General features: G+C 60.5%; 44 protein-coding genes (2 of these 44 only partly in view). 19 read left to right on the top strand and 25 right to left on the bottom strand.

What is annotated here, in order from left to right:
* From ACZ9HU_RS02385 to ACZ9HU_RS02410, 6 genes are all read right to left on the bottom strand, one after another.
* Window positions 1-1,242, bottom strand: partial view of a tetratricopeptide repeat-containing sulfotransferase family protein gene (locus ACZ9HU_RS02385; RefSeq protein ID WP_476101913.1) — the 5' portion only. Its footprint begins 891 nt before the window's first position; 1,242 of the gene's 2,133 nt are visible here — the first part of the coding sequence; it begins with the start codon at window positions 1,240-1,242; its stop codon lies off the left edge, out of view.
* Between the two features lie 170 nt (window positions 1,243-1,412).
* A complete protein-coding gene (locus ACZ9HU_RS02390; RefSeq protein WP_476101915.1) occupies window positions 1,413-11,567 on the bottom strand; it encodes a hypothetical protein in 10,155 nt (3,384 codons plus the stop codon).
* Window positions 11,568-11,762: 195 nt separating this feature from the next.
* The gene (locus tag ACZ9HU_RS02395) at window positions 11,763-12,962 is read right to left on the bottom strand and encodes an AGE family epimerase/isomerase (RefSeq protein WP_476101917.1); all 1,200 of its coding nucleotides are present in this window, start codon (window positions 12,960-12,962) and stop codon (window positions 11,763-11,765) included.
* Complete coding sequence (rfaE1, locus tag ACZ9HU_RS02400) at window positions 12,959-14,428, bottom strand: D-glycero-beta-D-manno-heptose-7-phosphate kinase (RefSeq protein ID WP_476101919.1); 1,470 nt, start codon at window positions 14,426-14,428, stop codon at window positions 12,959-12,961. The genes ACZ9HU_RS02395 and rfaE1 overlap by 4 nt, the downstream gene beginning before the upstream one ends.
* Window positions 14,429-14,440: 12 nt before the next feature.
* Window positions 14,441-14,962: a D-glycero-alpha-D-manno-heptose-1,7-bisphosphate 7-phosphatase gene (locus tag ACZ9HU_RS02405; protein ID WP_476101921.1), complete on the bottom strand. Its 522-nt coding sequence runs from the start codon at window positions 14,960-14,962 to the stop codon at window positions 14,441-14,443.
* Window positions 14,963-15,190: 228 nt separating this feature from the next.
* On the bottom strand, window positions 15,191-16,291 hold the full coding sequence (locus ACZ9HU_RS02410; protein ID WP_476101923.1) for a lactonase family protein: 1,101 nt from the start codon (window positions 16,289-16,291) through the stop codon (window positions 15,191-15,193).
* 197 nt (window positions 16,292-16,488) lie between these two features.
* Between ACZ9HU_RS02410 and ACZ9HU_RS02415 the strand changes: the two genes are divergently transcribed.
* Window positions 16,489-17,616, top strand: a complete 1,128-nt coding sequence (locus tag ACZ9HU_RS02415; protein WP_476101925.1) for a ThuA domain-containing protein — start codon at window positions 16,489-16,491, stop codon at window positions 17,614-17,616.
* Between the two features lie 68 nt (window positions 17,617-17,684).
* On the opposite strand, the gene ACZ9HU_RS02420 is transcribed toward ACZ9HU_RS02415, so the two are convergent.
* The 6 genes from ACZ9HU_RS02420 to ACZ9HU_RS02445 all read right to left on the bottom strand — a co-directional run bounded on the left by ACZ9HU_RS02420 (window position 17,685) and on the right by ACZ9HU_RS02445 (window position 23,643).
* The gene (locus tag ACZ9HU_RS02420) at window positions 17,685-20,228 is read right to left on the bottom strand and encodes a beta-glucosidase (protein ID WP_476101926.1); all 2,544 of its coding nucleotides are present in this window, start codon (window positions 20,226-20,228) and stop codon (window positions 17,685-17,687) included.
* A gap of 102 nt (window positions 20,229-20,330) precedes the next feature.
* Window positions 20,331-20,582 carry a hypothetical protein gene (locus tag ACZ9HU_RS02425; protein ID WP_476101929.1) on the bottom strand — a complete coding sequence of 84 codons (252 nt, stop codon included), beginning with the start codon at window positions 20,580-20,582 and terminating at the stop codon, window positions 20,331-20,333.
* An 81-nt stretch (window positions 20,583-20,663) separates the two neighbouring features.
* On the bottom strand, window positions 20,664-21,215 hold the full coding sequence (locus ACZ9HU_RS02430; RefSeq protein WP_476101931.1) for a YceI family protein: 552 nt from the start codon (window positions 21,213-21,215) through the stop codon (window positions 20,664-20,666).
* Between the two features lie 25 nt (window positions 21,216-21,240).
* Entirely contained in the window at window positions 21,241-21,828 is a 588-nt protein-coding gene (locus tag ACZ9HU_RS02435) for a cytochrome b (RefSeq protein ID WP_476101933.1), read from the bottom strand.
* A gap of 1 nt (window position 21,829) precedes the next feature.
* Window positions 21,830-22,441: a YceI family protein gene (locus ACZ9HU_RS02440; protein ID WP_476101935.1), complete on the bottom strand. Its 612-nt coding sequence runs from the start codon at window positions 22,439-22,441 to the stop codon at window positions 21,830-21,832.
* 125 nt (window positions 22,442-22,566) lie between these two features.
* Window positions 22,567-23,643, bottom strand: a complete 1,077-nt coding sequence (locus ACZ9HU_RS02445; protein ID WP_476101937.1) for an FUSC family protein — start codon at window positions 23,641-23,643, stop codon at window positions 22,567-22,569.
* 189 nt (window positions 23,644-23,832) lie between these two features.
* On the opposite strand from ACZ9HU_RS02445, the gene ACZ9HU_RS02450 reads away from it, so the two are divergent.
* A complete protein-coding gene (locus ACZ9HU_RS02450) occupies window positions 23,833-24,963 on the top strand; it encodes a hypothetical protein (protein WP_476101939.1) in 1,131 nt (376 codons plus the stop codon).
* A 3-nt stretch (window positions 24,964-24,966) separates the two neighbouring features.
* Window positions 24,967-25,224 carry a MoaD/ThiS family protein gene (locus tag ACZ9HU_RS02455; RefSeq protein ID WP_476101941.1) on the top strand — a complete coding sequence of 86 codons (258 nt, stop codon included), beginning with the start codon at window positions 24,967-24,969 and terminating at the stop codon, window positions 25,222-25,224.
* 17 nt (window positions 25,225-25,241) lie between these two features.
* On the opposite strand, the gene ACZ9HU_RS02460 is transcribed toward ACZ9HU_RS02455, so the two are convergent.
* From ACZ9HU_RS02460 to ACZ9HU_RS02485, 6 genes are all read right to left on the bottom strand, one after another.
* Window positions 25,242-26,150 (bottom strand): LysR family transcriptional regulator, encoded by a 909-nt coding sequence (locus ACZ9HU_RS02460; RefSeq protein WP_476101943.1) that lies wholly within the window; start codon window positions 26,148-26,150, stop codon window positions 25,242-25,244.
* Complete coding sequence (locus ACZ9HU_RS02465; protein WP_476101945.1) at window positions 26,143-27,225, bottom strand: FUSC family protein; 1,083 nt, start codon at window positions 27,223-27,225, stop codon at window positions 26,143-26,145. The genes ACZ9HU_RS02460 and ACZ9HU_RS02465 overlap by 8 nt, the downstream gene beginning before the upstream one ends.
* 57 nt (window positions 27,226-27,282) lie before the next feature.
* A complete protein-coding gene (locus ACZ9HU_RS02470) occupies window positions 27,283-27,747 on the bottom strand; it encodes a (2Fe-2S)-binding protein (RefSeq protein ID WP_476101947.1) in 465 nt (154 codons plus the stop codon).
* A complete protein-coding gene (locus ACZ9HU_RS02475) occupies window positions 27,744-29,921 on the bottom strand; it encodes a xanthine dehydrogenase family protein molybdopterin-binding subunit (RefSeq protein ID WP_476101949.1) in 2,178 nt (725 codons plus the stop codon). Before ACZ9HU_RS02475 ends, ACZ9HU_RS02470 begins: the two co-directional genes overlap by 4 nt.
* Window positions 29,918-30,865 (bottom strand): formylglycine-generating enzyme family protein, encoded by a 948-nt coding sequence (locus tag ACZ9HU_RS02480; protein WP_476101951.1) that lies wholly within the window; start codon window positions 30,863-30,865, stop codon window positions 29,918-29,920. The genes ACZ9HU_RS02475 and ACZ9HU_RS02480 overlap by 4 nt, the downstream gene beginning before the upstream one ends.
* A gap of 116 nt (window positions 30,866-30,981) precedes the next feature.
* Window positions 30,982-32,457: a flavin monoamine oxidase family protein gene (locus ACZ9HU_RS02485; protein ID WP_476101953.1), complete on the bottom strand. Its 1,476-nt coding sequence runs from the start codon at window positions 32,455-32,457 to the stop codon at window positions 30,982-30,984.
* 258 nt (window positions 32,458-32,715) lie between these two features.
* On the opposite strand from ACZ9HU_RS02485, the gene ACZ9HU_RS02490 reads away from it, so the two are divergent.
* The 6 genes from ACZ9HU_RS02490 to ACZ9HU_RS02515 all read left to right on the top strand — a co-directional run bounded on the left by ACZ9HU_RS02490 (window position 32,716) and on the right by ACZ9HU_RS02515 (window position 39,735).
* Window positions 32,716-33,378: a hypothetical protein gene (locus ACZ9HU_RS02490; protein ID WP_476101955.1), complete on the top strand. Its 663-nt coding sequence runs from the start codon at window positions 32,716-32,718 to the stop codon at window positions 33,376-33,378.
* Between the two features lie 117 nt (window positions 33,379-33,495).
* Window positions 33,496-35,376 (top strand): MFS transporter, encoded by a 1,881-nt coding sequence (locus ACZ9HU_RS02495; protein ID WP_476101958.1) that lies wholly within the window; start codon window positions 33,496-33,498, stop codon window positions 35,374-35,376.
* Window positions 35,377-35,402: 26 nt separating this feature from the next.
* The gene (locus ACZ9HU_RS02500) at window positions 35,403-36,494 is read left to right on the top strand and encodes an LLM class flavin-dependent oxidoreductase (protein WP_476101960.1); all 1,092 of its coding nucleotides are present in this window, start codon (window positions 35,403-35,405) and stop codon (window positions 36,492-36,494) included.
* The gene (locus ACZ9HU_RS02505) at window positions 36,491-37,324 is read left to right on the top strand and encodes a phytanoyl-CoA dioxygenase family protein (RefSeq protein WP_476101962.1); all 834 of its coding nucleotides are present in this window, start codon (window positions 36,491-36,493) and stop codon (window positions 37,322-37,324) included. Before ACZ9HU_RS02500 ends, ACZ9HU_RS02505 begins: the two co-directional genes overlap by 4 nt.
* 11 nt (window positions 37,325-37,335) lie before the next feature.
* Window positions 37,336-38,271, top strand: a complete 936-nt coding sequence (locus ACZ9HU_RS02510; RefSeq protein ID WP_476101964.1) for an alpha/beta fold hydrolase — start codon at window positions 37,336-37,338, stop codon at window positions 38,269-38,271.
* 372 nt (window positions 38,272-38,643) lie between these two features.
* Entirely contained in the window at window positions 38,644-39,735 is a 1,092-nt protein-coding gene (locus ACZ9HU_RS02515) for a LacI family DNA-binding transcriptional regulator (RefSeq protein ID WP_476101966.1), read from the top strand.
* Here the strand turns inward: ACZ9HU_RS02515 and ACZ9HU_RS02520 are convergent.
* Window positions 39,732-40,019 (bottom strand): DUF1330 domain-containing protein, encoded by a 288-nt coding sequence (locus tag ACZ9HU_RS02520; RefSeq protein WP_476101968.1) that lies wholly within the window; start codon window positions 40,017-40,019, stop codon window positions 39,732-39,734. The two genes, ACZ9HU_RS02515 and ACZ9HU_RS02520, sit on opposite strands and share 4 nt — an antisense overlap.
* A 53-nt stretch (window positions 40,020-40,072) precedes the next feature.
* On the bottom strand, window positions 40,073-42,556 hold the full coding sequence (locus ACZ9HU_RS02525) for a TonB-dependent receptor (protein ID WP_476101970.1): 2,484 nt from the start codon (window positions 42,554-42,556) through the stop codon (window positions 40,073-40,075).
* Here ACZ9HU_RS02525 and ACZ9HU_RS02530 point away from each other — a divergent pair.
* From ACZ9HU_RS02530 to ACZ9HU_RS02540, 3 genes are all read left to right on the top strand, one after another.
* Window positions 42,555-42,785, top strand: coding sequence for a hypothetical protein (locus ACZ9HU_RS02530; protein WP_476101972.1), 231 nt, complete (start codon window positions 42,555-42,557; stop codon window positions 42,783-42,785). The genes ACZ9HU_RS02525 and ACZ9HU_RS02530 overlap by 2 nt on opposite strands.
* Window positions 42,786-43,023: 238 nt before the next feature.
* On the top strand, window positions 43,024-43,593 hold the full coding sequence (locus ACZ9HU_RS02535; protein WP_476101974.1) for a cupin domain-containing protein: 570 nt from the start codon (window positions 43,024-43,026) through the stop codon (window positions 43,591-43,593).
* The gene (locus tag ACZ9HU_RS02540) at window positions 43,590-44,009 is read left to right on the top strand and encodes a cupin domain-containing protein (protein WP_476101976.1); all 420 of its coding nucleotides are present in this window, start codon (window positions 43,590-43,592) and stop codon (window positions 44,007-44,009) included. Before ACZ9HU_RS02535 ends, ACZ9HU_RS02540 begins: the two co-directional genes overlap by 4 nt.
* Here ACZ9HU_RS02540 and ACZ9HU_RS02545 read toward each other — a convergent pair.
* The 3 genes from ACZ9HU_RS02545 to ACZ9HU_RS02555 are packed head-to-tail and all read right to left on the bottom strand — an operon-like array spanning window position 44,002 to window position 46,758.
* A complete protein-coding gene (locus ACZ9HU_RS02545; RefSeq protein WP_476101978.1) occupies window positions 44,002-44,820 on the bottom strand; it encodes an alpha/beta fold hydrolase in 819 nt (272 codons plus the stop codon). The two genes, ACZ9HU_RS02540 and ACZ9HU_RS02545, sit on opposite strands and share 8 nt — an antisense overlap.
* Window positions 44,807-46,084 carry an MFS transporter gene (locus ACZ9HU_RS02550; protein WP_476101980.1) on the bottom strand — a complete coding sequence of 426 codons (1,278 nt, stop codon included), beginning with the start codon at window positions 46,082-46,084 and terminating at the stop codon, window positions 44,807-44,809. Before ACZ9HU_RS02550 ends, ACZ9HU_RS02545 begins: the two co-directional genes overlap by 14 nt.
* Window positions 46,081-46,758, bottom strand: a complete 678-nt coding sequence (locus tag ACZ9HU_RS02555; RefSeq protein ID WP_476101982.1) for an SDR family NAD(P)-dependent oxidoreductase — start codon at window positions 46,756-46,758, stop codon at window positions 46,081-46,083. Before ACZ9HU_RS02555 ends, ACZ9HU_RS02550 begins: the two co-directional genes overlap by 4 nt.
* Before the next feature lie 236 nt (window positions 46,759-46,994).
* Here ACZ9HU_RS02555 and ACZ9HU_RS02560 point away from each other — a divergent pair, with 236 nt between their 5' ends.
* Genes ACZ9HU_RS02560 through ACZ9HU_RS02580 form a run of 5 tightly spaced genes read left to right on the top strand, consistent with a single transcriptional unit; the run spans window position 46,995 to window position 53,913 of the window.
* Complete coding sequence (locus ACZ9HU_RS02560; RefSeq protein WP_476101984.1) at window positions 46,995-48,368, top strand: LLM class flavin-dependent oxidoreductase; 1,374 nt, start codon at window positions 46,995-46,997, stop codon at window positions 48,366-48,368.
* Window positions 48,361-50,079, top strand: a complete 1,719-nt coding sequence (locus ACZ9HU_RS02565) for an N-acyl-D-amino-acid deacylase family protein (RefSeq protein ID WP_476101986.1) — start codon at window positions 48,361-48,363, stop codon at window positions 50,077-50,079. Before ACZ9HU_RS02560 ends, ACZ9HU_RS02565 begins: the two co-directional genes overlap by 8 nt.
* 9 nt (window positions 50,080-50,088) lie before the next feature.
* The gene (locus ACZ9HU_RS02570; protein WP_476101988.1) at window positions 50,089-51,279 is read left to right on the top strand and encodes a M24 family metallopeptidase; all 1,191 of its coding nucleotides are present in this window, start codon (window positions 50,089-50,091) and stop codon (window positions 51,277-51,279) included.
* Between the two features lie 7 nt (window positions 51,280-51,286).
* Window positions 51,287-52,558, top strand: a complete 1,272-nt coding sequence (locus ACZ9HU_RS02575; protein ID WP_476101990.1) for an MFS transporter — start codon at window positions 51,287-51,289, stop codon at window positions 52,556-52,558.
* 5 nt (window positions 52,559-52,563) lie between these two features.
* Window positions 52,564-53,913 (top strand): LLM class flavin-dependent oxidoreductase, encoded by a 1,350-nt coding sequence (locus ACZ9HU_RS02580; protein ID WP_476101994.1) that lies wholly within the window; start codon window positions 52,564-52,566, stop codon window positions 53,911-53,913.
* 40 nt (window positions 53,914-53,953) lie between these two features.
* Here the strand turns inward: ACZ9HU_RS02580 and ACZ9HU_RS02585 are convergent, their stop codons facing one another.
* Together ACZ9HU_RS02585 and ACZ9HU_RS02590 are read right to left on the bottom strand one after the other, a co-directional pair.
* Complete coding sequence (locus tag ACZ9HU_RS02585) at window positions 53,954-55,429, bottom strand: NAD-dependent succinate-semialdehyde dehydrogenase (protein WP_476101996.1); 1,476 nt, start codon at window positions 55,427-55,429, stop codon at window positions 53,954-53,956.
* Window positions 55,429-56,412, bottom strand: coding sequence for an alpha/beta hydrolase (locus ACZ9HU_RS02590; protein ID WP_476101998.1), 984 nt, complete (start codon window positions 56,410-56,412; stop codon window positions 55,429-55,431). The genes ACZ9HU_RS02585 and ACZ9HU_RS02590 overlap by 1 nt, the downstream gene beginning before the upstream one ends.
* Window positions 56,413-56,589: 177 nt before the next feature.
* Between ACZ9HU_RS02590 and ACZ9HU_RS02595 the strand changes: the two genes are divergently transcribed.
* Window positions 56,590-57,279 carry an isochorismatase family protein gene (locus tag ACZ9HU_RS02595; RefSeq protein ID WP_476102000.1) on the top strand — a complete coding sequence of 230 codons (690 nt, stop codon included), beginning with the start codon at window positions 56,590-56,592 and terminating at the stop codon, window positions 57,277-57,279.
* Window positions 57,272-57,671 carry the 5' portion of a polysaccharide deacetylase family protein gene (locus ACZ9HU_RS02600; protein ID WP_476102002.1) on the top strand. It continues 485 nt past the right edge of the window, so only the first 400 of its 885 coding nucleotides appear in the window; the start codon lies at window positions 57,272-57,274; the stop codon falls past the right edge of the window. The genes ACZ9HU_RS02595 and ACZ9HU_RS02600 overlap by 8 nt, the downstream gene beginning before the upstream one ends.

Below are 57,671 nucleotides of genomic sequence, written 5' to 3' on the forward strand. Positions count from 1 at the left end.
GTTGCCTTCGTCCAGACACGCAAAGGCGCGTTCCGGATTGCCGGCATCCAGCCACGCTTTGCCCAAGGCGAAATTCAAAGCGGTGCGGTCACCCAAAGCCTGAACCTTGCCGGAAGCCATCAGGGATTCCATGGCCCCGATAGCGGGATCTTCGGGCGAAAAATGGTGCATGTCGGCATAGTTGAACCATGCCGGCACCGACCTTGGGAATTGCCCGATCAATTGTTCAAACGCCTGTTGGGCGCCGACCTTATCGCCCCGTTCCATCATCAAAACGCCGCGGTTGAGCATCGCTTTTTCCGTCGCGAAACCGACCAGCGAACCGGCCCGCTCAAACGCCGCCAAGGCTTCCTCGCCATGGTCCAACGCCTGCAGCACTTCACCAAGGATATTATGCGCCTCGCCATTTTCGGGCGCGATGGCCACCGCCCGCCGCGCCTCGGCCAATGCCTCGTCCAACCGGTCGAGATGGCGCAGAACCGTCGCGCGAACACCCAATGCGCCAACATTGAGCGGCGCAAAGGCCAGCATGGCGTCGATCCAGCGCAGAGCGTCAAAATAGCGATGGCGCGCCACCTCGGCCGCCGCCGCATTGATGTAGGCGTCGGCCATGGTCGGATTGGTTTCGATGGCCCGCCGCGCCATGGCAATCGCGTCATCAAAATCGCCAAGATCGGTCAGCAGATTGGCCAGATTGCTCATCGCTTCAACATAGGCCGGCGCCAGACGGAGCGCTTCTTCATATTGCGCCTTGGCCTCGTTCAAACGGCCCAGACGCTTCAACGTATTGCCCAGATTGTTGCGCGCTTCGGCATAGTCGGGTTGCAGAGCGACAACCCGCTCAAGGCTGACCAGACTTTCCTCCAGCTTGCCCGCTTCCTGTTGAATAATGCCCAGATTGTTCCATCCGGCGATCAAGGCATTGTCGGCCCCGACGGCGCGCCTTGCAGCCTCCTCACCCTCGACCAGCAAGCCACGCTGACGGCACATTTCGGCCAGATTGCTCAAATAGATCGGCGCCACGCGGGGCACCTGACAGGCGCGGCGCAAATGATCGATGGCAATATCCAGATTGCCATAGGCATGGGCCATCAACCCCATCAAATGCATCGCATCCGATTGCCCCGGCCAAACCGCCAGAACATGTTGGCAAAGCCGTTCGGCCTCGCTGACCTGACCGGCATTCCAATGCGCTTGCGCCTGGGCAAGAGCCTGTTCGATGGAGATGGTATTCTGGTTCATAGGCCCCGGATCTTTTGAGTCAAAGCGTTAATCTCTGTCCCAAATCGTGACACCATTGAGCAAATCATTACTTTAGACGGCGTTACGGGATTTCACCGAAACACGGGAATTACAGGGTGATAATGGAGGTGATGAAACGCTGTGCATCATCACCTCCCCAATCCCTTCGCCTAGAAATTCCACGACAGGTTCAGCGATCCGGTATGGCGCTGATAATTTCCGCGCAATTCACCGCTATACCCCGCGCGGATCCTGAAGCCTTGCGACGGCTGCAATGTCAGACCGGCATTGACCGCCACCCCGTCCTGACCCAATCGCTCGGTCGAGCTGGTATAGGCAACCCCACCCAGATTGGCCAAAGTCGCCATTCCGGCTTCTTTATATTCATGCACCCATGCCACCCGGACATCGGGCGTAACAAAACCGGCCTTTCCGGCCAATTTGACGCCGATTTCCTGTGTCACCGTATCCACCCGCATCCGCGCGATTTTCATGCCGGCCGCACCAGCGCCCGTTTCGCGATAGGCCGCCCCGATGACCCTTGCCCCGCGGATGGCATATTGCGGCGTAATCACAAGGTTCGAGGACACAGGCACATCATAGCCGAGGCTGAAGCGGGCCATATAATGCTCGCCTTCGTAATCGGCGAAAGCGGTCTTTGACAGGTAATCGATCCGACGTTGTTGATGGGTTATGTTATACGCCCCGCCAAATTGGGTGTCGAAAGACAGCCTGCTTTTCGCCCATGCCGGACGCCACGAACCGTAAGCGGTGAATTGATGGCTGTCGATCTTGCTCCTGCTGCCGGCAAAGATGTCGGTGCCATTGGCGGTGTTGCTGGTCCAGCTGACCGCCATGCCGATCGCCGCCTGTGTCCCGATGGCAATATCGCCGCCAGCCACAACACCGCTTGTAAACCAATTGAAACCTGCCGCCTTTCGGGTCGCATCGCGCTGTCCTGCGCCGCCGATAAATTCACCCCACAGCATAACCGGACGCTTGGTTGTCTTTTGCGACACCAGCGCCGACGACACCACCTGTTGATGCCGGGCGATGGCGTCGCTGACCGGCACTGCAACCATGGCCATCATTTGCGGCGTCAACTGGTTGGGCGACAATTGCGAGAGAGCCACACGCTGAAGATCGACGGAGAGTTCGGCCAGAGGCGCCATGACCTCGACATTGACCGCCGCGGCCTCTGGCGTCGTGGTCGACTTTTCCGAAGTGATCGTCGAAATCCGATCGATAAGTTTCGCCGTTGCAAAGGCCGGGCCACCCTGAATAAAGCCAATCGGGGCATAATTCGTGGTCAGGCCCGCCACGGAAAGCACCAGATCGGTTTCACCACCCGACGCCACGGTCTGGCCCGTCACCTTATAGCCGGTCGCAACAAAGCTGATATTGCCCAGCGACATGGCCCCGCCCGACGAAACAATCGTGTAATTGCCCGCCTGCAGCACGCCATCGGTGCTCTTGAGCCCTACAACACCTCCTGCCAGGTTGGTGGTTCCCGAAACGCTCAAACTGCCATGGCTGTTAAGCGAGGATACGCCAAAGACGAGTTGGCCCGATGACTGGCTGAAATTGCCGGTGATGTTGATATTGTCGTTGATGTACAGCGTCGCACCATTGTTCACGACCGCATGGCTGCCGACATTGATGTTGCTGTTCAACACCTGCGCCCCGCCCGAGAACAATACATCCGAGGACAGATTGGTGATCAACCCGACAGATCCGCTGCTGTTGCTGCTGACCGCCATCGCGCGCAGAAGACCGTAGGCGCTCTCGCTCGATGTGCTGTTGAACATCTGTGCAGATTGCGATCCATTGCCCGTAATCGTGCCCGGCGCATCTTGTGTGCCGCCGCTGATGACAAGATCGCGCGTGGACTGGTTGACGATATTGCCGCTGATCGTGCCGCTGTTCGCTATCGCGCCCAGCGTACCCGTATTGGCAATGTGCAATGCCGTCGGCCCGCCCAGACCATTGGAGAGCGAGCCGCCAATCGTCAGCGTGGCGAGCGAGCCGCCAATGTAGGCATTGCCCGCCGTTGCGACCAGATTGTTGCCATTGGTCGAACCGCCAAGGCCCAATCCCGAAACGCCGCTCGAAATATTGGACAGGTTAAAGCTTGATCCGGTGCCGCCCGTAATCAGGGTCACTTGGTCGCCGGCCATATAATTGCCGGTCGAGGCCATATTGGCGTTAATCGACCCGCCGGAAATCGACGCCGCGCCGCTGACCGAAAGGACATGGCCGCCCAGATCAAGCGTGCCGCTGCTCTGCGCGAAATTGCCCGTCACTGTGACATTGTTCGCCAATCCAATGATGGCGCCGGAATTGACCGCGGTATGCGATCCGACCTGAACCGCATCGCCAAGGTGGATCGAACCCGAAGCGAAGACGACATTGGCCCCCGAACTGGCGATTGTGCCGCCGGTAAAGGAACCAACCGCCCCCCCGGTGCCCCCGGCAATGGTCAGGACATTGGCCGACATGTTGACGACATTGCCGCTGATCGTGCCGCTGTTGCGCAATTGGCCCAATGTGCCGGTCGAACCGACATAGAGCGCCGTTGCGCCGCCCGCCGTGTTGCCCATCGCACCATTGACCGCCAACGTGCCATAGCTGCCGCCGATATAGGCGTTTGCGGCCTGCGCGATCAAATTGTTGCCGTTGACCGATCCGGTGGCGCTCAACCCGGCAATCCCGCTAGTGACACTGGCCCCGGTATAGCTGGAGCCTGCGCCGCCCGAGATCAGCGTGACCCCGTCGCCCACGAAATAGTTTTCCGTGCGCGCCAATCCCGCCGATATGGTCCCGCCATTGACCGTGGCCGCCCCCGTCAGCGTCAGAACATGGCCGTTGGCGTTGAGAGTTCCGCTGTTCTGAGCAAAATTGCCCGTCACGGACACATTATCACTCAATTGCAAAGCCGCGCCCGTGTTCACGACCGAATGGCCCGTGACATCAATCACATTACCAAGGCTGATCGATCCCGAATTGAAAACAAGGTTTGAATTGGAGTTCGTAATCGTGCCGCCGGTAAATGTTCCGACGGTGCCGCCTGCCCCGCCCGCAATCGTCAGATCGTTGCTGGAAAGGTTGATGACATTGCCGGAAATCAGGCCGCTGTTGGTCAAGGTGCCCAACGTGCCATTGGCGGCAACATAGACCGCCGTTGGCGCCGAAATGGTCCCGCTGTTGCTGACCGTATCGGTGGAGCCGCCAATATAGGTGCTGTTCAAATGCAGCAGCAGATCGGCATAGGAGCCGGCCTGGGCGATGGAGAGCGAGGCCGAAAAGCCCTCGCTGATGGCCGCAAGGCTGCTGGTCGTCAGACTGCCCCCGGCACGGGCAATCGTGTAATCCTGACCCGCGATCAGATTGGCGCCCGAAAGCGCCGATACCGCAACGGCCCCGCCCGTGAACTGCGCATTGCCGCTGACCAGCAGCAGACCCGCAACGCTGTTCGCGCCCACGCCAATGCCCAAAGTCCCGGCATTCTGGGCATAATTGCCCGACAGCGTGACCGTATCGGTCAACAGCACCGAGGCCCCATTATTGATGACCGTATGACCGCCAACGCCAATCTGATCCGTCAGGGCGATATTGCCCGATGCCAAAACGACATCCGCGCCGGTGCTGAGGATAGAGCCATTGGCAAAAGTGCCGGTCGCCCCATTCATCCCGCCCGCAATGGTCAGCGCGTTGGAGGACAGATTGACGATATTGCCGCTGATCGTCCCGCTGTTGCTCAATTGGCCCAGCGACCCGGTCGAGGCGATATAGAGCGCGGTTGCGCCGCCGCCCGTATTGGCCATAGCCCCTGTGACCGAGAGCGTGCCATAGCTGCCCCCGATATAGGCGTTGGCGGCCTGCGCCATCAAGCTGTTGCCGCTGACCGAGGCCGCGGCGTTCAATCCGGCCAGATTGCTGACAACCTGCGCATTAGCAAAATTGGACCCGACGCCGCCTGCGATCAAGCCTACCGTATCACCGGCGAAATAGTTGGATGCCGAGGCAAAGGATGCCTTGACCTGACCGCCCGATACGGTGACCGAACCGCCAACCGTCAGGATATGGCCATTGGTATCCAAAAGTCCGCCTGTCTGGCTGAAATTGCCGGTGACCGAAACGCCGCTGCCCAGCGTGACCGAAGCGCCGCTGTTGACCAGCGTTTGCGCGCCCATATTCACCTGATCCGACAGGGACATATTGCCCGACGCCAAAACGACATTCGCGCCGGTGCTGGTGATCGTCCCGCCGGTGAAGGTGCCGATGGCGCCGCCGGCGCCCCCGGCGATGGTCAGGGCGTTGGCGGACATATTGACGATATTGCCGGTGATCGTCCCGCTGTTGACCAATTGGCCCAACGAGCCCGTCGAGGCGATGTAGACCGCCGTCGCCCCGCCCGCCGTATTGGCCAGCGCCCCGGTGACCGAGAGCGAGGCCAGGCTGCCGCCGATATAGTCATTGCCCACGGCAAACAGCAGATTGCCGCCGCTGTTCAATGCCGATCCCGACAAGCCGCCCACCGCATTGGCCACCGATACGCCAACATAGCTGGACCCGACCCCGGCCGAAATCAGCGTGGATGTGTCGCCCACCATGTAATTGGCGGTCGAGGACAGCGCCCCCGACACCGTCCCGCCCGAAACACTGGCCGTGCCGCTGACATCCAGGGTCGAGGAGCCAAGGGCGAGCAGCCCCGCGCTCTGGCTGTAATTGCCGGTGACCGAAACGCTGCTGCCCAACGTGACCGAAGCGCCGCTGTTGACCAGCGTCTGCGTCCCCACATTCACCTGATCCGACAGCGCGATATTGCCCGATGCCAGAACGACGTTGGCGCCGGTGCTGGTGATGGTGCCGCCGGTCAACGTGCCCGTGACGCCGCCGGTCCCGCCCGCAATCGTCAGGATGTTTGATGACAGGTTCGCGATATTGCCGTTGATCGTGCCGCTGTTCGCCAAAAGCCCCAAAGACCCGGTCGAAGCAATGTAGAGGGCCGTGGCCCCGCCCGTCGAATTGGTCAAAGCCCCGGTGACGGAAAGTGTGCCATAGCTGCCGCCGATATAATCATTGCCGACGGTAAACAGCAGGTCATTGGCGCTGCTGGTCGCAGATCCGTTCAGGCCCGTGACGGTATTGGACAGGACCATTCCGGCAAAGCCGGAACCGACGCCCCCGGAAATCAGGGTTGTGGTTTGACCCGACAAATAGTTCGATGTCGAGGAAAGCGCCGCCGCCACAACGCCGCCCGAAACATCGGCCGCGCCGTTCACCGTCAGCACATAGCCCTTCAAATCCAGCGTGCCGCTGCTCTGGCGGAAATTGCCGTTCACGACGACATTATTCGCCAGGCTGATGGTCGCGCCGGAATTGGTCGCCGTATGCGAGCCGACCTGAATATTGTCGCCCAGATGGATCGCGCCCGAAACAAAGGCAACGTCCGCGCCGGTGCTGGTGATGGTCCCGCCGGTGAAGGTGCCGATGGCGCCGCCGGTGCCCCCGGCGATGGTCAGGGCGTTGGCGGACATATTGACGATATTGCCGGTGATCGTCCCGCTGTTGACCAATTGGCCCAACGAGCCCGTCGAGGCGACGTAGACCGCCGTCGCCCCACCCGCCGTATTGGCCAGCGCCCCGGTGACCGAGAGCGAGGCCAGGCTGCCGCCGATATAGTCATTGCCCACGGCAAACAGCAGATTGCCGCCGCTGTTCAATGCCGATCCCGACAAGCCGCCCACTGCATTGGCCACCGATACGCCAACATAGCTGGACCCGACCCCGGCCGAAATCAGCGTGGATGTGTCGCCCACCATGTAATTGGCGGTCGAGGACAGCGCCCCCGACACCGTCCCGCCCGAAACATTGGCCGTGCCGCTGACATGCAGGGTCGAGGAGCCAACAGCGAGCAGCCCCGCGCTCTGGCTGTAATTGCCGGTGACCGAAACGCTGCTGCCCAGCGTGACCGAAGCGCCGCTGTTGACCAGCGTCTGCGTCCCCACATTCACCTGATCCGACAGCGCGATATTGCCCGATGCCAGAACGACATTGGCGCCGGTGCTGGTGATGGTGCCGCCGGTCAACGTGCCCGTGACGCCGCCGGTCCCGCCCGCAATCGTCAGGATGTTTGATGACAGGTTCGCGATATTGCCATTGATCGTGCCGCTGTTCGCCAAAAGGCCCAAAGACCCGGTCGAGGCAATGTAAAGCCCGGTCGCGCCCGTGATCAGGCCGCTGTTGCGAAGCGTGCCGATGCTGCCGCTGTTATACACGCCATAGGACAGGCCGCTAATCGTGCCGCTGCTGTCGACCAACGTGATGGACCCGTCATTGTTCAGCCCCGCCGCCGTCACAGCCGGGGAATCCTCCAGCGTCCCGGTGTTGAGCAAAGTCCCGATCGAACCCTGATTCCAGATGCCGACCAGCCCCGACGCCAGACCGCTATTTTCAATCTGGTCGATGGTGCCCCGGTTGCGCAGACCATAGTCCGACCCCGCCAAGGTACCGCTGTTGGTCAGCGAACCCAGCATGCCCGTCGTGGCAATATAGGCCGCCGTCGCCACGTTGCCCACGGTTCCGCTATTGGCAAGGCTGGCCAACGATCCGCCGACATAGTGGTTAATGACCGAGAGCGACAGATTCACATTGCTGCCCACTGTGGCCGTGCTGGATGTGATCGACAGGCCGGTCACGCCCGAAGACACGTTCACGCCGGAGTAGCTGGACCCCAGCCCGCCCTGCACCAGCGCAATGCTGCTGCCCCCGGCGCTGTAATTGCCGGTCGAGGTCAATTGGCCGGTCGTTATGACCCCGCCCGACAGGTTGGCAACCCCCGTAACCGTCAAAACATTTTGGCCCAGCGCCAAAGAGCCCGCATTCTGGCTGTAATTGCCGGTTATCGTGACTGGATTGGCCAAAGCAAGGCTGGCGCCGCTGTTGGTCACGGTGCTGCTTGACACATCAATATGGTCGTTGAGCAACAAATTGCCCGCGGTAAATGCAATGCCGCTCGCGCTTTGGATGGTGCCGATGCTGTTGTTATAACCGGTCAGCAGGCCCTGCGCCGAATTGTCGCCCACAATGGTCAGCGCCGCGCCGCCGGAATTGAGAATATTGCCCGCAATTGTCCCGCTGTTGAAGATCGAGCCGAGGGTGCCGCTGTTGTTGATGGCATAAAGTTGCCCGGTCAAAAGACCTGAATTCTGGACAAGACCAACGTAGCCCAGATTTTGCAGCCCGGCCCCGGTTGCCGACAAAGTACCGCTGTTGTTCAGCGTGCCCAAAGAGCCTGCGGCCGCGACATAGACCGGATTGATGGCCCCGCCCAGCGTTCCCGTATTGGTCAAAGACGCCAGAGAAGCGCCGACATAATTATTGGCGCCCTGCACCGACAAGGTGTTGCCAGAAACAAGGCCGCTCAATTCCAATCCGGTGACATCAGAGGTGATGCTGACGCCCGAATAATTGGAACCCGTCCCCCCCGCCACCAGAGGCGTATTCAAATCCTGACCATAAAGCGCATTGGCCGTGCCGGAAAATCCGTTGACCACAATGGCCCCGCCGGTCAGCGCCGCCGTCCCGCTGACGCTCAGCTTTCCGCCGCCGATGGAGGTGAGCAGCGTGCCGCTCGACTGGCTGAAATTGCCCGTAATGCTCAGGTCTGTGGCCAGTTGCAGCGTGGCGCTGTTATTGACCGTTCGCGTGCCGACATTGATCACGTCCTGAAGGCGCAGATTGCCCGACAGATTGATATTCGAGGCCGTATTGGTGATCGTGCCATTGGACGTGCCATCGGCCCCGACGAAGGTGCCAACCGCCGTCCCGCTGCCGCCCACAAGGTTGAGATCATTCGCGCTCAGATTGGCGATATTGCCCTGGATGATGCCGCTGTTCGACACAGCGCCCAATGATCCGCCCGATGCGACATAGATCGCGGTCGGCGCCGATATTGTCCCGCTGTTGGTGATCGTGCCGTAAGTCCCGGCGATATAATAGTTCTGGATCATCGCCAGCAGGCTGTTGCCGCTGACCGTGCCCAGAACGCTGATGCCGGTGGCCCCGGTGACCGTCCCGGCCAAGGTGCCATAGCTTAGCGCCACGCCGCCATCGGCGGTGACCAATGTGGCCAATTCGCCGATTGTGTGATTGGTGGTCGTGGAAAAATTGCTGACCACGGTCCCGGCGATATTGGCCGCCCCAGTGATGGAAAGCAGGCTGGAGCCAAGGGACAAGGTCGCGGTGGACGAGGTTTGCGCAAAATCGCCCGTCACGCTGACGGTGCCCAGCGTGCCAAAGCTGAGATTCGCGCCGGCATTGACGACGGTATGGGTGCCCGCGTTAAACACGTCATTGACGCGGATATTACCGCTGGCAAAAACAATGTTGCTCAACGTATTGGTGATGGTGCCGATCGAATTGGAATAGCCGGTCAGAGAGCCGACCGTGGTGAGCGTGCCGCCCTTGATGTAAAGATCGTTCGCGCTCAGATTGACGATGTTGCCGCGGATCGTGCCGGTGTTGGTCAGAGTGCCCAAGGTACCGGTGCTGGCAATATACAAGGCCGTTGGCGCAACCGTGGACACGCCGTTGAGTGTGGTTGAAACCGTCAACTGCGCCATCGCGCCGCCGATATAATCGATCAACGGGTTGAAATAGACCAGCGTGGTGCCGGACGCACCAATATTGGAAAAACGCGCCCCCGTAGGCGCCTGCGCGGACAGGAAAGATGCGCCAAGATTAACAATTCGGGGCGCATAGATAACAGGCGCGGCGGTTCCGACGATGTAATTTCCGGTGCTGGCAAAGGATGGCGCAACGGTGCCCCCGGCAAGGGTGATGTTATTTGTTACCGTCAGATAGCTGGCCGTCAGCGTCGAGGCGGCCAGCGTTTGTCGATAAGCCCCGGTAATGGTCTGATTGGTGATGGTCAGGCTGCTGCCCACATTCATCAGGGTGCCTGTGCCAACGTTGATGTCATCTCGGATCCGCAGCGCACCGCCTGAGATCTGAAGCCCCACCGCCGCAGAAATGCTGCCCGATGCGGTGCCGGCGCCTGTGAATGTGCCAACAGTCCCCGCCGTGCCGCCAACCAGCGTCACCGCGCCCGCAAACGAGAGATCGCCGGATATGACGCCAGAGTTGATGATCGTCCCCAGCGCGCCGGAGCTTGTGATCCCGCCCGAAAGCGAGCCGCTGTTGTTGAGCGTCAGGATCGTGCCCGCGTTGACGATGCCGTCCAGAATCAGGCCGGAGTTGGCAATCGTGCCCAGATATCCGGCCCGCGTCACCGACGCATTCCCCGTCGTGGCCGAGATATTGATGCCGCCAACCGTGGCCGATCCGCCCTGGATCAACCCCGTCGATGCGTTCACCAGATTGAGGATGGATCCGCCCGGCCCGATGGAGACGCCCGCCCCCGTGCCCAATCCCGTGATCGTCCCGCTGTTGGTCAAAGCGCCGATCGTGCCGTCCACCCCGACATGGCTGTGGTTGGTCGATGTCGGGCCATAGCTGCCGTAATTGCGGACCTTGATGGCCGATCCGCTTTGGTTGACGATGATGCCGCTGTTGGTGGCGGATGTGACCACGCCATAGACGTTCAAGGCGCCGATGCTGGCGCTGTTGCCGTCCAATGTGCCGGAATTGTCGATAGAACCGATTGTGCTGATGACATTGACGACATCGACGTTGATCGCGCCGCCCGATGTACTCTGGATCAATCCGCTGTTGGTCAGCGTGCCGATATTGCCGCCGACCAGATTGACGCCGTGAAGGCCGTTGGAAAGAATCGTCCCGCTGTTGCCCAGTGTTCCGACCAGCACGCCATTGGCCATGCGGATCGCGCCGCCCGCGCCGTCCGAAAGGATCGAACCGGTGCCGCTGTTCAAAATGGATGTGACCGAAGTATAGGCCCCAACGCCATAGGTGATCGTGCCCGATGTCGTCGTCGTCGTGGGCGTGCCCGTAATCAACAGGCCCGAATAACCACCGGCCGTCCCCGTCCCGCCAATCAGATTGTTGTTGGTCAATTGGGTGAGCGTCTTGCCGCCCTGAATGCTGAAACCGGCGTTATTGGAAACGGTTCCCGTCGATGATGCCACCAAGGTGCCATTGTTGATGACCGTGCCAAGCGTGCCGGTCCAGACAAAGGTTGTGCAATTCGCCGCAGACCCAACCGTGGAATTGGTCGAAAAACTGCCGCAATTTGCCGCCAGAACCTGACTGGGCAGGAATAGGCCCAGAGCGAGCGCTGCCGCCGAAATTTCGTTGAACTGCTTTTGATTGCGGCCAAAACGCCCAACGCCCGACGTAGTCATCCATTCCCCCCGATGCAAAGCCGGGACCGCAAAGCGATCTGAGCCTTTTCAAATGCAACGGCACTTCATTGGGGGATGGGCATTAATATTCACGATTAAGGATTTCTATGTTTTATTACCTATCCATTTCAAAATCTATTAACACTATTTCCGCTCACTCCATTCATTTACACACGATTTAAATCCATAAATTCTCTACCCAATAGCATAGCCAGTGAATTTTGTCGCTGCGCCGCCCCCGCCGCCACAACGCGCCGCGCCATAGATGTGGTACAATGAGCTTGCCGGCATATAATCAACCAATGGCATTCCCGCACAGTCAAGATGGTCAAACCATCCACCATTCAGCCGCGCAGGTAAGAATTGTGTTATAAGGGATGCGGTCAAAAATGGTAAATATTGCCTCGCCTGTTCGGGCCACAGGTGACCGTAATCCTTCAAAAGCCGAATAGCCTCGGTTTGCGGCCATATCCGAACCGAGCGTTCCATCATTTCACCCTTGGTCGATACAGCGTCACAAATGGCGCCCCCGCCATGCATCAGAGGCTTTAACCCCTGTTCGCCAAGGCGGATGGCGGCGTCCAAAACAGCAGGCCGCGAATTCGAATCCGGCGATAACCGCATGAATTCCAGCAATAGCCAGGCCCATTCCAGTTGATGCCCCGGTTCCACCCGGATTTTGCCATGATGGGCCACAGGTGACCAACGCGTCGTAAACACTTCCGCAATCGTGCCGGTCGCGTGGTCAATCATCCTTGCCATGGCAAGGTCCACAATGGCGTGGGCAAAATTCCAAAAGACCGTCTCGCCCGACACTTCGAACAGGGCCAAACAGGCCTCTAACATGTGCATGCGCGGGTTTTGCTCTTTCCCGCCCAGAGCGTTTCGGGATTGCCCCAATATTTCGCCGGACCTGTCCGAAAACAAGAATTCGACATCGGACAAAGTCTGATGAGCGGAGCGGATATAATGCGGATCGCCCGTCGCAGAAAAGACCCCGGCATACGCGAAAAGTACGAAAGCATGAGCATAGAGATCGCGCGCAGAATTGGCAGGCTTTTCGTCGGGGCCAATCGAAAAGACCCATCCCGCCTGTCCATCCTGACGATAATAAAGCCAGCGGAGCCGATCCAAACATTCGATGGCCTGCGACGCATCGAGATTGATGCCGTCCGCCGCTGCGCGGCAAAAGGTTGCCACCTGCCGCATTTGCACCATTAACCGTCGCTGGGTTACGGTGGCGGGCGTCCCATCGAAATTAAGTCGTTCAAAATAGAGGCCGGATTTCCGATCAAACCCCTCTTGCGACCACAGCGGCAAAGCCATGGCAGACAACCACTGCGCCAATTGCGCCTGCCCTCCGACATCGTCGGACAGGATGACGTCATGGATCAAGAAAACACTCTTTCCGCGCCAGAGGAAGGCGCCGCATCGACCCGCATCTTTTCGCAAATCCGGCTGGTGGAATAGCCTTGGTTAAGGTCGGCCAGAACGACTTTCCCACCATTGTCACGGACAAATGCCCCGCCGACAACCTGATCCAGCCGATAGTCGGCCCCTTTGACCAGAACATCGGGGCGCAATGTCATGATGGTTTCCAGCGGCGTATCTTCGTCAAACAACAGCACGATATCGACCATGCGCAAGGCAGCGATAATCGAGGCACGATCCTGCTCTGACTGGATGGGACGCATCGGGCCTTTCAGGCGCCGGACCGAAGCATCGGAATTCAGGGCGACAACCAACCGATCCCCCTGCGCCGCCGCCGCTTTCAGCAAGGCCAGGTGGCCGGGGTGCAGCAGATCAAAGCAGCCATTGGTAAAGACGATGCTCTCACCCCGATTGCGCCAGACATCGCAGGTGCGCCTTGCCTCATCCAGCGTCATGGCATCGCCCTGATGCAGGGTGCTGTCCAGACAAGCGCGGTTTAACTCATGCGCGGAAACAAAGGCCGTGCCCAACTTGCTGACCACGATGGCCGCCGCGTGACCGGCCAGGGCCATGGCCGTTTCCATGTCGCAACCCGCCGACAAGGCGCCCGCGACCGCGGCCACAACGGTATCGCCCGCGCCCGACACGTCAAACACTTCTACGGCGCGCCCGCGGGCATGGACCACCCCCCCCTCTTTGCGCCAAAGGGACATGCCCTGTTCCGACCGGGTCACCAGAACATCTCCGCCAAATCGGCCGGACGCCATGGCGGCGGCGATTTCGATCTGTTCGTCGCTGCGTGCGGGAAGTCCTGTCGCGATTTCCAGTTCGGATCGGTTGGGCGTCACCAAACTGGCCCCGCGATAGGCGGAAAAATCGGCCCGTTTGGGATCAACAATGACAGGTAAACCGTGGGAACGCGCCATATCGATGACCGCGCCGACAACCCGGTCGCTCAAAACCCCCTTTGCGTAATCGGAACAAACGACAACATCGGCTTGGGCGATTGCCCGGCGTGCTGCTTGGATCAGTTGATCTTCAATTTGCGGGTCAATCGGATGACACAGTTCATCATCGATGCGCACGATCTGCTGCTGCCCGCTCATCACGCGGGTTTTTGTGGTCGTGGGTCGATCCCCTGTGGCCATCAAGCCATCCAGGCCTATCCGGCGCCACCCTCGCAATTGTTCGGTCAAATCCGCTGCCGCCTGATCAACGCCGACCAGACCCACCAGTTCAACCCTGCACCCCAAAGCCGCCGCGTTGACGGCCACATTCGCCGCGCCTCCGGGCACCTTTTGCTCTCCTGAACGACGCAACACAGGTACGGGCGCTTCGGGCGAAATCCGTTCGACATGGCCAAAAAGATGGCGGTCCAGCATCACATCACCGATAATGGCGACACAACCCCAAGAGAGATTTTCGATCACGCTCTGCCCGCCTTATACCTTGGCCGCCAGCGGCAGGGTTTGGACAAAATCCAGCAAATTTCCGCCTTTGAACATGAAACCGGGAACACCGGCGGCCCGTGCCGCGCCCAGATCGCTTGGCTTGTCGCCGATCAGAAACGACCCTTCTGCGCGCAATCCCAATTCCTTGATGGCACGTTCAATCATCCCCGCCCCCGGCTTTCGGTCACGGTGATCGGCGCGATAGGTTTCAACGTTTGCGTCGGGGTGAAAGGGGCAATAGTAGAAAGCCGACAAGCTAGCGCCCTGCGCGGCAAAGGCTTTCTGCATGTCCAAATGGAATTGATGGACGTCGGCTTCTGAAAAATAGCCGCGGCCGACGCCCGATTGGTTGGTCACAACAACGCAGGTAAATCCTTGGCGGTTCAACCATGACACCGCCTCTATGGCGCCGTCGATCAGCCGCGTATCGGACAGGCGGCGAGGATAGCCGGTATCCTCATTAAGCACACCATCCCGATCAAGAAAGGCGGCCGCACAATATCTGTCGCTCAAGCCCAAGAGGGCCTCCATGCCTGCTTTGCGTCCTTTGCGCAGGCACAATCTTAACCGGAATGAAACCAAACTATTCTTACTGCTGGACCAGGTACTATGCCTTATTGCCGAACTTAACTTCGGATCAGGCCCAATTTCATATCCGCCGTGAACACATCTGACGGGCCTTGACCGCGATTTACCCTATCGAGTTATAAATGGCGGGGGCACCCTCCGCCCATTTACGCCTTACTTCACAAATTTGATGTCTGAGGCCTGATCAATCGAGAGCGTCTGCACCTCCTCCCGGACCATGCCGCTGGGCACGTCGCGACGGAACACTTTGACCCCGTGGCTGCGTTGATTGGCAATCAGGACAAACCGCCCATCGGGGGAGAAAGCAAATTCACGCGGTTCCTGCCCTTCGACCGAACGCCGGTCGACAAGGCGCAATGTGCCATCCGCCGCCGAAATGGCATAGCTGAGCAAATGGTTGTCGGTGCCTCGGTTGGTAACCGACAGGAAACGGCCATCGGGGGAAATATGCAACGCCGCCGCGCTCACCTTGCCCGCGAACCCTGCCGGGGCCAGCGTCACCGTCTGGCGCAGCGTCAGATGCCCTTCGGCATGATCGAACACCGCAACCTGTCCGGTCATTTCCAGCGTCAGATAAGCATGGCGACCATCCGCCGAAAAGAGCAGATGGCGCGGCCCCGATCCGGCGGGCAATGCCGTGAACGGCTGATCCTTGATCGCGGAGAGCGGCAATTCTGGGCGCGCGGGATCATAGCGATAGGCATAGACCCGATCCCCGCCCAGATCCTGCACAAAGACAAAGCGGCCATCGGGCGATGAGATAACCGAATGGACATGCGGCGACAATTGCCGGTCGGTATTGGCCAGACTGGCGCGATAGGTCTTGATCTGGGTCGCGGGCGCCAAGGCCCCATCCTTACCCACAGGCAGCACAGCCAGAGTACCGCCCGGATCGACCGACACCCCATAATTGGCCACAAAAAGATAGCGCCCATCTTTGCTCAAACTGGCATGGGTGGGTTCGGCGCCCAGCGAGCTGACGCTGTTGATAAAGGTCATCCGACCGCTGGCCGGATCAAGGCGATAGGCCGAAGCGCGCCCGACCGGGTCGCGCTGCCCCTCGCCATTTTCATTGGGCGCGTAAAGCCAGTGGCGGTCGGGCGAGAGCGCCAGCCAAGAAGGGTTTTCCGCCGCCATCACCTGCACCGGTTGCGGATCGATATGCCCGGTCTGATCGTCGAAGTGATAGAGATAGATCCCCTTGCTATTCCCGCCGGTATAGGTGCCGACGAGCAAGGGAACAGTTGAGGCCATGGCCGAAGTCGCCCCAAACCCAAGGGCAAGAGAACCAAGCAAAATTTTGAAATCCACCACACAGGCCTCATTCAGCAGTTATGCGACAAGTGACCGCTGCTATCCAACGCGTCAAGGGGCGATGGCGGTGAAAACTCCTATGGCAATGTTAGCGCAATCAACGCATGATGCACCCAACACATAAAGGAGGAGCCAGAATGCGCGTAAAGACAATGGCCAAGCTGATGATTGCAACGCTTGCCGCCGGGCTGGCCATGCCCGCCATGGCCGCCGATGTGGCGGGCAAAGTGGTGGATTGCCCGCTGGCCAAGGCGCCCTTTTCCATCGACAGCCCGCTGATCGACATTCTCAACAGTCCGTCCGCCAAAGCCGCGGCGAGCGAGGAATTGGGTGACGCCTTTACCAAACTCAACCCCTTTCTGACCGGAACGCAGGCGCCGACATTCAGCGTGATCGTGACGTTGCGCAGCGTCTATGCCATGAACAAGGCCGATCCGGCGGCGCTGGCCAAACTGGACGCAAGGCTTCGCCAATTGGCCGTGACGCCCGCCGATGAAATCGCCCGATGCGCCCGTTATGACAATGATCCCGCCGACCCACGCCCCATGGGCAAGGGTCTGCATGTGCTGATCTTTGAAAAGATCAACGGCTTCCTTGATAAGGAATCGGTGGCAACCGCGCGTAACGCCCTGCAAAGTCTGGCAAAGGATAATGGCTGGTCGATGCAGGTCACCGACAGGGGCGGCGCGATCCGCCCGGATGTGCTGCGCCGCTATGACCTGGTCATCTGGAACAATATCAGCGGCGACGCCCTGACCCTGACCCAGCGCAAGGCGTTGAAGGATTGGATCGAACAGGGCGGCGGCTTTGTCGGCATCCATGGCGCGGCGGGCGACCCTGCGACGTTCTGGGACTGGTACACCGACACGCTGGTGGGCGCACGCTTTCTGGGCCACCCATCAAGCCCGCAGTTCCAATCGGCCAAATTGCGCGTCGAACCCGGCAAGGATCCTGTGACCAAAGGCATACCGACAGAATTCGGCATGACCGACGAATGGTATTCTTTCCGCGCCAACCCGCGCAGGGACGGTGTACGCGTCCTGCTGACCCTGGATGAAAACACCTATAGCCCGCCCAAAAACCTGATGATGGGGGCGGATCATCCCATTGCGTGGAAACAATGCATCGGGCGCGGGCGGTCGTTTTATTCCGCCATCGGCCATGTCCCCGCCACGTTCACCGATCCAAATTACCGCCGCTTCCTGACACAGGCCATTCAATGGGCAGGCAGGCCCGATCCCGCCTGCGCAAAACCCGGCAAATAAGAAGCGGATTTTAGAAATTGCCCCGCGCCGCAAGTGCGAAAACCCATGGCGCGGGGCATATTCCCAAATTACCGCTGTATAGTCCCGGCGATTTTCAAATCACGCAGCGAAGAGGATGAACCAACCCAAACGGTATATTGCCCCTTGGGCATGATCCACGCATGGGCCTTTTCATTCCACACGCTCATGGGATGGTGGTTCGCCTTGGGATCAATCGCGACGGAAACCTTGCGCGTTTCGCCCGGCGCCAGTTCCACGCGCGCAAAGCCCACCAATCGCCGCGGCGGCTGTTTTGCGCCGACCTGATTGGCCGAAGCGGGCAACGTCAGATAGGTTTGCACCACCTGTGCGCCCTGACGCTTGCCGGTATTGGTGACGCTAATGGTGGCGCGCCATTGACCCGATGCGGCATCCTTGCTCAAAACCGGCTTGCCCATGGCAAAACTGGTATAGGACAGCCCATGTCCGAACGGGAATGCGACGCAGCCATTTGCCCCCTTCACCACAGGACAACGACCGCCCGCATTCGCATCATACCAACGATAGCCGATGGCCAGTTGCTCGCTATAAGTCACGGTCTGCAATTTGCCATCGGGGGACACTGTGCCGGGGAACTGGCTGGCGGTCACGGAATCGAGGAAGCCTTTGCCTTCAAACGGCACCGTCACCGGCAATTTGCCCGAAGGGTTGATCCGGCCAAACAAGGCGTCGGCAACGATATTGCCGTCTTCCTGCCCTGGGAACCACGCCTCAAGGATAGCCGGCCCCTTTGCCCCGACGAGCGAAGCGGGCAAGGCAACGCCCGCATTGTCTTTGAGCACCAACACCGATTTGGCCGCCATTGTCCGCCCGCTGCTCGATGGCGCGGACATCAGCTTTTCGATCATCGCGACCGTGCCGCTGTTGCGCGCCTGATTGTCGCCCGATGCAGTCGTGATCGTGTTCGAACGGCCCGTGTACCAATCAAGCCCGCTGCCCAAGGATGCCGGGGCGGCCAGTTGCTTGCCGGTTTTATCCGTGAACGTGGCGCGGTCGGCGCCCTCCTCGGAAATGGTGCCGGCCATCATGACCACTGCATCGACTCTTCCCGCCTCGGCCAGTGCCTCGGCAAAATCGACGGGCTTGCCATCGATCGTGGCATGGGCATTGGCGTCATCGATCAGGATCAGTTTCACCACCGCCTGACCATTGCCCAAATCACGAAGCGCGCTGCGCAGCCCTTCAATGGGCGAAACCGTGTAATTGGGCACGACGTCGGAACTGCCGCCGCCTGCCCCCATCGGCTCGCCCACCACCGCGCCGCCCGCCACTGCTTGCTGAGCATAGACCTGACTGGCCTTACCAATAAGGGCGATGCTGCGTAGATCATGACGCAGTGGAAGCGCGCCATTGTTCTGAAGCAGTACCGTTGCGCGCCCGCCGATCTCGCGCGCCTTGCGTCCACCGACGGCAAAGTCGATCGGCTGGCGCGCCAGTTTGCGGTCAAAAATGCCCAGCTTGAAGGCCTGCGTATAACGTCGCTCCAACGCTTCATCGATCCGGGCCAGCGTCAGATCGCCACGATCCAGCCCGGCCTTGATCTTGGCGGGCGCCCAATGCAGCGGCAAAGGCATTTCATGATCGGTGCCATTGTTGAGCGTGGCCGCCGTCGTTTTCATTGCGAAAAAATCAGATTGAACATAGCCGGTAAAGCCCCAGTCACGGCGCAAAACGTCATTCAGCATTTCCTTGTTTTCACAGGATGATTGGCCATTGACGTAATTATAGGCGCACATGACCGCGGCAACTTTGCCATCCTTGACCGCCATTTCGAATGGCAGGAGATAGAGTTCGCGCAAGGTTTGGCGGTCGACATTTTCCTGAATCGTTTGCCGATTGGTTTCCTGTTCATTGGCCGCAAAATGTTTGACCATGGCAATCAGGCCCCGCGACTGAATCGACCTGGTTTCGGCCACCGCCATCGCGCCGCTCAAATAGGGGTCTTCGCCGAAATATTCCATGTTGCGGCCAAGGATCGGCAAACGCGCCAGATTGACCCCCGGCGCTTCGAATACATGCAATCCCAGATCGCGCATTTCCGTGGCGATCACTTCGCCATACATGCCCGCGACCGCCGGATCGAACGAAGCCGCCGCGCCAACTGCCGATGGCAAAGCCGTGGCTTTGGCCGAACTGGGATGTGAATAGGCGGCGGAAATGTCGCCAAAACCGGGCAGCTTCAACAAGGTCTTGGCGGCCTCATGCGACACGCAATCATTCTGTCCCAAGCCCACCGGGCCGTTTGTCACCCGAAAGGTCGGGATATTCAATTCCGCAATCCCGCTGACATGGCGCCCACCGAAACACTCCGGCAAATCTGGCAAAGTCTCTGGCTTTGCACCCGTCAATTGCTGCAATTTCTGTTCCAGCGTCATGGCCGAAATCAGCAATTTGGCGCGTCGATTGGCAATCGCTTCACGCGCGGCGTCATTGGATGCCGTTTGCTGCTGCGCCACGATGGGCGCGGCCATCCATGGATTGGCCGCCACTTCACCAGCCAATGCCAAAGAAGATGATGTCAATGCGGCCATGCCCACGCCGCAAGCGGCCACGCGCTTCCAATTCCTTGCCATGCCTGTCCACTCCCAATGATTGTTATGTTGAGATGGGCAATATTGGTAGGGCCAATAATTCTAAAAAGCCAGATCAATTTTTATAAAAGGTCAGCGCCAACGTTACAGCCCCCATGCGCCCAGATCCGGGCCGACCGGCACGATGCCATTGGGGTTGAACGAGCGGATCGAACGATAGCCTTGCTTGATATGATCGATATTGACCGTGCCGCGCACGCCGGGAATGTCCAGAAGCCGCCCGACATAGGCATTCAATTCGCGATATTCGGCCAAACGCTGGCGATTACACTTGAACAATCCGTGATAGTCCGCATCAAACCGGACCAGCGTGACAAACAAGCGAGTGTCGGACAATGCCACCCTTTTCATCGGTGGCCTGCACCGGCTGCCAATTGGCGCTCCAATTGCCTTCGACCAGCATCGGTTCAACCCGTCTCAGCGCGTCGCTTCGATGGTGACATCGACCCGGACATGGGCGGCAACCGCTTCGGTTCCCGCGAACTGCCCCTGCCCCACGCCAAAGGCGCGGCGGTCGATGGTCAGGCTGCCGCGCATCACGGCCAGCTTATCCTTGATCGCCAGTTGAAAGGGCAGCGCGACCGGGCGGCTGATGCCGCGAATGGTCAGATTGCCCTGCGCGATATAGCGATCCGGGCCGACCTTCTTGAACTGGCTGGATTTGAACTCTGCCTGCGGGAAGGCCTTGATGTTGAACCAGTCTGATGTGGGCAGCGACTGATCGCGCGAGGCCTCGCCGGTGAAAGCCGACCCGGTGTCGATCGTGGCCGCCACGGACGAACCGGGCAGATTGGCCGGATCGAACTGAATACGGGCGTCAAAGCGGCGGAAGGCGCCATTGATCGCCTGACCATTCATCGAGGCCACGAAACCGAGGCGCGACTTGGCCTTGTTGAGCGCCCAGGACGGCGCAGGCGCCGCCAAGGCAGGGGTTGCGACCAGTGCCGCGAGAAGAAGGGCATAACGCATCGGGGGAAACTCCATAGATATTGGGTCAACGCGGCGTGGCCGACAGGAACGGCACCATCCGCCCCAAAACACCATCGCGATTGATAAATTGATGCTTGAGCGCGGCGGCCACATGCAGGCCGATCAAAGCCGCGCCGCCAAAGGCCAGCGCCACATGCGCGCCGGTCGACAGGCTACCTGCGACCTCCTTGGCCGGTCCGGCCAGATCATGCAGCGCGGCGATATGAGGCAAGGGGATCGTACGCCAGAGCAAGGTCGGAATGTTGAACGGGCTGACCGAAACCAGCGCCCAACCGGTCAAAGGCATGCCGATCATCATCGCATAGAAAAATGCATGGGTGGCATGGGCCGCGAAACGTTCAAACCCGCTCATCGTATCGGGCAAAGCCGGCGCGCGATGGGTCACGCGCCAACCCAGACGGGCAAGGCTCAAAGCCAGAACCGTCATGCCGATCGACTTGTGCAATTGAAACGCCTCAAACTGGTCCAGTCCGATGAGGCGCTTCATCCACCAGCCCAATGCAAGATTGGCCAGCAGGAACCCCGCCACCAACCAATGCAGAACCATGGCAACCGCCGAATAGCGCGGACTGGATTGGGTGGCGGCGCGCATATCAATTGGCCTTTTCAAAGGCGGCGGTGATCGAGATGGCCAATTCGTCGCCCACATAGGGGACATATTTGGTCACGGCGAATTCCGACCGCTTGATCGTACCCTTGGCGCTGAAGCCCACGGTATAGGCCTTGGTCATCGGGTTGACGCCCGATCCGCCCAGCGTCGCGTTCAATACCATCGGCTTGGTCACGCCATGCATCGTGATCGAACCGGTGATGCGGGCCGTGCGGGGGCCGGTCTGCTCCACCTTCTCCGACACAAAGCGGATCGTGGGATAGCGTGCGGCATCCAGCCAGTCGGCGCTTTTCAGCTCGCCGTCCAGCACTTCATTCGTGGTCGAAATGCGGTTCACCGGCAGCGATACGTCCAGCTTCGTCCCGGCCAGACCCTGCGCCGGATTGAGCACCAGCGTGCCGGTGGCATCGGGGATCACGCCAAAGAAATCGTTGAAGCCAAAGTGGTTGACCGAAAACTGGGCCAGCGTGTGATGTGATTCCACCTTATAGGTGCCCGCCTGTACCTGCGGCGCGGCCGGGGCCTGCGCATAGGCGGCATGGGGAACGACGGTGACGGCGGCGGCCAGAACGGCAACAAGAGAGATCAGTTTCATGGGGGAAGGCTCCGAGAAGAAGGAAACCGGCTGATGAGCCAGCCTGTTGCCCGCCTTTTACGCCCCTTACCCCAAGGTGATAATCTGCTATTTCCTTGAATGATCTTCAACCAACGGTTTCTAATCTATCGACTTTCCGCAATGCGTTCGGCCAAATCGAGCAAGTCCTGCTGCATCCGGCGCAAGGTAAAGGCCATGCCATAGACCCGGCCCATCGCATCAAAGGGGATTGAGCGCGCCTCATCCGATTGCTGCAACGAAACAAATGCCTGCTCAAACGCCTGCGCCGCATCGGGTTGCGAGGGATCGACAGGAACTTCGTTCAGCGCTTCGGCTGCATCCAGGGCCGATTGCGCATGGGCGCGCAGCATTGCCGCCACCGCCGGCCCCACAATGTGTTGCGCAGCAGCCGGAAAGGGCGTGGACAGGATCTGGCTGATCTGGGCAATCCCGTTGCGGATGCGCCATAATGTCCGGGGTATGCCATCGGACACGTCCTCCCGCACCAGTCCCATCGCCCTTTCACGCCGGGCATCGGTCAACATGCTATCGGTCGCGACCAGTGATTTGCGCAGCGCGATATTGCTCTCGGTCGTGGACAAGGCTTCGCCTTTTTCCAGCGCTTCGGCCTGCGCGACCAACAATTGGGCCATCGTGCCCAGAATGTCGCGAAAGCGCCCGATCATCGCACGGCGCGACCGCACCGGCAGGATGAACCGGCTGGCCAACACGCCGATGCCGCCGCCCAGTGTGATCTCGACAATCCGGTACACCACAAATTTTTCAACGGGAATGTCGGGCGTGCGCGTCAAAAGGACAATCGCCGCCGTCAAAGCACCACCCCGCAGACGCGGTTGACGCACCGCCGCATAGGTGAGCAAGCCCGATACCACAACCAACGAGGCCCCCACCGCCAGCGGCGTATGGGGCGTCGCCAAAACCACCGCCCCGCCCAGCACAGCCCCCGCAATCGTGGCCAGCAATCGATCAAACGCCGCCGCCGCCGTCGCCCCGATCGATCCCTGCATGATGATCAGAACCGTAAAGATCGCCCATTGCCCCTGCCGCAAGCCCAGCAGGCTGATCAGCAGATAGGTGGCCAGACAGGCCGCCATCACGCGAATGGCCTGCGCCAACGCCATGCGGTTGCGCAAAAAGGCAAAGGGGGTGGTGTCTGGCTCGGCGGGACTGACTTCGGGCATGATATGGATTCCTGCGGGCTGGAAAGCTTCTCTAGGCGTTCCGGATGCCGGTTGCGAGATGCGCTTTATCAAAATGACGGGGCAAAAATCGGCAACCCGATATCCCATTGACCAAATCTGCAATCCGCCGGAAACTGGCACCCGCCGGCAATCGGCCCGGTTGAGTGGCCGAAGCCTTGGGGAGATGCGATGATGCGCGAACTGGTCCTGTTGGTGGCGACACGTAAAGGCGGGTGGATCTATCACAGCGATGCGCAAAGACGCGAATGGCGCATCGACGGCCCCCATTTTCTGGGCCATATCATCCATCACATGGTCCTTGATCCGCGCGATGGACAAACCTTGCTGGTCGCGGCCAAAACCGGGCATCTTGGCCCTACGATCTTTCGGTCCTGCGACATGGGGAAAAGCTGGAGCGAAGCGACACGCCCACCTGCCTTTCCCAAGGCCGCAATCGGCGAGGAGCCGCGTTCGGTCGACCACACCTTCTGGCTGACCCCAGGCCATGTCAGCGAGCCGGGCGTCTGGTACGCGGGCACATCCCCACAGGCCCTGTTCCGCAGCGAGGACGGCGGCCAGACGTGGGACGGTGTTTCGGGTTTTAACGACCACCCCGATTATCGCAGCCGTTCGGGCGGCGCACAGGATGGCACGCCCGATGGGGCAAAGCTGCATTCGATCATCGTGGATCCGCGGGATCCGGCGCATCTCTATCTAGGCATGTCGGGCGGGGGCGTGCATGAAACGCGCGACCGGGGCGAGAGCTGGACGCCGTTGATCGACGGAATGGATGTTGTTACAGGTTTCGACGCAGGCCAGTGGGCGTTTCACGACCCCCATTGCCTGGCGCTGTGCCCGTCCAACCCCGACCGGATCTATCAACAAAACCATTGCGGCATCTATCGCATCGACCGCCCATCGCCAAAATGGCAAAGGATCGGCCGCGCCATGCCGGACGATATTGGCGACATCGGCTTTCCCATCACGGTTCACCCGCGCGATGATCAAACCGCATGGGTTTTCCCGATGGACGGCACCGATGTGTGGCCCCGCACCAGCCCTGCGGGCCGCCCCGCCGCCTATGTCACGCGTGATGGCGGCGATAGCTGGCACAGGCAAAGCTGCGGCATGCCACAGGACAATGCATGGTGGACCGTCTATCGTCAGGCCATGGCCCATGACACCTGTGACAGCGTCGGCGTCTATTTCGGCACATCCAGCGGCAGCCTATGGATGAGCGCCGACGAGGGTGAAAACTGGTCGATGATCGCCCAGCATTTGCCGCCGATTTATGCGGTGGAAGTCGCGGCGCGGGATTAACCGATGCAGGTCATGATCCCCAGCGTTTTGCAATCCTATACCGGCGCGGCGCAGGTGGAGGTGGAGGCCAATAGTCTGGAGGCGCTTTTCGCGACCCTGGACGCGCTCTATCCCGGCCTGCGTTTTCGCGTGATCGATGAACAGGACCGTTTCCGCCGCCATATGCGCTGTTTCGTCAACGGAGTGCAGGAATTTGAACTGTCGCACCCCCTGTTGCCCCAAGACGATATTGTGATCGTACAGGCGTTGAGCGGCGGTTAAACCCGGCCAACGGGGTATCACCACTGCCGCGCGATCACGGGCAATCGTTCCGCCAAAAAATCTATCCACGCCCGCGTGCGCGCCGCCGGGCGCCGCGACGCATGGGTCAGAGCATAAATAGCGCCCAATTCCAGCAAAGGCACATCCACCGCAATCTCGGTCAATCGCCCCTCTGCAATCCATCGGCCGGTCATAAAGCGAGGCGCATAAACAATCCCCTGTCCGGCACAGGCCGCACGCACCAATGCTTCGCCATTGTTGGCGATGAAGGGGGCGTTAATCGGCACCCGAACCGCGCCATGGGGACCAAAGGCCCATTCGCGCACCCCGACCAAAGGCGCCAGCGTATAGCCCAGACAGTGATGCGCCGTCAGATCCGTCACCTTTTCCGGTGTGCCATGTACGGCCAGATAAGAAGGCGCAGCGCAAAGGGTGAATGTCTCAGCCACCAGTTTACGTGCAACCAGCGTGCTGTCGGCCAGACGCCCGATACGGATCGCCATGTCCCAACGCTCTTCCAACAGATCGACATAGCTGTCATTCAGGCCCAGTTCGATGGTCACCTTTGGATGGCGCGCATGGAATTCCGCGACAAGGCCGGAGAGATGCATAACACCAAAGGAAACCGGCGCGCTGACCCGCAAAAAACCCTCTATCGTCACCGAATGGGCCGAAACCTCGCTCTCCGCCTCGCTCAGATCGGCGATGATCCGTTCGGCGCGGTCCAGAAACTGTGCCCCCGCCTCGGTCAACGACAGGCGCCGCGTGGTGCGATGGACCAGCGTGGCGCCAAGGCGTTCTTCCAATTGCACCAGATGTTTGGCGGCCATCGCGCCCGACATCTTCATCTCGCGCGCCGCGGCCGACAGGCTGCCCCGACGGATGGCCTTTACAAAGACCTCTATGCCCGTCATCCGATCAGCCACGCGGCAGCGCCCCCGCCAACCGCGCCGCCGCGTCGCGCAGCCTTGGCCAATGCATCAACATCCCGACCGATACCGCAGCCAGACAACCGACCACCGTATCCTCGAACCGCGCCAGCGTGATCGCACCAGGTGAAACCGCAACGCCCGCCTGCGCCTGACCCAACAAAATGGCCAAGGGCGTGATGAAGATCGTGGCGAAACCATAATGGCGCACCACCGCCACCTCTATCACAAAGGTCAGCAGTCCCACCGCCGCCGTCAGGTGCCATGGGCTGGGCTCAAGACTGAGAATACCCCAAGCCAGCAGCACGCCCAGCCCCGTCCCCAAAATTCGGTGCGCCTGACGCGTCCACATCGAACGAAGACTGGCGGCCTGAATAACCGCAATCGCGCTGACCGGGGCCCAGAACGGCTTTTCCAAACCCAAGGCCAAAGCGCAGGCCAAGGCGATACCCGCGGCAAGACCGATCATGACCGGCTCGAACACCAATTGTTCAAACGGCGGCGTAGGCGCCGGTTTCGGCGCAATGGCAGGACGGATGGCCAGAATATAGAGGCTGTAGAAAAAACCCATCGCCGATGCGAACATAGCGCCCAGAAACAGGACCCCGACATGCTGGGCAATCCGTTCCCACGGCGTATGCGAAAACAGCCCGATGGCGCAGGCCATGACCGGAAACATCGCGGCAGGCGGCCCCTGATGCAGATAACGGCACCCCATGGAAACCAGCGTCCCGGTCACGATGATGACCGGCACCGGGGCAAAATGGATCTGCGCCGCGACAAGGCCCAGCGCGAAACAGGCCGTGATGGCGAAACTCATCGACATCAACGTCAACAATCGGCGCGGCATGGGCGCATTGGTCAGATAGACAAAGACCATCGTCCCCAAGGCCGCCATCAGTCCATAGGCAAATTCATCCAGCCAAAGGCCAAGTGCCACCGGCGCCGCCGAGGTCACCCCGGCGGCGAACGGCATTTGCCATGGGCGCGGACTGGGGTTGACGCGGGTCAGTTCCACCCATTCCCTGCGTGCGAAGGCCGATAGATGTTGCAAAAGGGACAATTGTGACATGCATGACAACTGCCCTGCGGGCGTTGCGCTGGCAAGTCTGCTTTATCTCGTCTGCGGTTATCCGGGGGTGGCCATCTGCTTCGCCGCCTGCCCGATGGCTTCAACAATTCTTGGATAGGTGCCGCAACGGCAAAGGTTGGTCACCCCGGCCTGAATCGCCGCCTTGTCCGGTTGGGGATTGGACTTGAGCAGGGCCGCCACGGCCATGATCATGCCCGGTTGGCAATAACCGCATTGGGGCACCTGATGCGCCACCCATGCGGCCTGAACCTTGTGCAGTTCATCGCCCTTGCTCAACCCCTCAATCGTGGTGATGGCCCGGCCCTGTGCCATATTGACCGGCACCTGACATGACCGCATCGCCTCGCCATCGACATGTACGGTGCATGCCCCGCACAGCCCCGCCCCACAGCCGAATTTCGTCCCGGTCAGAGCAAGATCCTCACGCAGCACCCAAAGCAGGGGCGTATCCTCTTCGCCCTCGAACTGACGCTGCTGACCATTGACCGTTAACGTGATCATGCCATTTCCAATTCAAAATTGCGTGAGATCGGCAAGCGGCGCAACCGCCCCCCGCCCGCATCGGCAATGGCATTGGCCAAAGCCGGCGCGATCGGCGGCGTCCCGGCTTCGCCTGCATTGCCGGGCCGCTCTCCACTTGGGATCAAGGCAATGTCGATGGGCGGCACATCGGCCAAACCGGGCAGACGCACATCGTTGAAATTGCTGATCTGGGGGCGGCCATCGGCAAAGGATACCCCGCCCCACAATGCCGCCTGAAGGCCAAAGATGATGCCTCCGCTAATCTGCGCCTCAACACTGACCGGATCGACCATCACGCCGCAATCAAAGGCCGAGACGATCCGCCGGATCGCCAATTTGCGTTTGTTGACATGCACCTCAACCGCCTGTGCGCAAACATGCCCTTCGTTATAGGTCAGTGCGATGCCGCGCCCCACGCCTTTGGGTTTGGGGCGGTTCCAACCGATCATGTCCGCCGCCTTGTCCAACGCACGCAAAATGCGCGGTTCCTGCGCCAACAGGTTGCGGCGATAGAGGTAAGGATCGCGTCCCACCGCGCGGGCCACTTCATCGATAAAGCTTTCGGCAAAAAAGGCATTCTGGCTCATCGTTACCGATCGCCAGAAACCGACCGGGATCGCCAGATCGGCCTCGTGAAACTCCATCAATTTCATCGGACAGGCATAGCATCCATAGATCAGCAATCCCGCCGCCGTCGGATCGGCCATGCCGGGAAAGCCCTTTCGCCCGTGATAGGTGTTGATCGATTGACCCGCGATCCGGCTGTGTATGGCGATCAGCCCGCCATCCGCGCCGATACCCGCAACGCTTTTGGCGCGATAGGCCGGGCGGAATTGGTCCATCGCCAGATCATTTTCGCGCGTCCAGATCAATTTGACCCAGCGCCCCGGCATGGCCATGGCAGCCTGCATCGCGGGCATGGGAAAATCCGTGCCCCATTTCCGGCCAAACCCACCGCCCAGATAGGTCACCTCCACTCGCACCTTGTCGAGCGGCAAATTCGCCATTTTTGCAGCCAGCAGACGCACATCCTCCGGCGCCTGCATGGGCCCGCGCAGTGTCAAATGCCCATCGGCGAAAAGAGCGCTGCAATTGAGCGGTTCCATCGTGGCATGGGCCAGATAGGGGACCTCATATTCCGCCTCGACCCTGCGCGGCGCGGCGGCAATCGCGGCCAATGTCGTGGCCTTGTCCGACATGGGCAAACGTGGCCGCATGGTGGCAAAATCAAAGTCGGGAAAGGGCATCGGCGCCTTTTCGGCAAAGGCGCGGGTCAATGCCGCATCAATCGCCTTGTCATCCACTCCGGCCACGGGCGAGGACACAACCTTGAGTTTTAACGCCTCGGCCGCCTTCTTGGCCGTCCAGAAGCGCGACGCGAGAACCGCAAAGCCCCCCTCGACCGGAACGACGGCGACAACGCCGGGCATGGCCTTGACCTCGGCCAGATTGACCGCCTCGACAGTGGCGCGGGGATGCGGGGCCAAAGCCAAAGCGCCCACCAACATATCGGGGCGCATGACATCGACGCCAAACTCGGCCTGCCCCGTAACCTTGGGCAACAGGTCTTTGCGCGGGCTTTTGCCGCCGATCAGCCGGAAATCCTTGGCCGGTTTCAAGGGCACGTCCTTGGGCATCGGCAAACGCGCGGCATCGGCGGTCAAAGCGCCATAGGGCAGGCGCCGCCCCGTTTGGCCATGAACCACCTCTCCCGATTGGGTAGTCAGTTGATCCACCGCCACGCCCCAACGAGTAGCGGCGGCCTGCATCACCATCATGCGCACCGCCGCGGCCGTTTTGCGCAACGGCATGAAATAGGCCACCGTCGTCGCGCTATTGGCGGTCATCTGCTTGAACATACCGGGATAAAGAAACGCCCGGTCGGCCCAGGGCAGCGCCACCTTCATCCGCGACCAATCGCAATCGAGTTCCTCGCCCACCAGCCTGGCAAGCGTTTCCTGCGTCCCCTGTCCCATTTCCGATGAAGGACAGGTGAAATGCACCACACCATCGGGGGCAATGGCAATCATAATGCCAAAACCGCCACCTTCCTGTGCCCCGGCCTTTACGCCAAAGCCAAGCGCCAAAGCCCCAGCGCCCAGCCCGTGCAGCAATTCACGACGGCTCAGATTGATGATGACCGTGTCGCTCATTGGCCCGCCACCAGATCACGTGCGACGCGAAAGCCGAAGATCCAGCTTACCTGATCCTCGGGGTCGCGCCCGCGCCAAGTCACGCGGTTGCGAAAGGCGGCGGAAATCCAGCTGCCCCCTCGCACCGCGCGGCGGGGGCAAGGGCCTGAAACCTCATAGGCGCGACCATCACGCGGGGCGTCCACCGGATAGGGCGCGACATAGCAATCCTGTGTCCATTCCCACACATTGCCCACCATGTCATACAGCCCGAAGGCATTGGCCGGAAACGACCCAACCGGGGCTACTCCGGCATGACGATCACGGCAAGGTACGGATGCCGCCATACCCCCCGCGCCGCCGAATACCGCCAACGCGCCATCGGCCATACCATCGACATCCAGCACATTGGCATAGGCGCAAGCCTTGGCTGCGCCGCCCTGCCATGGGAACTCGCTCTGGGTGCCTCCGCGCGCGGCATATTCCCATTCCGCCTCGCTGGGCAGGCGATAGGGCTTGCCGCTCTTCTGGCTCAACCAAGCGGTATAGGCTTTGGCGTCGCGCCAGGACACACAAACCACCGGCATGTCGGGCGCACCATCCCCCGCCCCGGCCCCCGGATGGCGAAAATCGGCGTCATCCACCGCCTCTACCTTTCCGGTCGCACGGATCAGGCTGCGACAACCGCGCGACGAGGCATAGCCGGTCTCCGCGACAAAGGCGGCATATTCGCGGTTGGTCACCTCATGCGTTGCAAGGGCAAAGGCATGAACGATGGTCACGGGATGGGGCGCGCCTTCGGACCGGTCGGCCTCTCCGGCATCGGCGCCCATTGTGAATTGGCCCGATGGCACCACCACCATTGCCGGGCATACCTTGGCGCAATCGCGGATCGCCTTGGGCGCGGCCTGAACCGGCGTCGAAAGGGCCAGCGCCAAACCGGCCAGCCACCATGGATGCTTCATGATTGTCTCCCCAAGGATCCGCGCCTGTACGACGCTCTTGGGAAAGAGACTGCCCTGCACAGGACGCAGGGCAGTCTAGATTATAGCCTATGTCCGTCGGTCGGATAGTGACGGGATTATCCGGCGCGTTCAGCCACTTCGAGAACGACGCGCTCGGAGCTTTCCATCGCGCTTTCCATGCCATAATCGGTCCGGCGCGTATGTTCGCCACAGAAATGGAGAACCTGCCACGGCTTGATGAAGTCGCGGCCAAAGGCATTGACCTGTCCCGGCGCAAGGCTGAACCCGCAGCCCTTTTGCAAGGGATCACGCATCCAGTCCTTATAAGCCACAACCTTGAGCAGCCCCTTGGACGCCGGGCGCATCCGTTCCAGTTCGGACAGGACAAAGGGCACCGCATCGGCGCGTTGCGAAATGGCCTGCGCCACCTTGCCCACCATCACCACCATGGCGCGGTGCTTGCCCTCGCCCGTGTGATTGTCGATGCCCCAGAACATGCCGATCGGCCCGTCGGTCGAGAAGCTGGCGGGCAGGCCATCGGCCTTCCAGAAGGGCTTTTCCACGCTCAGATAAAGTCGCGCGGTATTGGCATAGGGCATTTGCGTGATGGCTTTACGCGCCAACGGATTGGGCGCCCCGGTAATTTCAACATCGCGCAGCATCGAGAAAGGCAGGCTGGAGATAACAAAGCGCGCCTGATAGGCGCTGCCATCGGTGCAGGTGACGGTGGCGCCCTTGTTCGTCATGGCGATGCGCCCGACGCGCTTGTTCAAACGCACCACGTCGCCCAGCTTCGCCGCCATGGCGAAAGGCAATTGTTGTGTCCCGCCCACGATATTGTTGATCGCGGCAAGGCCGTTGATCGCATTGTGATCATTCGTTTCGCCAAAGGGGTGATCGCGATTGCCGCGTTCCTGTCCGCCCATCCGGCGGTCGGCCGCGCCGCGCGTTTCCTCCTGCCACATGCGCAACATGGATGTTTCATCAATGCCGATGCCGGGCGCCGAATAGCTGGCCAGTTCAATGGCCGCGGGCGAATAGCCCTTTTGCACCATCAATTGGCGCAGCGAAATATCCTGCGACGCCAGCGCAGGGTCCAGCCAATCCGACAATTCCTTGCACGGGTTCCATTTGGACGTCACCACCTGACCCATCAGCATCGGCGAGATTTTGCGCTCATCGCCCACGGTTTGATTAAGCGGATTGTCGGCCCAGTTTTTCAGATCGATCCACTGATCCTTGTACCGGAAACCAAAGGGCAGCAGGTCGCGGTCCTCGGAAACCAGTTTCAGCCCGAATTTCATGCAAGCATCGAGAATACGCGCATAGCCGCGCCCGATCTGGCTGGCGCCCACGTCCAGCTTACCCTCGCTGGTGTCGAGCGTTTTGACCCGCCCGCCGACGATCGATCCGGCCTCCAGCACCACAACCTTGAAGCCCAGTTCGCCCAGCATCAAGGCTGAGTTCAGCCCCGAAAGCCCGCCGCCGATCACCACCACATCGGCCTTTTCCGCCGACAGCACGCCCTTGGCCAGAGCAGTTGCGGGCAGCATCGCCCCGGCACCCATCAGAAAGTCGCGTCTGTCGAACATGTGCTTTTCCACCATTCTTCCCATAAGGCCATTCGCCGGACGATGATTCCCACGAATTTGGCAGTATTCCTTGCAAAATATTGCATCAGAACCAGCCTCATCACGGACATCGGCATCAGATTTAACCGACACACGGCCAAAACTCCGCTCCACCGCTGTTTAGACCGGGCGTACCATTGCATGCCATTGCACATCGCGGCCGCCTTTTGCACAAATTTTCGATGCTATCGCCCGGCCGCAAGATTTCGGGAGATTTGCATGAACTGGTCGCTTGCCTTGCTTACTCTGCTGCACTTGCTGATCCCGATTTATTGGTTGGGTGGCGATCTGGGAACCTTTTACAGCGCTGGCTTCATGATGGATCCCAAGCGCACAGTGGGGGAACGCCTTCTGGCGCTGAAAATTATGAATGGCATCGATATGGCCCCGCGCACGGTACTTATTCTGACTCTGCCAACCGGGCTGTCGCTGGGTGTGGCCAAGGGTTGGATCGAGCTTGGCCCTTGGGCCTTGGGCGGGCTTTGGGTGTTCAGCCTGATTTGGCTGGCGCTGGCCTGGGCGGTGCATCTCGACCACGGCGCGCGCGGACAATGGGCACGAGGGATCGATATTAAAATCCGTTATGCCATGATCCTGTTGCTGGCCGGAGGGGGCGTGGCCGGATTGACCGGACAGATCGGCCTGCCTTTTTTTATGGCGTGCAAATTGTTGGTACTGGCCGCCTGTGTCACAACGGGCGTTATCGTTCGCTTCCAACTGGTCCCGCTGTTTCCGGCCATTGCCGCTATGAAGCAGAACGGGGCAACCCCGCAATCGGACGCGGCCATTCTCAAGGTGCTGGGGCAAACGCGGCCGACGGTGCAATGTATTTGGGTGCTGGTGCTGATCGCCTGTGTGCTGGGGCTGGGCACGCCGGTTTGACCCCAACAATCCGCCACGCGGATAGGCCGACCTTTGTGCAAAATTATTCGAAAATATTGCACTCATATTGCACATAGGAGGCGCATTGGCGCCTCCGCATGATGCCGGGAAACAAGCATGCAACGCAAAGCCTTGATCGGTTGGGGCCTTGGCTCCTTCACTTCGGCGGCGCTGGTGGGGGCAGTTGGCCTGCTCCATCTGCGCTTCATGACGGATTCGTTGGGCATGGCGATCGGGGCCGCGGGCCTGCTGGTCGTCCTTTCCAAGATCTATGACGCGGCGATTGACCCACTGGTCGGGATTCTATGTGATCGCACGGCCACGCGTTGGGGGCGCTATCGCCCCTATCTGGCGGGTGGGGGCGTTCTGGCGGCCGTATCACTGGTGATGCTGTTCAATGTCCCATCCAGCCTTGGGACAACAGGGCTACAGATCTGGTCAGGCGCGTCATTGCTGATCTTTTCAACCGCCTATACGCTCTACCGCATCCCCTATCTGGCCATCGGGCGTCAGATTACGCAGGATTTTCATCAGCGTTCGCGCCTTATGACTTTCAGCGTCTATGGTTCGTCCTTTGGCGGACTGGCGGCCACGTCGGCGGCGCCATGGATGCTGGCCGCTTTGGGTGGGGACCGCGCCGCGCATGGCTTGCTGGCGCTGGTGCTGGCCATTTTGGTGGCGGCCGGCGGCATGGGCACTTTCCTTTTGATCGATGGGCTGGAAGATCAGCAGGCCGCCCCCGCGCATGGAAAAATGAACTGGCGCAAAGGTTTTGCCGCCATCCGCGCCAATCGGCCCTTTCGCAATCTTATCGCTTTCAAGGTGACCATGTTTGCCGGGCTTACGCTGCATGGCGCGGCTTTGCCCTATTATACCCGCCATGTCCTGCACGCTTCGGACAAGAGCCTTGCCTCGATTTTCCTGTTGCAAACGCTGGGCATGATGGCGAGCCAGCCCGGATGGGTGCGGATTGCTGGCCGGTTTGGCCGTCGCCGTGCGCTGATGCTGGCTGCTGGCGCGCAAACCTTGGCCATGCTGCTCTGGTATCTGGTGCCTGCCGGGCACCCCATGCCATGGGTGCTGATCCTTGGCGCCGCCGAGGGCCTTTGCTTTGGTGGTCTCTTCTTTGGCCTTTACACCGTGTTGACCGACACGATGGATCATGCGCGAAGCCATCCCTCCATGGCCGACAGCGAGGGCGCCTTGGCCGGTGTCTTTGTGATGGTGGAAAAAGCAACCGCGGCCTTTGGCACATTCATTTTCAGCACGATCATGAGTCATTCCGGCTTTGTCTCGGCCAAGGACGCGGGAAGCGCGCAGGGTTCATCCGTCATTCTGGGCATTGTTCTGTCCATGTCGCTGCTGCCTGCTTTGTCGGCTATCCTGGCATGCCTCTTTTTGCGCCAGCCCGCGGGCGGCGAATTGGCCGGTGCGCCGCGCGATGGCCTGCCCGCAACCATGGCGATTGGCGCGCTGGCTATGGTCATGGTGATCGGCACAACACCCAATCCGGCCCGCGCCCAAGGGGCCGGCATAACGATCCCGCAAATCACCGCCGATGCGCAAGGCGTATCGCGCCTCTCCGCCGTCACCCTGCCCCGCGCGGCCGGTTCTGATCCACTGCTGATGAATGCGCGCCTGACGACAACCGATACCGAAATCGGCATCAGCCCACCTGGAACCTTCATCGACTGGCATCGGGTGTCCAGCCCACGCTTGCTGATCGTGCTGTCCGGCACGTTGGAGGTCGGCCTTGGCGACGGCACGATCCGGCAATTGGGCAAAGGCGACATGGTTCTGGCCGCCGACACTACGGGCAAAGGCCATACCAGCCGGGCCATCGGCAAAGTGCCCGTGATGGCCATGACCATCCGCCTGCCGCGAGAGGAACCGTTGAAATCGCGCACATCATCATGTTCCGAAGGCGTCGCGGCGGCCGATTGCGTCGCGAACCATCTGAACATTCAGCACAATCCCCAACCCATCCCCAAGCCCTGATCCATCAGGCCCTGAGAGGATTTTCCATGCCTGTCGAAATCACCGGACTTGTGTCCCACAACAAAGGCACGCCGCTGCATCACGCGCCGCAGGACGAATTTGATCCCGTCGCCCTTCTCAACAGCGCAAAAGCGCAGGAGGCCGCCGGATATGATCGCGTCCTGATCGCCAACAATTCCCTGACGCCCGACAGCCACACGATCGCGGCGCATGTTCTGGCCGGGACCGATAAGCTTAAGGTATTGCTGGCCCATCGCCCCGGTTTCATCGCCCCCACGATGGCGGCGAGGATGTTGACCACAATCGACAGGTTGGCCCCTGGACGCATGGCCGTTCACATAATCGCGGGGCCAAATGACAAGGAACTGGAGGCCGATGGCGATTTCACCGCCAAGCCTGATCGCTATGCCAGAGCCGATGAATATGTCGGCATCATGCGCCGCATTTGGTCAACCACAGAACCCATCGACCATCAGGGCCGTTTCTATCGCTTCTCTCAGGCGTTTTCCCCCGTCAAACCCGGCCGGATCACGGTAAGCTGGGCCGGGACATCGCCCGAATCCATTGCGGCTTGCGGTCGCCACGCCGACCTTTTCGCGATGAGCGGCGACACATTGGCCAATATTGCCGACCACCGCGACAAGGTGGTCCAAGCCGCCCATGGACGCCCGATCGACTTTATGATGACCGTGCTTGTCATCCTTGGCGATACCGAGGCGCAGGCTTGGGAGAAGGCCGAAGGCGTTCTCAACGACTTTCGCGCCATGATGGCCCGCCAATCGGCCACGCAAGGCCCCAGCAATTTTGCCCAACCCACCCATTCGGGCAACGCCATTCTGGCCAGTGCGCAAAGCGCTCATCGCCACGACCGCTGCCTCTGGCTGGGCATTACCGAATTGGCGCAGGGCCGTTTTGGCAATCAGGCCGCCCTGGTCGGCACACCCGATCAAGTTTGCGCCGCATTGATGGATTATTACGCCATGGGGGTCACCCGCTTTCTGATCCGCGGGTTTCGGCCCGATCAGGACGTGCCCGAATATGGCGAAAAACTCTTCCCCCGCCTGCGCGCCGCCGCGCTTGACCATGACCTTCTCTTTCAAGGAGTGCCTGCCCGATGAATCGCCATCCGCATTTCGAGATCACCCGCGACCATATCGACACCTATGCACGCGACGGCGTTGTGGTGCTGCGCGGTCTGCTGGACGCGCAATGGGTGGAAAGGATGCAGGCGGCCATTGCGCGCGTAGCCGCCAATCCGGGGCGATATGGTACGCTTGGCCCGTCCAATGGCGCAATGCTCTCGGTTTGCTATCTTTGGCGCAATGATCCCGATTTTCGCGCTTTTGTTACCGAAAGCCCGATTGCCGAGGCGACGGGCCGCGTGATCGGCGCCGACTATATCCGCATGTATCACGATCACCTCTTTTCCAAACCACCACTCAGCCCGTCGATCATGCCATGGCATTGCGACGAAACAGCTTGGCCGGTCAGCGGAGAAATGGCCCCAAACATCTGGACAGCCTTTACCCCGGTAAATGAAGAAAATGGGCGTATCGAATATATCGCCGGTTGGCATCGCCATTGTGTGGAGAATAGATTGACCTTTGGCTTCCGCCCGGATCAGGCCGACGGCCTTTGCCCCAATTTCGAGGCGGAGCGTGGCAATCCTGATTTTCCGTTCCGTTTCGTGACCTTTGACATGGAACCGGGCGACGCTGTGATTTTCCATCCCCATACGCCCCATTTTTCCAAGGGCAATGACAGCGCCGATCTGGCCCGCACCGGTTTGGCCGTGCGTTTGTTCGGCCATGATGTGCGCTGGCGCAACGCGCCCTATAAGGCGGCGATCCCCGGCATCGAGGCCATGCCGGAGGGTGAATTGGTCGATGGATCGGCGGATGTCTTGCCAATCCTGTGGCGGCGTGAAGAATTGCGCGTAGACGCATAAGGAGCGATAGAATGATAAACCGCCGCGATATGGCCAAAATGTTGGGTATGGGCGCCGCCATGATGGCGGGCGGGGCCAAGGCCGCGCACCCCGCCCCAAAGGCCGCCCCAATTGTGCCGCCCGCCGGACCTTGGACCCGCTTTGGCGAAATACGCCGCGGTGGCGGCATTTTGCATTATGCCACATTGGGCGAAGCAAAAGCAGGACAGCCCCCGGTTCTTTTGCTTCACAAACTGGGCGGGTGGCTGGCTGATTGGCGTCAGGTGGCACCCGCTCTGGCCATGGGACGACAGGTGATCGCATTCGATCTGCCCGGCCATGGTGGATCACGGATGGATGGGCCACCGCCCTATATCCATACGCTGGGCGAAACGGCCGCAATGCTGTTTGGCGCCATGGACGAGATGGGCGTTGACACTGTCGACATCATGGGAACCTCGCTTGGTGGGTGCCTTGGTGTGGTGATGGCGGCGGCCAACCCGGATCGGGTGCGGCGACTTGGGGTGATTTCAAGCGCCCTTGGCGGGCGCCGATCGCTGGATGAAGTGCGGCAGGCGGTTGATGTAAAGCTCAAGCCGATTTTCGATGCTGGCGGCCATCCCTTGCCGACGGCGCCGGAAATGCTGGTAGGCACATTCGGCATGGTTCACGCCGAAGCGATCAATGTGGAAGGCATCCAAAGCCGGCAGGTGGCCGACCTCTGGCTGCAACCCAGCGAGCGCGGGGTTGGCGTAACCGACCTCAAATCCGCGTTGCGGCGTGTGGAATGCCCAACTCTGTTGGTCTATGGCCAATATGACAAAGCCTATCAACGTTTCCGGCCTTTTGCCGAAGCGGTCTTGCGAAAGGGCGAAACGGTGGTGGTGCCGGAATCGGGCGCATGGGCCATTCAGGATAACCCGCAGGCCACAGGCCCGCTATTGGCGCATTTCCTGGAAAAGACCTGAGTAATAAAAAAAGAACCCGGGCCATAAGGCCCGGGCCAGTGAGGGTCGTTGCAGGCGCGGCGGCCCTTCTTTTTTGCCACGGCGTGCCTGGTTCGGTGATGCTCAATCCATTGAACGGGGAATTTTTCCACCCGCCGATAAACTTTTTTCAATTATGAATGCACTATATTGCATCACAATGTGCAAAAAACATTGCCAGCGTCCCTATCCGACTGGCAGTTAAATCAGGAGAGTTTCAAATTCGCCGCGCTAAATCTGCGCAAGCACCCATCATGGCCATCACCAGTGATCGCGCCGGATTTGACAATTCGTGCAACACTCGTAAGCCTTGCGCCCAACCATCCATCCTTTAACTGCTCAGCACCGGATCGCATGAAGCCCAAAGGCCCCACCCCACAGCGCCCTGAACATTCTTTCAAGAACGGCAAATCCGGCCGCAAGGTGAGCGCGGACGATGTGGCGCGCATGGCGCAGGTATCGCGCTCTGCTGTTTCGCGCACCTTTACGCCAGGCGCCAGCGTGGCCCCGCAAACGCGCGCCAAGGTTTTGGCCGCCGCCCAAGCTTTGGGTTATCGCCTGCAATCGGCCGGCAGCCAACAGGCCAATGGGCGTGCAAAACGTGCCGCCGTGATCATGGCCAATCTGTTTTCGCCCTATTTCTGCCACATCTACGCGATGTTCGAGGATGAACTGCGGCAACGCGGATTTGATGTGGTATGGCGCATTGTCAGTGATCTGACGCTGCTGGACGTCACCGTTTCGGAAATGGTCGATGAACAGGTTGATGGTATCATCGTCCTTTCCGCCGTTCCGGGCGCGACAGTACGCAAAAAAGTGGTGGCAGCCAGCATTTCGTTGGTCGTATTAGATCGTCAGGATGTTGTCGAAGGCGCTGCGCTGGTTTGGATCGACGCGCCTGAAATCGGACGCAGCGTTGCACAGATGTTGCAAAAAGAGGGTCGCACACGCCCCGCCGCGATTGCCGCCAACCCGCGCCGCCTGACAGAATTGCAAGCCTATGCCCTATCAATGGAAGCGGGCGGCAGCGATCCTTGCCGCTGGGTTGATACCGGCTGGACTTATGAAAATGGGATCAGCGCGGCGCGAGAGCTGTTCTCGCTGGACGATCGGCCTGATGCGATTTTTGCCGCCTCGGACTATCTGGCCGTCGGCATTGTCGATGTCGCACGCAAGGAATTCGGATTGCGCGTGCCCGAAGACGTTTCGGTTGTAGGCTTTGGCGACACGTCGCAATCACGATGGCTGTCGCACGCGACAACAACGATCCATCTGCCCCTGCTCTCATTGGTGCAAACGGCGGTTTCGACGATGGCGGGGCGCCTGGGCCCCAATGTCGCGCCGCCGCCCCGCATTTGGCTGGCCTGTGACATTATCGAACGCGAGACGACCATGGGGTTGAGCCATGCCAACAATCCCGCCGCCGTCCCGCAATATGTCGATTAAACCAGCAGGCGCGATTCCACCACGCCGCCACCGTTGAGGCGATGTAATTTCCCCGCCTGATATTCAGGGGAACCGACATAGGCGCGCGCCCTTTCGGCATCTGCAAAACGCAGCACCACGACCAATTCCGCCGGATCGACATCGCCTTCCAACACCTCGGCAACCTTGCCGCGCAGAAGGTACTCGCCGCCATATTTTTCCGCGACGCCTGCTACGGCTTTGAGATATTCGCCAAATTTCTCACGATCATGGATCCGGACCGTGGCGACAATATGGGCGGCCATAGGCGCTCCTTTACAACAATCGGGGCGGACCGCCTGATCCGCCCCGAACGGAATTACATCTTGACCTTAAGCTGCAGACCAAAGGTCCGCAGATCGGGCAGTCCCACCAGCAGAGCCGAGAAATAGGCCGAGCGCGCAAAGCTGGGATCGAGCACGTAATTGTCAGTCAACGATGTATAGGTCTTGTCATTGAACAGGTTGTTCACAAAGACATCGACCGCCACGCGCCCCTTCGAAACGCCCGCACGCCAGTTGAACTTGTGCACATCGGGGGTTTTGGCGATATTGGCCTCATTCGACCACACACCGGACTTGAAATTCCAGTCGAGGCGCGTGAACCACTTGGCGTCATTTACGGTTTTGAGATCACCGCCCAAAACCACGCCAACATTGGCCGAATATTTGGAAGTGTACTTCATCTCCTTGCCGGAGAAGTCGTAAATACCAGTCAGCTGGCTGATGGTCGTGCTGCGGAAATACTTGATATCGCTGCCGTTCATAGCGCCAGACGCTTCGACGCTGACCAGATCGTTTACCCTCCAGTTGGTGTCGAGTTCCAGCCCGTAAAGATCGACCGAGCCAGAGTTGGCCGACGTGTTAATGAAGGTAAAGCCGGTAGACGTTGAGGGGTCGGCCGCCACGATGGTGATCGCGTTGATCTGATTACGCCATTGGGCATAATAGGCCGCAGCCGTATAACGCAGGCGGCCATCCAGAGCCTTGCCCTTGATGCCCAGTTCATAATTGGTGATCTTTTCCGGAGCGATGGTCAACTGACCGCCTGCCGCCAGAGCGGCCGACTGTACAGACGCCGTCTGGGCCAAAATCGTCGTGTTGAACTGCGCCGGATTCACGCCCTTGGCCCATGACGCATAGACCATCATGCGCGGATTGACTTGCCAGTTGATGATCGCGCGCGGGGTAAAGTTCTTGTAGGTTTGCTCAACCAGCAAGGAATTGCCCGCATAGGTGCCCGCCGGGATAAAAGCGCTCGACGCGATGGTCTGACCCGTTGCACGGGCATAGGCGCCAAGCGTATCGATCTGATAGCGCCCTTCGACGCTGGCCGAGAGATTGGACAAGAAGTCATAAGTCAGGCCGAAGAACAGACCCGTCGTGCGGCTCTCGCTCTTGCCCCCCGGCACCAGCACCGATGCGGTCAGCGCGCCCGTGCCGCCGCCGCCGCCCGACCATGTCGCCGCCTTCAGATAGCTGACACCGGCCACCGCGCGCAACGGCCCGTGATTATAGGCAAGACGCCCCTCCATCGACCAGTCCATATTGCGCCGTTCCACCAGATAGGGGAAATCGTAATAGCCTTTTGGGTTGGTGGTCGAAGCAAAGCCCGAAGAATCAAAACCGTCCAGATCGATCAGCGTCGACCACACTTCGCGGTTGTAACCGGCCAGAAAGTCTGCCGTAAGGTCGCTGGAGATTTTGTAATTGATCACCGCATGCGCATGCTGGCTCTTGCGCAGCATGCCATAACCATCGACACTATCGCTGGTCGGGATCACGCGATTGGAGGTAAGGGCCAGGAATTGCTTGATGGAATCAGTATTGACCGTGTTGGCCGAAACCGGGTTGATCAATCCCGGCACCGTGCCGCAGATATAGGCGTTGGAAATAGCAGTGCCAAAGCCCTGCACGCCGCGTGAATTGCCGGTCAGCGTGCAGTTCGACTGATTGGCCGCCACCAGCGCACCCGACGAAGTCTTGATGTCATAACCATACAGACGCGTCTGGGCAGGTGCGCCGTCACGGTCTTCCGACATCAAACCAAACAGCTTCATGGTCAGCTTGGGACTGGGCTTGAACACGATCAGCGCGGTGCCTGTCGTCGTCTTCTGATCGCCCAGCGTCGAACCGTCATAGGAATTGCGCCACGAACCGTTCTTGGAAAAACGTTCGCCCGTTACGCGAAAGGTCAGCATGTCGCCAATGATCGGGCCTTCGACCGTGCCCTGCAGACGGTAATTGGCGCGGGTACCCACCATCCCAGTCATCGTGCCGGCCCATTCGCCCTTGGGCTCCTTGGTGGTCACGTTAATGGCGCCGGCAAAGGTGTTACGGCCGTAATAGGCGCTCTGAGGCCCCTTTACCACATCGACCTGGGCCGGGTCCGACACCGAAGTCACCTGCGAAGGCGAGGAAACCGCCACGCCATCGATGAACATCGACGTCGTGGTGGCCAACGTGGTCGAGGGGGTAAAGCCGCGCAGCACGATCTGTTGGAACGAACGGTCAGCATGGCCCGATGAGTTGTTATTGACGTTCACGCCCGGCGTCGAATTGGCCAGATCGGTGATGGACACGATGCCGCGCTGTTCAAGCGCCGCGGCGGTCAAGGCCGTCACGGTGACCGGAACCTTGAGGATGTCTTCAGACCGCTTGCGCGCGGTGACGGTGATGGCGCCGGCATCATCGGCGCCCGCGGTCGGTTCTGCGGCCTGCGCCGTGCCGATTGTGGCAAGAGTGACGCCAATGGCCAAAGCCGAAGCAGCCATTCGATAGATGGAACGTGGGTAACGCATCATGGTTCTAACCCCTCATTACGAACCGCCACAAGCTTGGGCGGTAACTTTCTTCCCGGATATCGAGTATGGGGCGTTCCTGCGTATCGCCCCGATTTTCACGTTGGTTGTCCGGGCGTTATGCTCGCCCGTTGAAATCCGTTTGGGAAATGCAAGCCAACGCCATCAGGCCATGGCCCAATGGACATTTTTGCAAGACCTTGCCCGCCTGGATGATCAAAGCTTGCATTGAGACTCACATTTTTGATGCAAGATGTGCTACATATTCGCCTGTCGGATGCACGAAAACAGGCCAAGCTTGCGCAACAATCAAAAATCGAGTCGCGATGGCGGGGTCTAAAGGGACAAAATCCTGCGCAATTCTGAAATATTTTGGTCCAAATATTCACCTGTCGGATGCGATGAAGGAGAAACTTGGAACAAGCGCATCGATGCACACCAATGCACCAATTGTGCAAAGAGAGGATCCTATGAACGCCAAACCCTCCCCAATTCTCCGACGCCGCGACATATTGCAGCAGGCCGGCATTTCCGGCCTTGGCGCCATGCTGGGCGGCATAGGGCTGACGGAACCGGCACGGGCGCAGACCACGCCTCCGTTCCCCTTGGATTTCCACGGCAGCGGTCCAATCCCATGGTTCACCCGCGCCTTTCACCTTTACACCGCCGAAGACGGCAAGAGCCGGATCGAGAGCCTGCCAGTGAACGCCCCGGCCATGGGAGAAATCGCGCTATTCCTGCGCCGTGAGGCGGAAAGAGTTTCCATCGGCGGCACCGCCCCGAACGCGGGCTTCAGCTTTCACGTGGCCAATCAACCGACCTTGCTCATCCCGATCTTCGGCACCATGCTGATCGGGCTGGAGGACGGATCGTTTCATGAACTGCGCCATGGCGATATTGCCATTGCCGAGGATTGCAGCGGCAAAGGCCATATTTCCCGCGCCGGACCGCAAGGCTCCTTCATGGCCTCGGTCCAGATGCCCAAGGCGCTGTGCCCCGTGACAGGCAGCAGCGATCGCGCCAAGCTGTGGTTCCGATGACCGACGATACTTTCCACGCCGTGGCCATTTTCACCACGCCCGATGGCGGGTCGCGATTGATCGACCTGCCCATGCCCCTCTGCCGAAAAATTGCGCTGCCCGATGGCTCTGGCCAATGGCAGGGGATTTCCGGCGCCACCGGATGGGGTATCACCCAAGGTGATGGGGAGGGCTATGGCGATTGGCACGTGTCGGCCATGCCGGGGCTGTCGATCGTCCTGCGAGGGGCATGGACGATCGAGGCATCCGATGGCCAGAAGCGGACGTTAGAACCGGGCGCCATGTTGGTGATGCTCGACACAGATGGTTGCGGGCATCGCTCACACACTGTTGAACAGCCGTGCAGCGTGATCGGCATCGCCTTTGACACCGATACCGCCACAAGACTGAAGAAAGAAGTCGCTGCAATCAGTTGAGAAAGTCGAGGATCTCGGGCGCTATTTCCGCGGCATCAAAGGCAAGGAAACCATGCGCCCGACCCGGCAATGGCCACAGACACCCATTCGGCAGGGTCGGCGCAACCTTTTGCGTGATGTCCCATAGATCGTCCTGCGCATTAACCACCAACGCGCCTTGCTCCAGCCGTGCCAAAGCGCCCAGAAAATCGTAGCGGTAAACCGCAATATAGCCCCAAGGCATGCGCGACCCCAGCCGAAGGCATTCCGCCATCGCGACATGGCGCTGCTCGCTGGTCATCCGGCTATCGCCAAGTTCGCCAAAAATGGTCCAAAGCTGTTCGACATGAGTCAGATCGGGGCCGGGCTTGGGGAATTTATCCAGCAAGAGCGCCAAGCGCTTCTCGCGTTCATGTTCCGGGTATGCGGCCAAACCAAACAGAACCACCCGACGCACCCGCGCAGGCAGTGTCACCGCCATTTCCGCCGCAATGATCGAGCCGGTATGCGCGCCCATGATATCAAAGGGGCCGTCCCCAACGTCGCCCTTTGCCACCAGATGATCGACCAGATCGGCCATAACCGCGCCAAAATCGGGGATCGTGGCCGGTTCCATGGGCGCATCGCTCATCCCGTAACCGGGCGTATCCGGCGCGATCACCACCCTTCCGCGCGCCAGATGTGGCAGGATCGGCATCCATTCGCAGCTGTTGCTGGGCGTTTGGTGCAGCACCAACAGCGGCGGATGCGTCACCGGCCCACCGGGGCGCACAATGCGGTAATGCAACTGACCAAACCGGCTCGGCGCATAGGCTTTTTCAACGCTGCTCATCAAATGTCTCCTGCGCCCGCGCGGCCCAAAGCGCCAGCAAAGCCGAAAGGGAAAGGGCAATGGCGCCCACAACCGCCATGGACCAGCCAACATGGGCCGGATTGGCAAACACACGCTCGGTCAAGGCGGCCACGGCCAAAGGCCCCAGCGAACCACCGATCATTGTCATCACGAAAGCATAGAACGCCACCGCCAGACCCCGCGCCTGTCCGGGCAGCACCTCGGCCAGGATTGAGAGCATGGTCGTGCCATAGATCGCGCTGGTGGCCATAACGGTGGCGGTGATCATCAACGCGCCCGCGCCGCTTTGGCTGATAACGCCCATACAGGCCGGAATGGTCAGCAAGGACAAAAGCCCGCTCATCCGCAATTTGGCCGTAATGCCGCCCGATCGCGCCACACGATCGACCACAATCGCGGCAATCCCTGCGCCAATCAACGAACATATCATTTGCGCCGCACCCAATTGTTTGCCGACGTCAGCAGGCGCGTAGGCATAGGCCCGCGTCAACAGGGCCGCCCCCCAACCCGACGCCGCAGCGGCCCCCATGGCAAACAAGGCCACCCCACCATAAAGCGGCAAGAGGACCCGCCACCGCGAGCCCATTTCCGCAAAGGGCAGGCTGAGCGCCTGAGCCTGGGGCGTGCGTTCACGCTGCGCATGGGCAATTGAAAACAAAAGCGCCGCCACCGGCAATCCCACAAGTCCCATCAACACAAAGGCGATGCGCCAAGGCGCCATGCCCGCCAAAATAGGCCAATGGACAAAAGCTCCCGCCGCGCCGGCCTGCAGCACGGCGCCGGTTGCCATACTGCCCAAACCATAGGCAACCATGCTGCCAAGGACATAGAGCGCCATGGGACGCCCGCGACGTTCCGGTGCAAACATTTCGCCGATCATGCCCACCGCGCAAGGGCCAAGCACCGCCTCGCCCACGCCAATCACCAGACGGGCCAAGAACATTTGCGTGAAATCCTGCGCCAATCCGCAGGCGATGGTCCCAGCGCTCCACACCAGGATACCGCAAAAAAGCAAGCGTCGCCGGTTCACCCGATCCGCCATATAGCCCAGCGGCAGCCCCACCGAGACATAGAAAACCGCGAAGGCAAACCCTTGCAGCAGCGCAATATCAACCTCGCCAATCGCCAGATCACGCCGGACGGGATCGACCACCAAGGCCAGCATTCCGCGATCCACCGTTGACACGACTTGCGCGATGCACAGAATCAGAACCGCGCTCCATGCGCGAAATCGACTGATCATGGCTGGGCTCCGGCAGGATTGGTTACCGGGACGCCCACGCCATTGATGGCGCGCGATTGCGGACTGAGAAGGAAAGCGATGACATCGCCGATGGCATCAGGATGCGTCCATTTGGCCGGATTGCCGCGAGGCATGTCACGGCGGTTGGCCGGCGTGTCGATAACCCCGGGCAGGACGGCATTGGCGCGGATTTGCCGGGGCGCCAACTCGGCGCTCAAGGCTTCGACCACGCGCAGAACGCCGGATTTGGCCGAGGCATAGGCCGCCATGCCCGCACCTGCGCGCGCCGCCGCCATACCGCCCACCGCCACAATCGCCCCGCCCAGTGACATCCATGGCACGGCGGCCTGAACGACAGCAATCAGGCTGGCCACATTGCTGGCCTGCATGGCCTGCCAATCCTGCATCGATGTTTCCATCAAAGGCGACATGGCAAAGCCCCCCGCCAGATGAACCACGCCGTCCAACCCCTGTAAGGCTTCTCCCGCCTGCGCCACGATTTGTGCCGCGGCATCCGGATTGGACAGATCCACCGGACCGAGCCAACCGGCCTGCGCCGCGCCATTGCGACCGGCAACGGGCGCGATTTGCCACCCATGCGCGGAAAGCCGCGTCACAGTGGCCATGCCCAAAGCGCCGCCCGCCCCGGTGATCAGCACTCGTTTTTCCGACATTCCTTCGGCCCCTTCGTCAACTTCGGCGTGGTGGCTGAAACAAGATGCAGCACCCGCGTTCACCCCGCGCATTGCCCCGGCAAACCGTCCAGCAGGCGATAGGGCGATACGCCGTTCATCCACATTGCACATTTTATTGCACGCACGATCAAGGAGTCGAACGGCAATGTTCCGATAGGCGAACATATTACTGGGCTTTATCGCATGCACAGTTTTGCACACCATATTGCCAAACCATGAAACTCCTTGCTTTCCTGATGCAGACCGGCGGGCATATCGCCGGATGGCGCCACCCCGATGCGGCCTTGGCCGCGTTGACGGACATCGGCTATTTCCGTGAATGCGCGGCCCAGGCCGAACGCGGCCTGTTCGATGCGGTATTCATCGCCGATTCGGTGGGTTATCCCCCCGCAAAGAGCGCTGATATCTTTGCCTGCCTTGAAACGCCAAAGCTTGATCCGGCCACCATCATCGCCCACCTGTGCGCCACCACCACTCAGATCGGTTTTGTCTGCACCGCCTCCACCAGCTATAGCCAGCCCTATGAACTGGCCCGCCGCCTGGCCAGTATTGACCATATTTCCGGCGGGCGCATCGGTTGGAACATGGTGGCTTCGACCATGGAAAATGAAGCGCATAATTTCGGCCGCGCCAACCATTATGGTCATACCGAAAGATATGAACGCGCAGAAGAATTCGTGAGCGCCGCCAAGCGTTTGTGGGACAGTTGGGAAGATGGCGCAATGATCGCCGACAAGGCGAGCGGGCGATATACCGATCCGGCCTGTATTCACGGCGTCGACTATCGCGGCGAACATTTTTCTGTTGCCGGCCCTCTCAATGTCCCGCGCGGACCGCAGGGCCACCCTGTGCTGGTTCAGGCGGGCGCGTCCGATACGGGTAAACGCTTTGCCGCGCGCCATGCCGAAGTGATCTTCACCTCACACCCCTCGCCCGAAACCGCGCGGGCTTTCAGGCAGGAGATGCATGCCCTTTTGGTCGAAATGGGCCGCAGTCCCGACAGTCTTAAGATCATGGCCGCGATCACGCCCATCGTCGCGCCCACGACCCAGCAAGCAGTGGATATTCAGCAATCGCTCGACGCCCTGATCCCCACCCCGGTGGCAATCGGAAAGCTGGAAGGCCTGCTGGGCAATTTTGACCTGTCCGGATACGATCCCGATGGGCCGTTGCCTGATGTCCCCCAGAGCCAGCTGTCGCAATCGACGTGGGAGCAGGTCGTTGGACTGGCCCGGCGCGAAAACCTGTCGATCGCCCGACTGGCGCGGCGCGTCGCTGCGGGACGGACCAGTCGCACGATCGCCGGCACCGCCGCCCAAATCGCCGACGAATTGCAACATTGGCATGAGAGCGGCGCTGCCGACGGCTTTGTCATTGCGCCCGCCCATCTGCCTGCGGGTCTGCGCGAATTTGTCGATCACGTCGTGCCAGAACTCCAGCGGCGCGGCCTGTTCCGTACCGAATATGAAGGCGCAACCTTGCGCGACCGATTGGGCCTGACCCGCCCGGCCAATGGCTATGTCACCGGCGAATATACGCATGCCCATCCCGATATCTGGCCCTCAAAGGAAGGAGCCCTAAATGGCTGAATATGATCTGGTGATCCGCGGCGGGACGCTGGCCGATGGTACCGGGGCCGACATGTTCGAGGCCGATTTGGCCATTGTCGACGGCCGGATCGTCGCGATGGGCAAGATTGCCGGACATGGCGTCGAAGAAATCGATGCACGTGGCCAGCTTGTCACCCCCGGTTTTGTCGACATTCACACGCATTATGATGCGCAGGTGACCTGGGACAGCCATTTCTCGCCCTCGACCAACCATGGTGTGACCAGCCTGTTGATGGGCAATTGCGGCGTAGGTTTTGCCCCGTGCAAACCCGAAATGCGCGAAGAGATGATCGACGTAATGGAAGGCGTCGAGGACATTCCCGGCATCGTGATGGCCGAGGGCCTGCCGTGGAACTGGACGACGTTTCCCGATTTTCTCGACGCGCTGGAAGCCCGGCGCATGGATGCCGACTTTGCCGTGGCGGTGCCCCATATTCCGGTGCGCGTTTGGGTCATGGGCAAACGCGCGATCAAGCGCGAACCGGCCACCACACGCGACATGCAGCGCATGGCAACCATTGTTGCCGAGGGCATGGCCGCAGGGGCTTTCGGTTTTTCCACCACACGCGTCATCGGTCACCGCACCGCTGGCGGTGAGCAATTGCCCGTCACCACCGCCAGCGAGGACGAATTGATGGCCATCGCCCTTGCCATGCGCCCCTATGGCAAGAGCCTGTTCATGTCGGCCTCGGAATTTGACACGGCCAATGGATTTTCCAGCGAGTTTCGGCTGTTGCAGCGCGTTGCGCAGGAATCGGGCCACACAGTCACCTTCCCCCTCCTGCAATATGACGAGGCACCGGACCGCTGGCTGCAAATCGCCAATGAATGCAGTGCGGCCCGCGCCCAAGGCGCCGATATGTTGGGCCAGGTCGTCGGGCGTCCGGTCGGCGTCCTGATGGGCCTGCAATTGACGCTGCATCCATTCCGCGGCTGTCCCAGCTATGACGCCATTGACGCACTGCCTTTGCCGCAACGGGTGGCGGCAATGCGTTCGCCCGAAATCCGCACGGCCATTCTGTCGGAATATGGCGGCAAGCTGGACCCAACCCAATATCCCGCCTTCATGCGCTATATCCACCTTTGCTATCCCATGGGCGCAGACCCGGATTACTCTCCGCCGGAAAGCCGCCGCCTTGACAATCTGGCCGCCGCGCGGGGCGTTTCTCTACCCGAACTGGCCTATGACCTGTTGCTGGAAGAAGAAGGTCAGGCGATCCTTTACTTCCCTGCTCGCAACTTCACGCGCTTTAACCTTGATGTTGTGCGCGATATGTTGACGCGTGACGATACGGTATTGGGACTGGGCGATGGCGGGGCGCATTGCGGGGCGATCTGCGACGGGTCGATGCAGACCTATCTGCTGACCTATTGGACGCGCGACCGAGTGGGAGAGAAATTGTCCATTCCCCATGTCGTTCATCGCATGACCGCCCATACAGCAGGCGTGATGGGGCTGCATGACCGGGGCATTCTGGCCCCCGGCATGAAGGCCGACATCAATGTCATCGATCATGACCGACTGAAACTCTTCCCTCCTCGTGCCTCGTTCGATTTGCCCGCAGGCGGACGCCGCCTGACGCAAGAGGCGCAAGGATATACCGCCACGATCCTGTCGGGCATCGTCACCCACCGCGAAGATCGGCCCACCGGCGCCCTGCCCGGACGCCTGCTTCGCCGCGCTTATTAAAGGTTTCCCATGCTGCTGAACCGTCCCCGCGCCGACGCCTTGATGGACCGCGATGGCATTGACGCCATTGTCGCGTCGACCCCGATCAACACCTACTATCTGTCCAGTTGGGCCACCGACGCCAGTTGGGGCTTTGGCGATCTGGCGCTGGCGCTTTTGCCGCGCGATCATGCCAAAGAGGCGGCCGTTCTGACGGTCGAAGTCGACACCGGCCAGCCCCAGCAGCGAGGGGGCACATGGATGCGGATCATCCGCGGCTATGCCCGCAAGCCGGGCATTGGCGCGGGCGGCACCCAGGGCGTTTTGACCAGCAAAGGCTTGCCACAGAACCATCCGGAAGCCGTGTCCGATTATCTGCGCGAAATCGGATTGGCTGGCGGCGGTGCATCGCGACCTCGCATCGCCTTTGAAGATCGCGGGCTTGGCTTTGACGTGGCCGAAATGCTGGGCGGCGCGATCGAACCTGTGGGCGCGCGCGATTTCCTGCGCGACATTCGCATGGTCAAGACGCCCGAAGAAATCGGCCACATGCGCGCGGCCAGTCGCAAAACCGAACTGGCGCTGCAAATCAGCGCCGAGGCCATAGCAGCAGGTGCAACCTGCGCCGAGGCGGAAAGGGTTTTCTGGTCCGCGGCAGCCTTGGGCGGGGCCAGGCCGGTCTTTTTACTCATTACTCCCTATCGCCCCGGATTTGGCCGGCTGGACAAGACTGCGCCGCTGCTGGCCGGCGACACGGTGACGTTTGACGCCACCACAGAATTTGCCCACTATACCAGCGATATCGGCCGTACCGCCGTGATCGGTATGCCCAATGCCGAACAACTGCGCGTATTCAATGCAACGCGGCTTGGCTGGCGCGCGTCTTTGCCCCATTTCCGCCCCGGCGCCCTGTCCACCGATGTGGAAAGGGCGGTCGCCGCCTGTATTCAGGCCGCCGGAAATCCGGAATTTCGCGGCTGCGGGCTGCATTCGGTTGGGCTGGAACATACCGACCACCCCCATCCCAATGGCGGCATGCACACATTCGAACTGGTCGATGGCATGGTCATTTCCTGCGATCTGCCCTGGATCGGCCCCTCTATCGGCAAATTCCATTTCGAGGATATCATCTACCTCAACAATGGCGAGGTCGAGATCCTCAACAACCCCGATGGCCGCTTGCTGGCCTGTATCGACGGCCGCACCGTGCCGGTAGAGTAACCCAACCATGCGCGAATATCCCCCGGCGCGTCAAACCATCTGGCCCATGCTGCTGCTGTTTCTTGGCGCCAATCTTTACAGCATCGACCGCGCCATCGTCGGCGTTCTGGCCGAACCGATCCGCAAGAGTTTTGCGATTGGTGATGCACAGATGGGCCTGCTGATGGGTATGGCCTACAGCTTGCTTTCGGCGGTGCTGGGGCTGGGTCTGGGCTGGTTGGTCGATCACCGCGATCGGCGCAGGCTGGTGGCCAGCGCCATCGCGCTATGGAGCGTAGCCACGATTGCCTGCGGACTTGCGCCCAATTTCAGCAGCTTTTTTGTTGCGCGCATGGTGGTGGGACTGGGCGAAGCGGCCATTGCGCCTGCGGCCTTGTCGCTGATTGCCGACCTGTTTGCGCCGGCCCGGCGCGGTCGGGCCATGGCCGTCTATTTCATCGGGGCCAGCATCGGTTCGGGTCTGTCCTCGGTCATTCCAGGTTTGATCCTGCGGCACGAAATTGGGCTTAATCTTCCCCATTTTGGGACGCTTGAGGCTTGGCGGACGGCCTTTGTCTTATGTGGACTGGGTGGGCCGCTGGTGTCGTTCCTGCTGCTGACCGCGCGCGAGCCAGTACGACAGATCGCCCCGCGTGAGGCTGACAGCACCCATATGCTGGCCAAATTGGGCGCGCTTTGGGCGAGACGCGCCGTCGTTGTGCCGCTCTATTTGGGTTTCTGTCTGTTCTATGTCGCGCTGTTGGGGATCACGATGTGGACTGCGCCTTTTCTGACACGTCACTATGGCCTGCCCATCACGGCGTTCAGCGGGGCGCTTGGCCTCATGCTCCTGATCACCGGCGTGGGGGGGTATATGATCAGCGGATTGCTCGCGGATTCGCGTCTGTCGGGCGGTGTGGCCGGACGCATTCCGCTGCTTTGCGCGCTGCCTCTGCTGGGCCTGCCCGCTGCATTTGCCAGTTTCGCGCCCGACTATCGCCTTTCGCTGGCCTTGCTGGGCACAATCGGGGTGGCCATGCCGATGATCAATGTGGCCATGAACACCACGTTGCAAGACATCCTGCCCAACACGATGCGCGGTTTTGGCATGGCCATGCTGGGTCTGTGCAGCGCGATCATCGCGGGCGCCGGCGGGCCATGGATCATGGCATTGGCCGGTGGCGGCACGGGCGATCTGGGTTTGGCCTTCCTGCGTGTGGGCTTGCCGTTTCTCTTGCTTTCTTCGGGCTGCTTTGCCGTCGCATGGCGCGCAGCGCTCACTTCTTCTCAAAAGGATTGATACCAATGAACAACCGCCAGATGGTGCTGGCCACCTTTATTCACAACAGCGGCGCGCATCCCGGCGGATGGCGCTATGGCCAGAGCGCCGGCGCGGACCAACATGATGTCGACCACTATGTCCGCTTGGCCAAAACCGCTGAAAAGGGCAAGCTGCACTGCTATTTCTCGGGTGATCAGCAGGGCCTGCCCTATATCAAAGGGCGCGACGCCTATGCCGCGACCGATTATGCCGGAAAACTGGAACCGACCACCTTGCTCGCAGCGCTTGCGATGGTCACCAGCGACATTGGCCTGATCGGCACGGTATCGACCACCTATAACGAACCCTATGCCGTGGCCCGCCGGATGGCATCGCTCGACCATATTACAAAGGGGCGCGCAGGCTGGAACGTGGTGACCAGCGCGGGCAACAGCGAGGCACGCAATTTCGGCCATGATCAACTGATGGATCACGACCAGCGCTATGAACGTGCCGAAGAATTCGTCGATGTGGTCAAGGCGCTGTGGGATAGCTGGGACGATGATGCGGTGCTGCGTGACAAAGGCACGGGCCGCTATTTTGACCCGGCGAAACTGCGTCAGTTGAACCACAAGGGGCGGTTCTTCAACGTGGCGGGGCCGTTAAATGTTGGGCGCCCCCCGCAAGGTCATCCTGTGATTGTGCAGGCCGGGGGATCGGGGCCGGGGCGCGCGCTGTCGGCCCGTACCGCGGATCTGGTCTTTACCGCGCAGAGCAGCAAAGATAAGGCGGTCGCGTTCTATGACGATATGAAAACGCGCGCCGCCGGTTTTGGCCGCAACCCGGCGCATATGGCGGTCCTGCCATCGGTGCAATTGCTGGTGCGTTCAACAGAGGCCGAAGCGCGGGCGGCGCAGGCCCAATTGCTGGACCTCATTCCAGAGGCGCTGGCTTGGAGCACGCTTCAGATGCAGATTGGGTTTGATCTTTCCAACTATGGCCCGGACGACAAGATGCCTGATATTCCGTTGACCAATGGCGGACAATGGGTGCAACAGGAACTGGTCCGCATCGCCCGCGCCGAGGATCTGACGCTGGGCCAATTGGCCAAACGCGCGACGGTCAGCCGCGCCAGTTTCTCGATGGCTGGCACGCCAGAACAAGTGGCCGACATGATGGAGGACTGGTTCCGCGCCGGGGCTGCCGACGGTTTTTCGCTCTCGCCCAATTACCTGCCGGGCGGGTTGGAGGATTTTGTCGATCAAGTCGTGCCCATCCTGCAACGACGCGGACTGTTCCGCACCGATTATCAGGGTGCGACTTTGCGCGACAATCTGGGCCTTCCGCGCCCCGACAATGCCATGGCGGGTGCCGAACCCGACCTCTGGCTTTAAGAACAAGGACTGCCCCGGCGCAAACCGGGGCAGTTTTTCATCACCCTTGCACGGCCAGACAGACCATCTTGATGTTGAGATAGTCGTCCATGCCGTAATGCGAGCCTTCGCGGCCCATGCCCGATTCCTTGACCCCGCCAAAGGGGGCAACTTCGGTCGAGATCAGGCCCGTGTTCACACCCACCATGCCATAGCGCAAAGCCTCGGGCACACGCCACACGCGTTCATAATCGCGGGTGAACAGGTAAGAAGCCAGACCAGCATCCGTGTCATTGGCGATGGCAATCGCTTCTTCCTCGGTTTCAAACCGCACCAGACCCGCGACCGGCCCAAACGTTTCTTCGCGGCACAGCAAAGCATCGGAAGGAACCCCAGTGATCACGGTCGGGGCAAAGAACGTCCCTTCGCCTTCCACCGGCGCGCCGCCGGTCAACACCTTGCCACCACGCGCGATGGCGTCGGCCACATGCGCCTTGGCCTTATCCACGGCGCGCCCATCAATCAGCGGCCCCTGATCCGAAGGCCCGGCCAGCCCCGGCCCAACCTTCAAGCCGGCAACGCGTTTTGCCAAAGCAGCGGCAAAAGCATCGTAAATGCGCGATTGCACGATCAAGCGGTTGGCGCAAACGCAGGTCTGACCCGCATTGCGGAATTTGCTGGCGATGGCCCCTTCGACGGCGGCATCGACATCGGCATCGTCAAACACGATAAAGGGGGCATTGCCGCCCAGCTCCAGCGACACCCGCTTGACCGTTTCCATGCAACGCGCGGCCAGTTTCTTGCCCACGCCCGTCGATCCGGTGAAGGTGAATTTGGCAATCCGCTTGTCCCCGGTCAGGACATTGCCGATAGGCGCCGCATCGCCCGTCACCACGCTGAGAACACCCGCCGGAACGCCGGCCTGTTCGCCCAGCCAGGCCAGAGCCAGCGCCGAAAGCGGCGTCAATTCCGACGGCTTGATGATGATCGCGCAGCCTGCGGCCAATGCAGGACCGGCTTTGCGCGTGATCATGGCCAACGGAAAGTTCCACGGCGTGACGGCTGCGACAATGCCCACCGGCTCCTTGCGGACAAGAATGCGGCGGTCGTTTTGATGCGGGGTCAAAACGTCACCGGTGATCCGACGCGCTTCATCGGCAAACCATTCAAGGAAGCTGGCCGCATAGGCCACTTCGCCCCGCGCCTCGGCCAGAGGCTTGCCCTGTTCAGCGGTCATGATGCGGGCCAGATCTTCCTGATGAACCATCATCAATTCGCCCCAGCGACGCAGCACGGCCCCGCGCACTTTGCCGGTCTGGCGCGCCCAAGCGGCCTGCGCGGGCACGGCGGCATCAACAGCCGCCAATGTCTCGGCCTCGCCCAGATTGGGCACATGGCCAACCAGACTCCCGTCTGCAGGATTGGTGACCGCAATGGTCGCCGCGCCCGCCGTCCAGACGCCGCCCACAAAGGCCGCATCGCGCAGCAGCGCCGGCTCACCCAGTTGCAGTTCAACCGGGGCCAGATCAATCGTCATCACTTTGTCCTCTTTCCATCCATATCGGCCAGCACTTGGTCCAACCACCAATCGAATTCCTCGATCCAATGGTCGACCGTGGTGCCTGTTCCCTTCATTCCAAAACCATGGGATCCGCGCGCATAGAGATGCGTTTCAGGGCGATATCCGGCGGCAAACAATTTGGCGTAATAGTCCCGCACCCCAAGCCCGACGGCAAGGTCATCCTGCGCCATGGCGATAAAGATCGGCGGCAGGGCATCAGGCGCCGGGGTGGGCTTGGGCTGTAACCAGGGTTCGGACGGTGTTCCGGGCGGGAAAGGCAGATTGGCCGACGGAATGGGCGGCGTCACCTTGGTAAAGGGCAGGCCATAGATCAAACCGACGAAATCGGCACGATCCTCCTTCTTTGCCTCATGCGCCAACATGCCCGCGACATGCCCACCCGCCGAAAAGCCAACCACGCCAACCTTGTGCGGATCCACGCCCCATTGCCCCGCATGATCGCGCACATAGCGCAGCGCCAGACGGCCATCGGTCAGCGCGGCGTCACCTGCCTGTTCGATGCCGATCTGGCTGTTCATGCGCTTGTGCATCGCCTCTTCGGTTTCGCCCGGTGCAATTTGAACGACGCGATATTTCAGAACAAAGGCCGCCACCCCATGTTCGGCCAGCCATTGGGCGACCATCGTCCCTTCACTTCGAATGGACAGAAAGCGGAAGCCGCCGCCAGGCGCCACGATGACGGCCGCGCCATTGCCCTTTTTCGGCAAATAGGCCTGAAGCGTAGGTTGCGAGACATTCCACAGCCGGTCGCCTCCATGACGCAATTCTTCTTTTACCGGAACGTTGAGCGACCCGGCCCAGGTCGGCGCGCCCTTTGGCCAAAGGGCAACGGGGGCCTCGGCGCGGACCGATGTCGTGCTTTGCGACAATGCGGGCGTTGCGGCGAAGGCCAAAGAAAGCAGGCAAATTGCGGCCGATTGCATCCGTGTTTGTTTCACGCCCAGTCCTACCCTCGCTTGAACAGTTCTATGCGAATGGAGGGCGACAAAGGCCGGACAGCAAGGCCACGCCTTGGCTTTTTCCGGTGGGCGGACAAAATCGCGGCAACAGTGGCCAAAACCATGCGCGAACGGAAAGCCTGCGGCGGAACACTCCATTTCAGCAAGAGGCCCCCCATGGAAATAATCGGCACGAAAATGGTGAGCGATGGCAAGACCGCCCGCCAGATCTTCGAGGAAGTGATGGCCAATCCGGCCCGCTCGAAATTCGGCTTCGGGGAAAAGCTGGCCATCGTGAACATCGATTTCCAGAACGCCTATACGCGCATTGATCGGTATAAAACGGCCTATGAAACCGATCCGCGCCAGATCGAATATGTAAACACGATTTCCGCTATGGCCCGCAAAAAGGGCATGCCGGTGATCTGGACCCATGTGGCCTATGCCGATGATGCCAGCGATGCGGGCGTATGGGGCACGCGGACCAACACGCCCGATTCCTTGCAAAACATCAAGTATGACAGCGACCGCCACGCCTTTGACGAGCGCTGTGACATTGCGCCGGGCGATGCGGTCTATACCAAGCGCATGCCCTCGCCCTTTTTCGAAACGCCGCTGCAAAGCCTGCTGGTGTGGCACAAGGTCGATACGGTGGTGATTACGGGCGGTTCAACCTCCGGCTGTGTGCGGGCGGGCGCGGTGGACAGTCTTTCGCGTGGCTATCGCACGATCGTCCCCATCGAATGCTGCGCCGACAAGCATGAGTCCTATCATTTCGCCAACCTGACCGATCTCCAGCTTAAATATGCCGATGTCGAGCCGGTCCAGACCGTGATCGACTGGCTGGAGGGCCGCCCCGATGCGTGAAGGAGCGCCCGATCCCGAACTCTATGATTTCCAGCGTTATCGCGCCCGCAAGCCCTTTGCATGGCCCGGCGGCAAGAAAGTGGCGGTGTGGATCTCGCCCAATCTGGAATATTACGAGATCGACCCGCCCGCCAATCCGCATCGCAAATCATGGGCAAAACCCCATCCCGATGTGGTCGGCTATTCCCATCGCGATCATGCCAACCGCGTGGGCCATTGGCGCATGGCCGATGTGATGAGCAAGCATGGCTTTACCGGCTCGGTTTCGCTCTCGGTGGCGCTGTGCCAGCATCATCCCGATGTGGTGGCCGATGCCAATGCGCGCGGCTGGGAGTTCTTCAGCCACGGCATTTACAACACGCGCTATTCCTATGGCATGGATGAGGCGCAGG

It is taken from the genome of Novosphingobium sp. Sphag1I, from assembly GCF_056279125.1.

Excerpts from the sequence above, each read along its gene's own strand:
- ACZ9HU_RS02410 (WP_476101923.1), bottom strand. The coding sequence starts at position 16,291 with ATGGCCTCAACTGTTCCCTTGCTCGTCGGCACCTATACCGGCGGGAAT.
- ACZ9HU_RS02530 (WP_476101972.1), top strand. The coding sequence starts at position 42,555 with ATGGTTCTAACCCCTCATTACGAACCGCCACAAGCTTGGGCGGTAACT.
- ACZ9HU_RS02495 (WP_476101958.1), top strand. The coding sequence starts at position 33,496 with ATGCAACGCAAAGCCTTGATCGGTTGGGGCCTTGGCTCCTTCACTTCG.
- ACZ9HU_RS02420 (WP_476101926.1), bottom strand. The coding sequence starts at position 20,228 with ATGGCAAGGAATTGGAAGCGCGTGGCCGCTTGCGGCGTGGGCATGGCC.
- ACZ9HU_RS02595 (WP_476102000.1), top strand. The coding sequence starts at position 56,590 with ATGGAAATAATCGGCACGAAAATGGTGAGCGATGGCAAGACCGCCCGC.
- ACZ9HU_RS02550 (WP_476101980.1), bottom strand. The coding sequence starts at position 46,084 with ATGATCAGTCGATTTCGCGCATGGAGCGCGGTTCTGATTCTGTGCATC.
- ACZ9HU_RS02415 (WP_476101925.1), top strand. The coding sequence starts at position 16,489 with ATGCGCGTAAAGACAATGGCCAAGCTGATGATTGCAACGCTTGCCGCC.
- ACZ9HU_RS02570 (WP_476101988.1), top strand. The coding sequence starts at position 50,089 with ATGCTGCTGAACCGTCCCCGCGCCGACGCCTTGATGGACCGCGATGGC.
- ACZ9HU_RS02390 (WP_476101915.1), bottom strand. The coding sequence starts at position 11,567 with ATGACTACGTCGGGCGTTGGGCGTTTTGGCCGCAATCAAAAGCAGTTC.
- ACZ9HU_RS02500 (WP_476101960.1), top strand. The coding sequence starts at position 35,403 with ATGCCTGTCGAAATCACCGGACTTGTGTCCCACAACAAAGGCACGCCG.
- ACZ9HU_RS02470 (WP_476101947.1), bottom strand. The coding sequence starts at position 27,747 with ATGATCACGTTAACGGTCAATGGTCAGCAGCGTCAGTTCGAGGGCGAA.
- ACZ9HU_RS02565 (WP_476101986.1), top strand. The coding sequence starts at position 48,361 with ATGGCTGAATATGATCTGGTGATCCGCGGCGGGACGCTGGCCGATGGT.
- ACZ9HU_RS02430 (WP_476101931.1), bottom strand. The coding sequence starts at position 21,215 with ATGCGTTATGCCCTTCTTCTCGCGGCACTGGTCGCAACCCCTGCCTTG.
- ACZ9HU_RS02490 (WP_476101955.1), top strand. The coding sequence starts at position 32,716 with ATGAACTGGTCGCTTGCCTTGCTTACTCTGCTGCACTTGCTGATCCCG.
- ACZ9HU_RS02520 (WP_476101968.1), bottom strand. The coding sequence starts at position 40,019 with ATGGCCGCCCATATTGTCGCCACGGTCCGGATCCATGATCGTGAGAAA.
- ACZ9HU_RS02465 (WP_476101945.1), bottom strand. The coding sequence starts at position 27,225 with ATGTCACAATTGTCCCTTTTGCAACATCTATCGGCCTTCGCACGCAGG.
- ACZ9HU_RS02515 (WP_476101966.1), top strand. The coding sequence starts at position 38,644 with ATGAAGCCCAAAGGCCCCACCCCACAGCGCCCTGAACATTCTTTCAAG.
- ACZ9HU_RS02440 (WP_476101935.1), bottom strand. The coding sequence starts at position 22,441 with ATGAAACTGATCTCTCTTGTTGCCGTTCTGGCCGCCGCCGTCACCGTC.
- ACZ9HU_RS02545 (WP_476101978.1), bottom strand. The coding sequence starts at position 44,820 with ATGAGCAGCGTTGAAAAAGCCTATGCGCCGAGCCGGTTTGGTCAGTTG.
- ACZ9HU_RS02475 (WP_476101949.1), bottom strand. The coding sequence starts at position 29,921 with ATGAGCGACACGGTCATCATCAATCTGAGCCGTCGTGAATTGCTGCAC.
- ACZ9HU_RS02435 (WP_476101933.1), bottom strand. The coding sequence starts at position 21,828 with ATGCGCGCCGCCACCCAATCCAGTCCGCGCTATTCGGCGGTTGCCATG.
- ACZ9HU_RS02510 (WP_476101964.1), top strand. The coding sequence starts at position 37,336 with ATGATAAACCGCCGCGATATGGCCAAAATGTTGGGTATGGGCGCCGCC.
- ACZ9HU_RS02540 (WP_476101976.1), top strand. The coding sequence starts at position 43,590 with ATGACCGACGATACTTTCCACGCCGTGGCCATTTTCACCACGCCCGAT.
- ACZ9HU_RS02580 (WP_476101994.1), top strand. The coding sequence starts at position 52,564 with ATGAACAACCGCCAGATGGTGCTGGCCACCTTTATTCACAACAGCGGC.
- ACZ9HU_RS02525 (WP_476101970.1), bottom strand. The coding sequence starts at position 42,556 with ATGATGCGTTACCCACGTTCCATCTATCGAATGGCTGCTTCGGCTTTG.
- ACZ9HU_RS02445 (WP_476101937.1), bottom strand. The coding sequence starts at position 23,643 with ATGCCCGAAGTCAGTCCCGCCGAGCCAGACACCACCCCCTTTGCCTTT.
- ACZ9HU_RS02505 (WP_476101962.1), top strand. The coding sequence starts at position 36,491 with ATGAATCGCCATCCGCATTTCGAGATCACCCGCGACCATATCGACACC.
- ACZ9HU_RS02555 (WP_476101982.1), bottom strand. The coding sequence starts at position 46,758 with ATGTCGGAAAAACGAGTGCTGATCACCGGGGCGGGCGGCGCTTTGGGC.
- ACZ9HU_RS02575 (WP_476101990.1), top strand. The coding sequence starts at position 51,287 with ATGCGCGAATATCCCCCGGCGCGTCAAACCATCTGGCCCATGCTGCTG.
- ACZ9HU_RS02535 (WP_476101974.1), top strand. The coding sequence starts at position 43,024 with ATGAACGCCAAACCCTCCCCAATTCTCCGACGCCGCGACATATTGCAG.
- ACZ9HU_RS02485 (WP_476101953.1), bottom strand. The coding sequence starts at position 32,457 with ATGTTCGACAGACGCGACTTTCTGATGGGTGCCGGGGCGATGCTGCCC.
- ACZ9HU_RS02450 (WP_476101939.1), top strand. The coding sequence starts at position 23,833 with ATGATGCGCGAACTGGTCCTGTTGGTGGCGACACGTAAAGGCGGGTGG.
- ACZ9HU_RS02585 (WP_476101996.1), bottom strand. The coding sequence starts at position 55,429 with ATGACGATTGATCTGGCCCCGGTTGAACTGCAACTGGGTGAGCCGGCG.
- ACZ9HU_RS02480 (WP_476101951.1), bottom strand. The coding sequence starts at position 30,865 with ATGAAGCATCCATGGTGGCTGGCCGGTTTGGCGCTGGCCCTTTCGACG.
- ACZ9HU_RS02560 (WP_476101984.1), top strand. The coding sequence starts at position 46,995 with ATGAAACTCCTTGCTTTCCTGATGCAGACCGGCGGGCATATCGCCGGA.
- ACZ9HU_RS02455 (WP_476101941.1), top strand. The coding sequence starts at position 24,967 with ATGCAGGTCATGATCCCCAGCGTTTTGCAATCCTATACCGGCGCGGCG.